This window comes from Streptomyces sp. NPDC047971, assembly GCF_040653355.1.
In the GTDB taxonomy this organism is placed as follows: domain Bacteria; phylum Actinomycetota; class Actinomycetes; order Streptomycetales; family Streptomycetaceae; genus Streptomyces.
Genome location: NZ_JBEZNW010000001.1, coordinates 341,018 through 397,785, shown reverse-complemented (window position 1 = coordinate 397,785; position 56,768 = coordinate 341,018). Strand labels below are relative to the sequence as shown.

Genomic DNA, 56,768 nt, shown 5'->3' with positions numbered 1-56,768 from the left:
TCGGGATCGAGTTCGGGCGGCCGTCCTCGCTCGGGCTGCGCAGCCGGTGGACGATGCTGCAGGCGGCACGCAAGGGGCTCTTCGCCCAGATGGTCGTCGTCCCGCTGCTCCAGCGGCACCGGATCCTCACGCAGGTGTCGGGGGACCACCTGGAGGTGATCAAACTGATCCCGCCGCTGGTCATCGACGAGGCGGACGTCGACCGCTTCGTCACCGCGTTCACGGCCGTGATGGACGACGCCCACGGGGGTGGCGGCCTGATGTGGGACTTCGGGAAGACGCTGGTCAAGCAGGCGGTGGCACAGCGCTGACGGTGAGCCGCTCCGGACTTTTGCCTCTGGGGCAAGAAATTTGCCTCAGGGGAAAGTTCCTGGCGGAATGGAGGCATGGAGCACATTCCGGGGGAGCCGTCCCCCGACTCTGCCGCGTCGGGCGCGCCCGACGTCCTGCCGGACGTCGCGCCCCAGCTGCGAGCCCTCCGTCGGCGCCGCGGGCTGACCCTGGAGGCCGCCGCCCAGCGGGCCGCACTCTCCCCGGCCCATCTCTCCCGGCTGGAGACGGGCCGCCGACAGCCCTCGCTGCCCATGCTGCTCGCTCTGGCCCGTATCTACGGTACGACGGTCGCCGAGCTCCTGGGCGAGACTCCGCCCGAGCGTGATCCGGTCGTCCGGGCGGGCCGGTCCGAGCCGGTCGAGGCCGACGGCTGGATCTACCGCCAGGCCGGCGGGCCCGGCCGTGCCATGCAGGCGCTCCGGGTCCATGTGCCGTACGCCACCCGGACCGACATCGTGCGCGTCCATCCCGGAGAGGAGTGGCTCCATGTCCTCGACGGGCAGGTGCGCCTCGCGCTCGGCGACACCGTGCACGTCCTGGACCCCGGAGACAGCGCGCACTTCGACTCGCTCACCCCGCACCGCATCGGCGCCTCCGGCCGCGGCGGTGCCGAGCTGCTCTTCGTCCACACGCTGATGCAGAGCCCCGCCGCCGAGCTGTGTCTCGGCGGCGGAACGCCGCATCCGAGCTGAGCCCTTCGAAAGAGGCAGATATGTCCGAGAAGTCCGCACCTGTCACCGGTGAAGAACGCGGCGAGGGGAAGTTCCCCAAGGGGCTGGTGCTCCGGCTCTTCGCCTATCTCGTGGCGGGGCACCTCTTCGCCGCGTTCCTCTATCTGCTCTTCACGCTCGGCGGGCAGAACCAGTAGGGGGCGGGGTCACGCCTCGACGACGAGCCGCTCGCGCAGGCGCGCCCGGGTCTCGGGGGCGAGTCCGAGGCCGTCCGTGAGGTAGCTCTCGACCGTGCCCCAGGTCTGCTCGATCGTCTCGAACGCGGCCCGCAGGTACTCGACGCGTGCGTCGAAGAGCGGGCTGAGCAGCTCCATCACCTCGGGCGACATGGCGTCCGCGGCGGTGGAGCTGCGGCGCACCTTGTAGCGACGGTGCGGGTCGTTCGACTTCACGTAGTCGGCCTCGATCGCCTCGCGCTCGACGCCCACCGCGAGCAGCGAGATGGCGATCGAGAGGCCCGCGCGGTCCTTGCCGGCCGCGCAGTGCATCAGCGCCGGAACGCTGTCCTCGGCCATCGCATGCAGGATGCGGCTGTGCTCCGCGGTCCGCTCGACAATCATCTTCCGGTACGAATCGGACATTCGGGCGGCCGCCTTGCCGTCGCCCAGGATGGCGCGGAGCTGCTCCAGCTCGCCTGTGCTGACCAGCTTCCAGAACTCCTTGCCGTCGGCCGGGTCGTTGAGCGGTATGTTCACATTTCGCACACCCGGGAGCTCGACGTCCGCGCCCTCGACCTTCCGGTCCGCCTGGTTGCGGAAGTCGAAGATCGTGTGCAGCCCGAGGGTGGAGAGGAAGGTCGCGTCCTCCTCGGTGGCATGCGCGAGGTGTCCGCTGCGGAAGAGGCGTCCGAATCGCACCGACCCGCCGCTCACGGTCGGCAGGCCGCCCACGTCCCGGAAGTTGCGCACCCCGGCGAGCTCGGGTTCGGTCGACGGGACCTGGGGCAGCTGCTGCGTCACGAGTGCTCCTGAAGGTTGGCTGATCGGGATCTGTTCCTGGGGCAATCATCCCGGGTGGGTGCGGCCGCGCACACCCCCGGGGCATGGGAATGGGTATTCTGTCCGAATTGGGGCCTTAGGTATAACGCGCCCTGGTAATAGGGGAGATGGGTTTCGGTGCGTGAGCAGCGTCATAAAGGTGACGGACCGTGCCTGATCGTTCCGGGCAATCTCCGTACCGGAAAAGGGAATCGAGGTTCCACCCTCCACGGAGGGTGACCGGAATTCGGCGCGAATGTCCCGGCCCCGAATGCGGGAGAAAAACGGTGGCTTGTTCGCGCCGACCCCGCTCGTCTACGGTCACGCTCAATCCGGTCGGACCGCCGAATCCTGCCACCGCCCGGATTCCGCACCCATCCACGTACGGCAGGAGCGGGGGACCCAGGTAAGTACGCCGAACCGGTCGAATCCGGACGGCTCGGGGTTAAGTCGCGTGAGAACGCGGCCGGACATCTCCAGTCCGAACCCGACAGCTCACCTCGCAGGCGACGGAGAGGAATTCGCCATGCCCGCAAAGGGTAAGCATCGCCGTCCCAAGGTCAACCCGATCACGCGCGGATTCGTCGCCGCCGGCACCGGTGGCGCCGTCGTCGCCCTTCCGCTCCTCGGAGCGACCGGGGCCCACGCCGCCGACAAGGGCGCCCCGACCGTGACGCCCGAGCAGGCCGTCGCCGCCGTCGCCGCCGCTCCCGCGAAGGCGCCGGCCGCCGACAAGGCCGCCAAGCCGAAGACGTACTCCGTCGTGCGTGGCGACTACCTGTCGAAGATCGCCGCCGAGCACCACCTGGCGGGCGGCTGGAAGAAGCTCTACGAGGACAACCGTCAGGTCGTCGGCGGGAACCCCTCGCTGATCCTGCCCGGCATGAAGCTCACCCTCGGCGCCAAGTCGACGGCCAAGGCCCCCGCGCCCAAGGCCGCCCCGAAGGCGGAGAAGTCCTCGGGCGAGCGCGCCTCGCGCAGCGCCGACCGCGGCACGGCCGAGCCCACCCAGGCCCCGGCGTCCACCCCGGCGGAGTCCGCCCCCGCCAAGGCCGCGTCCTCCGGCTGGGTCGCCCCGGTCAGCGGCGGCATCTCCACCCCGTACCGCGCCTCCGGCGCCATGTGGTCCTCCGGCTACCACACCGGTGTCGACTTCATCGCTTCCTCCGGCACCTCGGTCAAGGCCGTCGGCGCGGGCACCGTCTACTCCGCCGGCAACAGCGGCTCGTACGGCAACGAGGTCGTCATCCAGCACGCCGACGGCACCTTCTCGCAGTACGCCCACCTCTCCTCCCTGGGCGTCTCCGCCGGCCAGACCGTCACCGGCGGCCAGGAGATCGGCCTCTCCGGCTCGACCGGCAACTCCACCGGTCCGCACCTGCACTTCGAGATCCGCACCGGACCGAGCTACGGCTCGGACATCGACCCGCTGGCCTACCTGCGCTCGCACGGCGTCACCCTCTGACGTACCCCCAGCACCCGATCGGGCCCGGCACCTGTGCCGGGCCCTTTCGCGTTCCGGTGTATTCCGGCTTGGCGGAATCTTGACCGGTGGCGTATCTCACCCGGCGTCAACCCCTCCTTACGGTCGCGTAGGTCACACCCATAAGGGAAAGATGAGGTCCCGTGGGAGACGATTCGAGATCAAGAGACATGAACGCATTCGGGTCGTACGCGGCGATCGGCGACAGCTTCACCGAGGGCGTCGGAGACCCCGGACCCGAGGGGACGTACGTCGGCTGGGCGGACCGTTTCGCGGTCCTGCTCGCCGACCAGCTGCCGGAGCACGACGCGTTCCGCTACGCCAACCTGGCCGTGCGCGGCCGCCTCCTCGACCAGATCGTGGAGGAGCAGGTCCCCAGGGCGAAGGAGCTCGCCCCCGACCTGGTGAGCTTCTGCGCGGGGGGCAACGACATCATCCGTCCGGGCACCGACCCGGACGACGTCGCCGAGCGCTTCGAGCGCGCCGTCGCCGATCTGACGTCGGCCGTCGGCACCGTCATGGTGACCACCGGCTTCGACACCCGCGACGTGCCCGTGCTGCGCCATCTGCGGGGCAAGATCGCCACCTACACGGCCCATGTCCGGGCCGTCGCCGACCGCTACGGCTGCCCGGTCCTGGACCTGTGGTCGCTCAAGTCGGTTCAGGACAGGCGGGCTTGGGACGACGACCGGCTGCACCTCTCGCCCGAGGGGCACACCCGGGTCGCGCTGCGCGCCGCCCAGGTCCTCGGCCTCGACGTGCCCGCCGACCCGGACCAGCCGTGGCCGCCGCTGCCGCCGCGCGGCACGCTGGAGGTGCGCCGGGACGACATCAACTGGGCCAGGGAGTACCTCGTGCCGTGGATCGGCAGGCGGCTGCGGGGCGAGAGCTCGGGGGACTACGTGGAGGCCAAGCGCCCGGACCTCATGCCTCTCTGAGCGGGGCGGGGATCCGTTCCAGGACGCCGCCGGCGAACACGTCGTACAGCGGCAGCGTCTCCAGATGGACGTAGCCGATGTGGCAGTCGCAGACGGCGAGGGGGCAGGCGCGGGGCCGCAGGGCCGCGCGGTACGAACCGTCGTAGAGGTTGCCGAGCTCGGCCTTCACGAAGTGGCAGCGGCGCACCGTCCCGTCACCGTCCACCGAGATCACCGACTCGCCGGTCCGGCAGGGGAGACCGGCCGAGGGGTGCGGACGGCGGCTGTACGGGAAGAGGGGGTCGAGGACGGTCCAGTCCCCGGCCTCCTCGTCGGTGTACGTACGGCCCTCGGCGGCGTTCACCCAGAGGTAGACCTCGGACGGGAGCGCGTCCCGCAGCCGTCGGGCGTGCTCCAGGTGCTCGGGCAGGCCGACGATCCCGACGCTGAAACGCGTTCCCCGGCGGGCCAGTTCGTGGCACTTCGCGAGGAAGCGGTCGTACGGCGTCTGTCCCGGGTGGTACGTGCACCAGAGCGCGAGGGTCTCGGGGTCGGCCCCCGCCACCCAGTCCGTGCGGCAGCTCAGGTTCGTCTGGATCGCCACCCGCTCGATGTGCGGCAGGTGCGACAGCTCGGTGAGCGCGCGCCGGTACCAGGAGCGGACCAGGCCCTCGCCCCACGGGGTGAAGAGGATCCTCAGCCGGTCGCCGCTCCGCGCGGCCGCCCAGGCGGAGAAGCGCTCCAGCGCGGCGCGGTCGGCGCGCAGCTGCTCCCGGCTGTCGCGGCGCTTGGCGAAGGGGCAGTAGGGGCAGTCGTAGTCGCACGAGGCGAGCGGGCCCCGGTAGAGGATCGTCAGGTCCATGCCGTCCCCCTGTTCACTTCGGCTCGTAGGCGGCCATCGCCGCCCGGACGGCCGGGGAGAACAGCGCCGGACCGAGCGCGTCCGAGTGGGCCAGCCCCTCGGGCGAGAGCCGCAGCAGCCCGTCCGGCGCCGTGGGATCCAGCCAGCCGAGCGCCTCGAACCGGCCCAGTTCGGCCGGGAAGTCCGCGAACGGCGAAGCGCCGAAACGCTCCTCGTACGAGGCCGTGGACATGCCCCGGGCCTGCAGGAGGGACTGGAGCAGATGGCGGCGCCGCGCCTCGTCCGCGTCGACCCACCGGCCCACCTCCGGGCGGGTGAAGTCCCCGGTCCCGGTGTAGGCGTCGATGATCGAGCGGACCTCTCGCATGTCCACGGCGTAGTCGAAGGAGTAGTGCAGCGAGGAGGTGTACGAACGCGCCCCGCAGCCCAGGCCGATCATGCCGTCGGTCTGGCAGGCGTAGTCGTCGGCGCCCTGCGGCGGGGCGTCGGCGCGCCGGAACATCCGCATCGACTCCTGCGCGTAGCCCCGGGCCAGCAGATGGTCCCGGCCGTGGCGGTACAGCCGCAGCCGCTGCTCGTCCCACTCCAGGTCGGCGCCGGGCGAGAGCCGGCCGAGGCCGGTGAGCGGGCGGACGTAGAGGGGATAGAGGTAGAGCTCCTCGGGCGCCCAGGCGAGCGCGGCGTCGAGGGAGCGGGTCCAGGACTCCTCGGTCTGGCCGTCGATGCCGTAGATCAGGTCGATGTTGAGGACGGGCACGCCGGTGTCCCGGATGCGGCCGAGCGCGGCCTCGACGTCGGCGCGGCGCTGGGGGCGCACGGCGGCGCGGGCCTCCGCCTCGACGAAGCTCTGCACCCCGATGCTCAGACGGGTGGCGCCCCGATCGGCCAGGACCGCCAGCCGGTCCGCCGTCGCCGTCGAGGGCGAGGTCTCCACGGAGAGCGGGACGCTCCGCAGGTCCGCGCCCATGCGCTTCTCCGCGATGTCGCAGAGCCGCTCCAGCTCGCCGGCGGTGAGGAACGTGGGGGTGCCGCCGCCGAACGCGGCCGTGGCGAAGCGGACGGGTCCGGCGTCGCCCAGCGCCTCCCGTACCGCCGTCGCCTGCCGGTCGAGCGCGTCGAGGTAGCGGCCGGTCAGGTCGTCCGGGGCGCCGATCCGGGTGAAGAGGTTGCAGAAGCCGCAGCGGACCTCGCAGAAGGGAATGTGCGCGTAGAGGGAGAGGGCGTCCTTCGGCTCGTCCGCCCACAGAGCGGCGAGCGAGGGCGCGGGGTCGGGGAGCCTCCGGTACGCGGTCTTGTGCGGGTAGGCGTAGACGTAGCTCTCGTACGGACGCGGGCCCCCGGTCACGCGATCGTCTCCCGCTCCGGGCCGGGCAGGAGGAAGTGGGCGTACGGGACGGTCCACACGACCTCGTGGCCGAGGCGGTGACCGGTGAAGCCGTCCTCCCCGTAGGCGGTGCCGTGGTCGGAGCAGACGATCGCGAAGCAGCTCCTGCGGCTGCTCATGGCGGCGAAGAGCCGGCCGATGTGCCGGTCGACGTACTCCAGCGCCGCCGCGTGGGAGGCACGGGTGTCACCGGACTCCCGCGTCGCGCCGGGCAGATGGAACCAGTTGGGCTGGTGCAGGGCGGAGACGTTGACGAAGAGGAAGAGGCGCCGCTCGCGCGGGAGCGCGGCGACGATCTCCTCGGCCCGGGTCACCTGGGATGCGAAGGAGGTGGGGGAGGTCACGCCGAAGCCGGGCTCCCAGTGGCTCTCGTCGAAGAGGCCGGGCAGCACGGAGCCGAGCGGACCCTGGCCGTTGAAGAAGCCGACACCGCCGACGCAGGCGGTGCGGTAGCCCTCCTTCGCCAGACCGGAGACCAGATCGGGGGTGTCGTGGACGAAGGTGCCGTCGGCGGTGCTCTCGCTGCCCGCGAACCGCGCGGCGAAGAGGCGGGGGTGCGGGCCCTGGGTGTCCGGGGTCGGCAGGAAGCCCGCGAAGATCGCCTGGTGGGAGGCGTAGGTGAAGCTGCCGGGGGCGTGTCGGCGCTCCCAGCGGCCGTCGGGGAGATGGCGGGCCAGGTTCGGGATGCGGCCGGCGGCGGCGAGTTCGGCCGCGACGTCGTACCGGAGCGTGTCGAGCGTGACCAGGAGGAGATCGTGGCTGCCCACGATCGCGTTCATGTCGGGTGAGGGGGGCCGGTTCACGCGGTACTCGTTCCTGTGGTGCTCAAGGTGCTCAAGGTGCTCAAGGTGCTGGTAGTGCTCAAAGTGCTGATGGTGGCGGTGGTGTGAGAGGGGTTTCGGCGCAGGAGTGCGGAGACCTGGGCGGCGTAGGTGTCCTGGCCCTCCGCGCCGCTGCCCGGGAGGCCGGTGAGGCCGGGGAGGAGGTCGCCGAAGGCGTTGACCTCGCCGACGGCGAAGCGCCGCCAGCCGACGGCCGGAAGCAGATCGACGCCGACGCACTGCGTCCCGGGGAAGGCCGCCGCGGCCCGCTCGCACACGTCGAGCACGTCCGCCCACCGACCGCCCGCGCCGGCCACCGCAGCACGCACGGCGCCCATGTCGCCCCGGGTGCCGCCCAGATGGAGGTTGGTCATGGGGCAGCGACTGGTCCGGACGACGGCATGGGTGGCCCGGCCGGCGATCACCACCACGCGCAGGTCGGCCACCCGTCCCCCCAGCGCCGCCTTCGGCAGCCAGCGCTCCACATGCAGTCCGTCCGGGGCGAGCGCGTCCACGACCGCGGCGACCTCGCGCTCCGTCGTGTAGCGGCGCACCCGCAGGGAGTTGAAGAGCCTCCCGTCCGATGCGCGTTCCACGGAGGTGGTGGCCTGCACCCGGCCGGCGCCGTTCGTCTCCACGGCCAGCACCCCCGAGGCGGACGAGCCGTGGGCGAGCTTCACGAAGACCCGGCGCAGCCCGCACGCCGTCATCAGGGCGCGGACGTCCGCCCAGTCGCGCACGGCCGCGCCGTCGGCCCCCGACGTCGGCGCGTCGGGTACCGGGACGCCGGCCTCGCGCAGCCGGGCATGGGCGAGCCGCTTGTCGAACAGCACCGCCAGCTCGGTGGGGTCGTCGACGAGGGCCGCCCCGGCGCCGCGCACGGTCCGGGCCAGCTCGGCCGTGGCCGCCGTGAACGACGCGTACCAGCGGGCCGTGCCCTCGACCCGCGTCGGGTCGTCCGTCCCGCGCAGCAGCCGGTCGACCTCCGGCTCCTCGCCGGGTGATTCGAGCCGGACGCTCTCGCCGGGGTGGAACCGTGCCCCGCCCCGCAGGACGTCGAGCCAGGGTTCGACCCGCACCTCGGGCAGCCCGGCGGCCCGCACCGCGTCGCGGAAGAACGCCACCCGGCGGTTGGCCGGATTGCCGACGACGACGAGGCGGGGGTGCGGGAGGGGTGCGGACCGCGTCATTCCGCGACCGCGACGTACCGGTGGACCTCGCCGTCTCCGTGGTCCTCCGGATCCTGCGCGTCCGCGACGTCGACGGTCACGCCGTGCGGGGTGAGGGCGTCGACGATCCGCTCGCCCGTCTTCGCCGACAGGTAGTGGTGGAAGAGGTCCAGGTGGGAGAGATGCGTCAACGGCTGTCCCGCCAGCAGCGCTTCGGCCCCCTCGTCCGTGAGCGTGCCCATCGACAGGTCGAGGCGGTCGAGCCGCGCGACCACCGGGGCGCTTGCCACGGCGGCCGCGATCTCGTCCTGCATGTCGCTGTTGCGCAGACCGAGATGGCGCAGGGCGGGGAGGTGGGTACCGGCGAGCAGCGGCTCCAGGTCGGCGACCGAGGAGTCTCCGCCGTACTGGTCGGTGCCGAGCCACAGGTCCAGCTTCTCCAGCGCGGGCAGATCGCTCCCGGCGATGCCGCGTACCACCTCGGCGCCGAGCCCGCCCGACTCCACCACGAGGGTGCGCAGTCCGGAGTGCCGGATCACCGGGAACGCGAGCTCCGAACCGCCGCGTACCCCGAACTCGCGCAGGGCGGGGTAGGCGGCGAGCAGCGGCGTCACGTCGGACTGCTGGATCCAGGAGATCTCGCAGTCCTCGAAGGTCATGTCGCCGAGGAAGAGCGCCTCGAGAGCGGGCAGCCGGTCCCTGGCCGAGATCAGGGCGGTGACGATCGCCGCGGACGAGGTGTCGTACGCCTCGTCCCAGCCGCCGACGACCAGCGCGCGGACCCGCTCGGTGTCGACGTTCTCGAGGAAGCGGGCGAAGACCTGGTCCCACTGCTCCTCGTCGTCCTCGCAGTAGGTCGCGCCGGAGACGCGCCAGGCCACCGAGGCGGCTTCCGGCAGGTCGACGACGGTGTCGTGATCCGGGAAGTGGAACACGGGCAGGCCGTGGAACTCCTGCAGATATCCCGAAATGGTCATGAGCGCTCCCGGCACCGGACGGCGTGTGATCGGCTGACGCGAGCAGTTGTACCAAGCCGCACCGACAACTCCGCGCGCCGGGGGCGTTCACGGTCCGCCTCCGGTCCCCACGCCGGGCGGCGCCCGTCGCTCGACACGCGGCCGCTCCGTCCGGGAGGGGCGGGCAGGACCGGGCGGGGAGGGTCTCGGGGCGGGAGCCGGGGAGGGGCGTCAGGACGGGGCGGGAGGGCGTCAGGACGGGGGCCGGAGGGGAGTCGGCGGGTCGGGGAGGTCTCGGGACGGGTCGGGGAGGGGCGGTCAGGTAGGGGTGCCGGGGTCCGTGTACCGCAGGAGCGCGCCCACGCCCTCGTGCAGGGGCAGCTCGCTCTCGGGGACGACGACCAGCTCGGCGCCGGTGCCGACGAGCGCACGGACGAGCGCCTCGTCGGCGCGCTCCTCATGCGGAGCCCGCACTCCGAAGGAGGACAGTTCGGCCTCCGTCAGGGCGAGTTGGGTGGGGTCGGGGCCCACCCAGAGCCGTGGTGAGGGCCCGGGCGTCCGGTTCAGGAGCAGCGCGGCGACCTGGCCGCGTTGCAGCGCGGCGACGGTGGCGGCCAGCCCCTCCGTGACGGGCCCGCCACCGGCCCGCCGTCCGATGAAGATCTGCACGAGCTCCCAGTCGTGCGCGGCCATGTGGCCGCGGAGGACGGTGTCGAGCTGCGGCTCCAGCAGGGCGCGTCCGGTCTCGGTGGGGGTCCTGCCGCCCACGCGTACGACCCTCTCCCGCAGCCCGCGGGGCATCCGGCGGATCAGGACGTTGCACGCCCACGCGTCCCCGCCCACGACGACGGCGTCGGCATGGGCGCCGCGCGCCTGTTCGTCCAGCCGGTGGCCGAGCCGGAGGGCGGTGCGGTGCCAGGTCGCCACGGGGACCCTGCGGTGCAGCCGCTCACCCGGGGTGACGGTCGAGGTGGGCCAGGTGCCGGTCTCGGCCTCCAGCGTCACCCAGCCGTGGGCCTCGGCCGTCGGGAGGCCGCGGTAGTGCACGACCACGGCCAGGTAGGGGATCTCCGGAACATGCTGGGCGACCAGGGGCATCGCGTCCGGCAGCGTGCTGTAGCGCGCCGAATCGCGCTCGGGCGGCCTGGGCAGCTCACCGTCGAGGACGAGCGTCCCGTGGGCGGCGAAGACCGCCTGCCCGTGCGCTCCCGGCACCTCCGTGTCGGCGCCGACGGCCCGCTCCAGCACGTCGAGGAGCCGCCCGTCCGCGCCCTGGCGGGACAGGCTCTCGCGCAAGCGGTGCCAGCGCAGCGCGATCGCCCGCTCGGGGTGCTCGGCGTCCCGGGAGGTGTCCAGATACACGGAGGCGTACGGGCCGGGCTCCGCGTAGAGGGGCTCAAGGAAAGACAGCCTCATCGCCGCTCCTCGTCGATGGTCTCCCCACGTTCGATGATGCACCACCGCGAGGTACCGACGGGCCGCCGCGGGCGTCGGTGGCTCCTGCCCCGGGGCGCGGGTCCCACCGGCGGGGCGACGCCCGGCTACGGCCGCCCGGGTGTGGCCTCGGAGCCGTCCAGGGAGGTGAGGCCGAGCTCGCGGGCCAGCGCGGCGTCGGCCCACTCCAGCATGGCCGCACGGGAGAGCGAGCCGGCGTACGAGGTCATCTGCACCGCGAGCCCGTCGAGGAACGCCGTCAGCCGCCAGGCCGCGGCGGCCGGGTCCGGGCAGGGAAACTCGCCCGCCGCCGCGCCCTCGGCGATCACCTGCGTCAGGGCGGACTTCCACTGCTGGTCGAGCGCGCCCGCGACCTCGCGCAGCGCCGGTTCCCGCAGACAGGCCGCCCAGCCCTCGATCCACAGCCGCCAGCCCTTGGCCTGCCCGGTCGGGGCGTACCAGCGCACCGCCGCCCGCAGCCGGCGCAGGGCGCTGGTCCGTCGCCCGAGGAGGCGGCGCAGATGGGCGAGGTCGCCCTCGGCGGCGTAGGCGAAGGCCGCGGCGACGAGCTTCTCCTTGGTCGAGAAGTGGTAGAGCACGAGTGCGTTGCTGACGCCGAGCGCGGAGGCCACATCGGCGATCCTGACGGCCGCCACGCCCCGGACCTCGATCTGCTCGACGGCGGCCCGGAGAAGCTCCTCCTGCCGTTCCGCCACGCTCAGCCGCACTCTCGCCACGTCGGTCAGCCTACACAGCACATGACACGGGCATGATCATCTTCGCGGGGTGGGTGTGTGGCCCCCGCGGCCCGCGCCGTCAGTACCAGCCGTAGCGCTCGGCGATCTCCGGCAGCCGCTCCTCCACCAGCGCGTGAGCCGCCCGGCGCGGCGTGCCGCCGTCCGCCTCCGCCCGGTCGAGCATGTGGCCGACCAGAGCCCTCATCGCCCGCCTGACGTGCCCGAACGCCTCGTCCGCGTCCGCCCCGATGTCGCCGAAGAGCGTCCACCACCACCAGGCGTTCGTGCCCGAATTGACGACGACGTCGGGGAGCACCACGACCCCGCGCGCCGCGAGCAGCTCCTCCGCCTCGGGGAGGACCGGCATGTTGGCCGCCTCGACGATCCACCGGGCCCGGATCGACGCCTGCGTCTCGGCGTCGATCGCGTACGAGACGGCCGCGGGGACGAGGACCTCCGCGTCGACGGACATCCAGGCGTCCCCCGCCTCCTCGCGGTCCCCCGACCGGAGCGCCGCGCGGTCCACGGTCCCGTGCCCGTCGCGGGCGGCGAGGAGCGCCTCGACGTCGAGCCCCTCCGGGTTGACGATCGTGCCCTTCACGTCCGCGACCGCCACCACGACGAGCCCGGCCCGCTCCAGGAAGCGGGCGGTGGCCCCGCCCATCGTTCCGAGCCCCTGGACCGAGACCCGCGTGCCCGGGTACGGCCGTCCGGCCCGGTCGAGTGCCACGAGAACCGACTCGGCGACCCCGCAGCCGCCCACCAGCTCGTCGAGCCCGATCCCGTCCACCTCGACCTCGAAGGCGTCGGCCAGCCGCCGCCGGGCCGCCGCCTCGTCCTCCAAGAGGGGGTACACGGCCTGGATCGAGGAGACGAGCCCCGCCTCCGCGGCGGCCCGGTCGATCAGCTCCTGCGTCAGCCCGAGATCCTCGCCGGTGGTCCAGAAGCGTTCGATGTACGGCCGCATCGCCCGCAGGTAGCGGACCAGCACGCCGTACGCCTCCGGGGAGCGCGGATCGCAGTCGATGCCGCCCTTGGCCCCGCCCAGCGGCACGTACCGACCGGTCGGGTCGTAGTGCAGGGCCTCCTTCATGGTCATGCCCCTGGCGAGCCCGGCGACCTCCTCGGCCGTGCATCCCGCGCGCATCCGCAGCCCGCCGCTGGCCACCCCGCGCACCAGCCGGTCGACGACCAGATGGCCGCGGGCGCCGGTCACATGGTCCGTCCATCCGACGGACAGCAGGGGTGCGGGGGTCATGGGAACACTCCGGGACTCGTCGAGCTCTACTGAACAGCCATTCAGTATCACGCATCGTCCCAGCCGCAAACGGCGAGGGTTGCCCATAATGGAACGACACCGACCATCTGGAGGCCCTGTGACCGGCACCGGCTCCGACCATCCGCTGCGGGCCCGCCTGCGCGCCCTGCGGCCCGAGGCCTTCGGCGCCGACCCGAGCGGGGAGCGCTGGGAGCGGATCAAGCGCTCGCCGAACTTCGCCGACGGGGTCTTCCAGAACCCGGTGGCAGCCCGGACCCGGCCCTCCGGTTCCACGCTCGAGTTCGCGAAGATCTACTTCCAGAAGGAGGCCCGGGCGCGTCGTGGCCCCACCGGCACGATCCCCGTCCACGCCACCACCCTGGCCGACCTCGCCAAGCCGCCGGCCTCGGGACTCCGCCTCACCTGGATGGGGCACTCCAGCGTCCTCGCCGAGATCGACGGCCACCGGGTGCTCTTCGACCCGGTATGGGGCGACCGCTGCTCGCCCTACGGCTTCGCGGGACCGAAGAGGCTGCACCCCGTGCCGCTGCCGCTCGCCGCGCTCGGCCCGGTCGACGTCGTCGTGATCTCCCACGACCACTACGACCACCTCGATCTGCCCACGATCAAGGCCCTGGCCTCCACGGACACGGTCTTCGCCGTCCCGCTGGGCGTCGGCGCCCATCTGGAGCGCTGGGGCGTGTCCCCGTCGCGTCTGCGCGAGCTCGACTGGAACGAGTCCACCGAGATCGGCGAGCTGCGGCTCACCGCGACCCCCGCGCGCCACTTCTGCGGCCGCGGCCTGCGCAACACCCAGCACACCCTCTGGGCGTCCTGGGTCGTCTCGGGGCCGGACCACCGGATCTTCCACAGCGGCGACACGGGCTACTTCCCCGGCTTCGCCGAGATCGGCGCCGCGCACGGTCCCTTCGACGCGACGATGATCCAGATCGGGGCGTACTCCGCCGAGTACTGGCCCGACATCCACATGACGCCCGCCGAGGGCGTGCAGGCCCATCTCGACCTCCAGGGCGGCCGCCCGCACGGCGTGCTGCTGCCGATCCACTGGGGCACCTTCAACCTCGCCCTGCACGCCTGGGCGGAGCCCGGGGAGTGGACGACCGACGCGGGAGCGGAGGCCGGACAGGCCGTCGCGTCCCCCCGTCCGGGAGAGCCCTTCGAGCCTTCCGGAAAGCTCCCCGCCGACCCGTGGTGGCGGGGCATCTCCGCCCCGATCGCCCGCCCCTGGCGCCGGCCCAAGGGCCAGGCTCCGGCCGCCGCGGCGCGCGGAGACCTGGACCTCGCGGGCGAGCGCTGACCCCGGGGCACGTACACACCTGACGAACTCGGGACCCTCGGGCCCGGTCCGGCCGACCTCCGTCGCCGGCCGGGCCCGGCCCGTGTCCGGCCGCCGTCCGTCGACCGGCCGGACGCCCCTGACCAGCCCGGCCGCGCGCGTCCGGCGCGGCCGACGCGCGGTCCGGCCCTCGGGCCCGGCCGTCCGCCGCCCCGAGCGGCTCCGTGCGCCCCCGCCCTCGCCGTCGGTCAGAACCGCACCAACGGACACGAAGCACGGCAAAGGCAGCGCGCCCCGCGACGCCGATTCCCCCTCTTTTCACGGAACTTCGTCAACTCCCCGCGACGCGCGCCCCGCTCGGCCGCGAACCCTCCGTGCCGTCCCGCCTGCGCATTCCGCTTATGTCCGCCGCGCGCGCTCAATGCGTACCGGACCGACCCCTGTTGACGATCGGTCACCTGTTCGTTGCCCGGTGATACGATCATCGCGCTTGCGGGGCGGGGGATGGGCGAAGACGACATCTCCGACCGCGGTCACCATCCGCGCAATGACCGGCGCGGACAGGTCCGCCGGTCCACCCGCATTGACGGAATTCAGCAGCTGGCCGTCAGTCGCCTGAAGAGAGTCTTATGACGCATTACGCACAGAACCCAGTGCTCTGGGTCCTTCTCGTCGCCGTCATCGGCGCAGTCGCCGTCATTGTCCGCCAGCGCAGGGGGGCAAGGGCTCTGCGGGGTGAGATCGAAGAGATCAAGGCCCATTACAACGAGCTGGAGAGCAGCTTCTCGAAATCCGTCGAGATCGAGAAGGAGCGGGCCCAGGACGCGACGAAGTCGGTCCTCAAGTCCGCGATGCGGACGCTGCAGGGCCTCGCCGCCGAGCAGCAGTCGGTCATCTCCGGACTGCAGAGCAAGTACGGCGAGTCCGTGATCCTCCAGGACCTCCTGGAGATCGACCACACGAACTCGCAGTTCGGCCGACGCGCCCAGTCCATCGCGGTGCTGTGCGACGGATGGCTGGGGCGCCAGCGCGATGTCGCCTCGGTCTACGACGTGGTCCGCAGCGCCCAGGGCCGGATCCGGCACTTCCGGCGCGTGGAGATCCTCTCGCAGGTGGACTTCGCGATCACCAGCCGCTCCGTGGAACCGGTGGCGCTGGCTCTCGCCGAGCTCCTCGACAACGCCACCAGCTACTCCAGCCCGGACACCGTGGTCGAGATCAACATCCGCACCGTGCCCAAGGGCATCTGCATCGTCGTCGACGACGCCGGTGTCGGCATGAACGACGAGGAGCGGGCCAAGGCCACGAAGCTGCTCCTGAGCGAGCGCGTCTCCGGCGTCTCGGGCCTCGGCAGCCCCCCGCAGTTCGGCTTCGCGGTGATCGGCGTGCTCTGCGAGCGCTTCGGCTTCGAGGTGTCGGTGGACTCCAGCTCTCCGTACGGAGGCGTCCGCGCCGTACTCCTCCTGCCGCACGAACTGCTCACCAACATGCCGGAGAAGAAGCCGCAGACGCCGGCCGTCCCCGCGATCTCCGCCACGGACCCGCACGGTCCCGAGGCCGCCGTGGCCGGCGGCTCGACCTCCGACGGGCTGCCGAAGCGCCGCCGCAAGCGGCCGATGGCGATCGTCCCCGGCAGCACGACCGCACCCGCGGCGACCCGCTCCGGTGCCGAGACCGCGGCGATCATGGGGGCCTTCCAGCGAGGCACGCAATCCGGCCGGGCGACCCGCCCGGAATCGGCGGATCGAACCAGCAGCGCACGTGATGCGAGCAGCGAAGGGCATGAGATCTCGTGAACGACGATCTGTCATGGATGCTTGACAGCGCCTTGGAGATACCCGGGGCGCTGCATGCCGTCCTGGTTTCCGCGGACGGTCTGCTGATGGCCCGGACCAAGGACTTCGACAAGGACAACGCGGACACCGTCGCCGCCGCCATGAGCGGTGTGCAGTCGCTCAGCCGGTCCCTCGGCTTCTTCGTCGACGGTGGTCACCTGCGGTGGCGCCAGACGCTGGTCGAGTTCGACGGCGGTTGGGTCTTCCTCATCTCCGCGGGGGAGGGCGCCTATCTCGGTGTCTCGGCCTCGCCGGACGTCGACATGCAGGACATCACCTTCCGGATGCAGCAGCTCGTCGGCCAGTTGGGCAAGGCCCTGACGACGCCGCCGCGCGAGAACCTCGGCGTCCGGTCATGAGCGGCTTCGGAGAGCTGGAGCCCGAGGCCGCGGAATTAGTGCGTCCGTACGTCATCACCAAGGGACGCGGCCTGCCCGACGAGGAGCAGCTGTCCCTGATCACCCTGGTCACCGCGGCGGGTGACGAGCAGCAGCGTCCGACGCGGCTCTCCCCCGAGGAACAGGGTCTGCTGGACCTGTGCACCGCCGGCTATCTCTCGGTCGCCGAGATCGCGGGACACACGCGGCTGCCCATGGGTGTGGTGAAGATCCTTCTCTCCGCGCTCACCGAGGGCGGCTACCTCATCACCCGTCCGCCCGTGCAGCGTGCCGCGCTCGCGGACCGAGACATCCTGGAGGAGGTGCTGCATGGACTACGCACCAAGTTTGGGTGAGCAGGCGTACGTCCGCGGCGGGGCGACGCAGATCGCCGTGAAGATCCTCGTCGTCGGTCACTTCGCCGTCGGCAAGACCACCTTCATCGGCGCGATCTCGGAGATCCCTCCGCTGTCCACCGAGGAGACGATGACGCGCGCGGGGGAGTCGTTCGACGACCTCAAGGGCGTCCGGAGCAAGACCACCACCACGGTGGCCATGGACTTCGGCCGACTGACCATCAGCGACCGCGTCGTGCTGTACCTGTTCGGAACCCCGGGCCAGCAGCGCTTCGTGCAGATGTGGGAGGACATGGCGCGCGGCGCGCTCGGAGCGCTGGTGCTGGTCGACCCCGAGCGGCTGGCGGACTCCTTCACCGTGATCGACCTGATCGAGCAGTACGGTCTCGACTACGCGATCGCGGTGAACCGTTTCGACGGCACGGCGGATCGGGAGGAACGGGCACTGCGCGAGGCGCTCGACCTGCTCGACGACACCCCGGTCGTCACCTGCGACGCGCGCGACGAACAGTCGTCCGCCGACGCGCTGATCACCCTTGTCCGGCATCTGCTGGACCGCGCTCACTAGGAAGCAGACATGGACGCTCAACCCACGGACGCCCCCGTTCCCCCGCCCGGGTGCCCCGCGCACAGCGGCGGCCGGGTGCCGCTGCACGGGCCGGAGTTCGCGGCCGATCCGCAGGCGTACTACACCTACCTGCGTCACTTCGGACCGACCGCACCCGTGGAGCTCGCTCCGGGGGTGGAGGCCACGCTCGTCACCGACTACGCGACGGCGTTGCAGCTGCTCCAGGACTCCGGTTCCTTCCGCAAGGACGCGCGCCGGTGGCGGGACCTCGCCGAGGGCCGGATCAGCCCGGACAGCCCGGTCGTCCCGGTGCTCGCGTACCGGCCCAACTGCATGTTCAGCGACGGCGCCGAGCACCTGCGGCTGCGGCAGGCGGTCACGGACAGCATGGCCCGCGTCGACGTGCGCAGGCTGAGCCGGAGCACCGAGCAGGTCTCCAACTACCTCATCTCGCAGTTCGGCGCGCGGGGGTCCGCCGATCTGCTCGGTGACTACGCCAAGCAGCTGCCGCTCTTCGTGTTCAACGAACTCTTCGGCTGCCCCGCCGACATCGGCGACCGCGTGCAGTTCGGCATCACCGGCATGTTCGACGGCGTCAACGCCGAGAAGGCGGTCGAGGTCCTGTTCGGCGCGGTCGGCGAGCTGGTCGCGCTCAAGCGTGCCAGGCCGGGCGAGGACGTCACCTCGTGGCTGATGCAGCATCAGGCAGCCCTCACGGACGAGGAGATGGTCCACCAGCTCGCCCTCCTGCTGGTGGCGGGCAACGAACCCCTGCGCAACCTCATCGGCAACACCCTGCACCGGCTCCTCACCCATGACGCGTACGCCCACAAGGGCGGTCTGATCGACGAGGCGATCGACGACACGCTGTGGGAGAACCCGCCCATGCAGAACCTCGCGCCGCACTATCCGGCGCACGACATGGAGTTCGCCGGGCAGAAGCTGAGCGCGGGCGAACTCGTCCTCGTCAGCTTCGCGGCCGCCAACACCGGCCCGGCGCTCCGGGAGGCGCGTCAGGCCGGCAGCAACCGGGCCCATCTGGCCTGGAGCGCCGGACCGCACGCCTGCCCGTCGAAGGAGCCCGCCCGGCAGATCACGGTGACCGCCATCGAGAACCTGCTGAACCAGCTTCCCGACGTCGAACTCGCCGTCCCCGAGGACAGCTTGGTCTGGCGCCCGGGCCCCTTCAACCGGGGCCTCGCCACGCTGCCCGCCCGCTTCACCCCGGCCGACACCCTTCGTGGGGCGGTCGCCGAGGTGCGTCCCGAGGCGTCCCCGCGTCCGGAAGCGGCGCCCGCGGCGGCCGGGAAGCGCGAACGGGGCGGAAAGTGGAGTCAGTTCCTCAATTGGCTCACCAAGTGACGCACGTGATTCCCGTGGTCTCAGCCGTCACGGCATGAACACTTTGCCTCAGGGGTAGTGAGCTGGCGCTATCCGTCGTTCTCGAGGCAAGGAGAGTCGTGGACCACATACCCGCCGACGCCGATCTGTTGCAGAACCCCACCGAGTGGGGGCCCCTGGATACCCGCCTCGCACGGCGGGTATCTTCTTGGGCGCTCCGGCCCGGGAAGGACGGACCGGTGGCCGTCTCCCCGCCAGGCGGCGTGAACCCGCCCGACGGGGAGACACTCGGCGGCCACGCGGCGAGACAGGTGCTGCGGCTGTGCGAGGCCGCGGGGCTGAACGGCGCCGACTCGGCGGAGTACGCGCGGACGCTGCTCCTGGCCCTGGGACCGGTGGCGGAGCGGCCGCTCGCCCTGCCGGCCCCCGACGACTCCTTCCTCTCCGACGACCACACGCCGGTGGAGTACTCGCTCGCCTTCGTGCCGGACGAGGACCCGACCCTGCGGGTGCTCCTCGAACCGGGGTGCGGCGCCGACGGTCTCGCGGAGAACGGACGCACGGGACTGCGGGTCGTCCGGGAGATGGCGCGGCGCTGGGGGTTCGACACCAAGCGCCTGGACGAGCTGGAGGACCTGTTCTTCCCGCCGAACCCCCAGGGCCCGCTGGCGCTCTGGTGCGCGCTGGAGCTCGTGCCCGGCGGGATCCCCCGGATGAAGGTCTATCTGAACCCCGCGGCGTCCGGGCAGGAACGTTCCGCCGCGACGGTACGGGAAGCCCTGCGGAGGCTGGGCCACCGCAAGGCGTTCAGGGCGCTGCCCGAGGGCGACCGTCACCTGTTCTTCGCCCTGGACCTGGGGGACTGGGAACAGCCCCGGGTGAAGGTCTACCTTGCGCACCACGACATGTCGGCGCCGGAGGCGGCCGGCCTGTCCCGCGTGGACGGCGGCCCCGCACAGTCGGAGATCACGAGCTTCTTCCGCACGGCGGCCGGGCACGACACCGCCGCCGAGGAGGCGGACGGCCGCTTCGCGCGGCTGGACCGCAGACCCGTCCAGTCCTGCCACGCCTTCACCGAGACGGCGACGGGCCGCCCCAGCGGCTTCACCCTCTACATCCCGGTCCGCGACTACACGCGGCACGACGGCGAGGCCCTCGACCGGGCGATGACCGTACTCGACCGCCACGGCATCGACCCCGCCCCGCTCCTGCGTTCCCTCTCCGCCGTGACGTCCCGGCCGCTGAGCGACGGTGTCGGGCTCATCGCCTACCTGGGACTCGCCCACCAGGAAGGCCGCCCGCCACGGGTGACCGCCTACATCTCCTCGGAGGCGTACGCGGTCAGGCCCCCGGCCGCCGCGCCGGAACGGCAGGTCCAGGCCGTCCACTGACCGCTCCGGGAGCCGCCGAGACGGGTGGGTGAGCCTTCCCGGGAGTCCCGGCCCGAGCCCCACCCACCCGCGCACGCGCGGCTCACGCGTCCTGCAGCTCCCGCAGCTCGCGCAGGTAGGGGCCGACGTCCACCTGGATCGACGCGCCCTCGGTCCGTCCGTAGCGCTTCTCCACGCCGGTCAGATAGGCGCTGATCTCCTCGCCCATCGCCTCCGCGCCCGGCAGGGCGACGTCACCGTCGATGATTCGTGCCACCCACCGCGACTGCGCCTCCACGAGGCGGGTGATGGAGCCGACGGGCCGGATCAGGCCGACGAAGTACAGTCCGGACCGGCGGGGGGCGACGACCCGCTTGTAGAGCTCGACGGCCCCCTGCCGCGGCTCCACCGGACATCCGTCCGGCAGGAAGGGGAAGGCCATGCGGAAACCGGTGCAGTAGACGATGGCGTCCGCCTCCACCGTGGTTCCGTCGGTGAAGGTCACCGTGCTGCCCGCCAGGGACGCGATGGCGGGCCTCGGGACGACCCCGCCGTGCCGTATGCGGCTGAGGATCTCGTCCGAGATCGTCACGGCCGAGGAGAAGACCGGGTGGTCGGGCTCGGGCAGGCCGTAGTCCGCCAGCCTGCCCCGCGCCACGAACAGGGCCTGTTCGACGAAGCGGCGGCGCTCGTCGAACGACATGTCGTTGAACCACGGCGCGTCGGCGATCAGGTCCACGGACATGCCGAAGAGCTGCTTGGGCACGATGTGCAGACCCCGGCGGACGGAGAGCACGGTCCGGGCGGCGTGCCGCGAGAGGTCGGCGGCGATGTCCACGCCGGACGCGCCCATCCCGACGACGACCACGCGCTGCCCGGCGAAGTCGCTGCCGTCGCCGTAGTCCATCGAATGGAGAATCGTTCCGGCGAACGAGCCGGAACCAGGAGGGAGCGCATCCGGCAGCGCCGCCTCCGTGTTGTGGCCGGAGGCGACGATCAGCCGCTCGAAGCGCCGCTGCGTCACCTCCCCCCGCGCGTCGCGGCTCTCGACCGTCCAGACGTCGTCGGCCCCCTGTCGTACGGAGAGCACCTCGGTTCGCAGTTCGATCCGGGGCAGCAGCCCGGCCCACTCGGCGAAGGACCGCAGATAGGCGGCGACATCACTGTGGCTCGGATAGAGGGGGAGTTCGGACGACATCGGGTAGTCGGCGTAGCCCGTCAGCTGCTTGGCGCTGTTCAGATGAAGCGACCGATAGGCCGGGCCCCGCTCGCCGGCCCCCGGCTGGCGCCAGATCCCGCCGACGTCGGGCGACTTCTCCAGACAGACGAAGTCGACTCCCCTGACCGAGAGCGCGTGCGCCGCCGCCAGTCCTGACAGACCCGCGCCGATGACGCACACGGTCGCGGCGGTGGCACCGGCACGTGACCCGCCCAAGGAACCCTCCACAGCACACCATCCGTCCATGCTCCGGGTGTTGACCGCGACGGACGTCGCGGCCGTCTCCGTGCGGGAGCCCGGGGCGACACACGATACCGATCACCCTCCGGCCGTCCGTCGCCCCGTCCTCGCAGGTGGGTGACGGGGTTCCGGTCGTACGGACAGTCACCTCGCCGACCGGCCCCCGCTTGCGAACGAAACGAACGCGAAAGCGAATTCGAGAGGCGCGAACATGGCCGAAAAGCGGCCCGCGAGATCCGGCCGGGCGGTGACCGGAAGTCCGCAGGCTCCTCGCGCGAATGACCGTCCGCCGATTCCGGTCAAGTCTCGTTTCCGCCGAGTTCCGTGGCGCACACGCCCCCACAGCCCCTTCCGTTCCGCCGACTCCAGGGGCTCCGTCGGCATCCGGCCATATGTTCTCGGCCGGTCGTGCGAAGGGTGATACCAGAGTGCCGCGCTCTACGGGTAAGTTTGCCAACTGCGCACCGCACATGAACGGTTGACGACTACAGTGAGTGCTTGGTGATCATCGGTAGGCTCATCACACCCACGTCGAACACACCCCCGTAGTGACAGAGAAGTACGCCGACTCCTGGGCACGTACCAAGGACACTCATGTCTCAACTTCGCGCACCCGCCGCGCGGTCCGAACGCCGTGAGGGCGGACGGCACGGCCGGTCAGGCGCCCGTTCCGCTCCCGGCGCGGGGGGTCCCCGCCCCGCGCAGAATTCCGCGCCGCCTCCGCCGGAGGCCCGTATACGCTCGCAACTCCTGCGGACCTCCGTGCTGCCGGCCGTCGCCGTGGCACTCGGCGGCGCCGCGGCCGTCATCTTCACCATCCGCTCCACCGGAGCCGGCCCCACCGCCGGCCTCTGGGCCGCGCTGACGGGCGCCGCCGCCCTCACGGTCGCCTCCGTGACCGCGGCCGCGCTCGGCGCCGACCGGGCCGCCAGGTCCGTGCTCGACCGCTGCAACGCGCTGCGCCGGTCCAGCGCCCGCGGCCAGAGCGAGCTGCGGGCCGTCGTCGAGCAGCTGCGCCGCGGCGACGGCCCCCCGGCCCGCCCGGCCACCCCGCCCACCGTGGCGTCCGGCGACGAGTTCGACCTGCTCGCCCAGGAGCTGACCCGCTCCCACGAGGCCGCCGTCGCCGCCGTGGTGCAGGCGTCCCGGCTCTCCAGCAGCGTGGGCAACGAACAGAAGGTCGAGGTCTTCGTCAACCTCGCCCGGCGACTCCAGTCCCTCGTCCACCGCGAGATCCAGCTCCTCGACGAGCTGGAGAACGAGGTCGAGGACCCCGAGCTGCTCAAGGGCCTGTTCCACGTCGACCACCTGGCGACCCGCATCCGACGCCACGCCGAGAACCTCGCCGTGCTCGGCGGCGCCATCTCCCGCCGTCAGTGGTCGAATCCGGTCACCCTCACCGAGGTGCTGCGCTCCTCCATCGCCGAGGTCGAGCAGTACCCGCGCGTCAAGCTCGTCCCGCCGATCGACGGAACGCTCCGGGGCCACGCCGTGGCCGACGTCATCCACCTGCTCGCCGAACTGGTCGAGAACGCGACGCTGTTCTCCGCACCCCACACCACGGTGCTGCTGCGGGCCCAGTACGTCACGGCCGGCCTCGCCATCGAGGTCGAGGACCGCGGCCTGGGCATGCCGGTCACCGAGCAGACCAAGATGAACGCCCTGCTCGCCGACCCCGACCAGGTCAATGTCGCGCATCTCCTCCAGGACGGCCGCATCGGCCTCTTCGTCGTCTCCGCGCTCGCCCGCCGCCACGGCATCGCGGTGCGCCTCCAGTCCAACATCTACGGGGGGATCCAGGCCGTCCTCGTGCTGCCGCAGGGTCTCCTCGGCGCCGACCCCGAAGGGCTCGCGCGGTCCGAGGGCCAGCCGGGACCCGTGCCCGCGGGCCGGCAGCCGTCGCACGCGCCGCAGATGCCCCCGCCGACCCCGGCCCCGTCGGTCCACGCGGCCCCCGCCGCCCCGGCCCCGGTCGGGACGCACGGCAACGGGACCCCCGTACCGGCCCCCGCGCACCCGCGGCCGCCCGCGCCCGATCCCGTCCCCGTACAGGTGCCGGCCCACGCGCCGGAGCCCGTGGCCGAACCCTCGCACCGGCCGCTGACGTACACCACCTCCGCGCCGGCGATCCCGCTCCGGCAGCCCGAGACGGGCACACCCACCCCGCCGCACGACGGAGCCCCCCTCCCCGTGCGGGGAGACCACGCCGGGCGCCCCAACCCCGGCACCGTCGCCGCCCCGGCCCCACGCGCGGAGGCGCCCGGCCGGCCCCTCCTCCCCAAGCGGCGCGCGCAGGAGCACCTCGTCCCGCAGCTGCGCGACGAGCCCCTCGCCCGCCCCTCCGAGGAGCACGCCGTGCACGACCCGGGTCTGATGGCCGCCTTCCAGCGCGGCATCGGACTCGCCGAATCCCAGCCCCCAGCCCATGAATCGCCGCGTCCCGGTGACGCGCACAAGGAGTAGATGCACCATGGCGAGCAATGTGCCGAACGGCCATTCCTCGGATCTCGACTGGCTGCTGAGCGGTCTGGTCCAGCGGGTCCCCTACACCCGCAACGCGGTACTGCTCTCCTCCGACGGCCTGGTGAAGTCGGTGCACGGCCTCGACGCCGACGCCGCCGACCACATGGCCGCGCTGGCCTCCGGGCTGTACTCGCTCGGCCGCAGCGCCGGCGCCCGGTTCGGCGACGGCGGGGAGGTCCGGCAGGTGGTCGTCGAGCTCGACTCCACCCTGCTGTTCGTCACCACCGCCGGCTCCGGCACGTGCCTGGCGGTGCTCGCCGGGCGCGAGGCGGACGCCGCCGTCCTGGGCTACGAGATGGCGATGCTGGTCAAGAGCGTACGGCCGTACCTCGTCACTCCCGCCAGGCAGGCGGCGGGGGCGGCCCACAGCGCGGGGCAGTGAGCGTGACGTCCTCTCAGGAGGGGCCCTGGCTCGATGACGCGGCAGGCAGGTTGATCCGCCCGTACACCGTGATCGGCGGCAGGACCCAGCCCACGACCGCGCTCGACCTCCTTTCCCTGGTGATGGCGACGGGCACCACACCACAGGCCCACATGGGGCCCGAGCACAGCATGGCCCTCGGGCTCTGCGACGGTCCCACCTCGGTGGCGGAGATCGCGGCGCACTTACGGCTCCCCGCGGTCGTCACCAAGGTTCTCCTCTCCGACCTCGTGGACTGCGGGGCGCTGACCGCCCGGGCGCCCCGCTTCCACGCCAATCCCACCGACCGTTCCTTGCTGGAGGCAGTGCTCGATGGCCTACGACAACGGCTCTGAGCGCCACGAGAGTTTCGCGTCCGACCCGTTCCCCACCGCGCTCAAGATCCTGGTGGCGGGTGGCTTCGGCGTGGGCAAGACCACCTTCGTGGGCGCGGTCAGCGAGATCGAACCGCTGAGCACCGAGGAGCTGCTGACCCAGGTCAGCGCTGCGACCGACAGCCTGGAGGGCGTGGAGTCCAAGACCACGACGACGGTCGCGATGGACTTCGGGCGCATCACGCTCGACAACCGCAACGTGCTGTACCTGTTCGGCACCCCGGGCCAGGAGCGCTTCTGGTTCATGTGGGACGAGCTCTCCGAAGGCGCGCTGGGAGCGGTCGTCCTCGCCGACACCCGCCGCCTGCAGGACTGCTTCTCCGCCGTCGACTTCTTCGAACGCCGCGGCATCGGGTTCGTGGTGGCGGTCAACGAGTTCGACGGCGCGTACCGCTACGAGCCGGAGGAGGTGCGGGCGGCGCTCGACCTCAAGCCCGAGGTGCCCGTCGTGCTCTGCGACGCCCGGATCTCCAGCGCCGGCATCCGCACCCTCCTCACCCTCGTCCAGCATCTGCTCACCACCATCCCGGCCCCCGTGCCGAGCTACGGAGCACCGTCATGACCTACGACCCCACCGGTCATCTGCTGCTGACCCCCGTCGACCGGGAGGCGCCCGCGCGTGTGCGGCGGCTGCGCGAACTGGGCCTGGGGGAGCGGCCGGAGCCGGCGTTCGACGAGTTCGCCCACCGACTGGCGGAAGTGACGGGCGCCCCGTACTCGATGGTCAACTTCATCGACGAGAACCGTCAGTTCTTCGCCGGACTGCACACCCCGGCCGGCACCCACTCGGGCAGCGACCTGGGTGCGGCCGCGGCCGGCGGCGACGTCGGCAGGTACATGGCCCGTGACCACGGCTACTGCCCGCACGTGGTGGTGCGCCGCAAGGCGCTCGTCCTGGAGGACGTCTGCGACTACCCGCGGTTCGCGGGGAACCCGGTGGTGGACGAGATCGGCATCCGCTCCTACATGGGCGCGCCGCTGATCGACCGGACGGGGATCGCGCTGGGCACGATCTGCGTCGTCGACACCGACGTACGACCGTGGGGCCGGGCCGGCTTGGAGACGATCAAGAACCTGGCGGCGGAGCTGGTGGAGCAGATCCACCGCCGCGAGGACGGGCTGATCTGACCCGCCCCCGGAGAAGACACGGGTGCGCCCCGGGACGGTTTCGCCGCCGTGCCGGGGCGCTCTTGTGCGCGGGGGAGGTCAGGCATGCACGGCTTCCAGCCTGACCAGGTCCGAGAGTCGCTCGGACCAACTGCCCTTGTCCTGACCGAGAGCCACCTCGGCCAGCCGCAGGAGCTGGACGTCGGAGGTGCCCGCGGGGGCGAAGATGTGGTGCGCGTCGCGGAGGTAGCGCTCGATCGGGCGGTCCGTGAAGAGACCGGCGGCCGCGTGGATCTCCATCGCGTCCCGTCCGGAGTCGATCGCCGTCTCGACGTTGACCAGCTTCGCGTTCATCAACTCGGCGTCGCAGGACATCCCCTGGTCGAGCAGATGCACCGCGTGGTACGCGGCGAGCCGGGCCGTCATCAGCCGGGACTGCATCTGCCCCAGCTTCAGCTTCACCGTGGGCAGCTGGTGCAGCGGCTGGCCGTAGCGGATGCGCTCCGCGCAGAACCGGGTCGTCTCCTCCAGGATCGCCTGGTGGATGCCGAGGGAGACGGCCGTGAGGTTCGCCCGGCCGTACAGCACGCTCGACGAGTACGCGACGGAGAGGCCGTCGCCCTCGTCGCCGAGCCTCGCGGAGGCCGGGACCCGGCAGTCCTCGAAGACGAGTTCGCCGAAGCTGAACCCGTGCAGCCCCATGGCGGGCCGCTGGGGGCCGAGCCGGAAGCCCGGGCGGTCGGTCTCGACGAGGAAGGCCGTGAGCCCCTTCGATCCGGGGCCGGTGCGGACGACCACCCCGTGCAGATCGCCGACGTGGCTGTTGCCGACGAAGACCTTGCTGCCGTTGAGGACGTAGTCGTCGCCGTCGCGGACGGCGCTCGCGCTCATGCCGAGGACGTGTCCGCCCGACTCGGGCTCGGTGACCGCGATGGTCGGCAGGCACTCGCCCGCCGCGATGGCGGGGAGCCAGGTCTTCCGCTGGTCGTCGCTGCCGAAGTGGAGGATCTTGGCCGTACCCAGCTGGGAGGCCTGAACCATGGCGCCCATCGCGCCGCTGACCCGCGAGAGTTCCTCGATGATGATGGTCTTGGCCAGATGGCCGGCGCCCATTCCGCCGTACTCCTGGCCGATTGTGGCGCCCAGCCAGCCCTGCTCGCAGATCAGCCGGGACAATTCATGGTGGACGGATCGCGAGGCTTCCATCTCGGCTATTCGGGGCCGGACCTCGCGCTCGGCGAAGCGCCGGACCGTTTCCCTGAGCTGATGATGAAGTCGACTGCTGAAGTAGCTGTCCATACGAGTCCTCCCCTGCGAAACGCCTGCTCGCTCGGTTGTTCGAGCAGGTGGTGCATCGGCAGTGGCCCCGTCCCGAACAGGCCGACACTCCATGGTGTTGATCTTTCTTGAGCGGATCAATATCGCCACGGAATTTGTCTGAAACCGGAGTGGTTGACAGTTGAAACTGTCTGCGTTTCGGGGGGACTTGGCCTGTTCGGGCGGCTGTCCGGACGATTCCCTGTGGGCACCTTTCTGCCACGTACCAAAGGCAAGAAATTGACGGGCATATCGCGTCGAGTGGTACTGGGCCGTCTCAAAGGGGACCTCTTCACCACAGTGGCGGAATGCCGGAATCATCCCCTGGCCGGAACGGAAGCGGAACCTCCGCGCGGAGGTGGGCGACCGCTGTGGCGGGGCGCTCTCCGGTCCTGCGGATGTGCGTGGGGGCGTCGGGGCGCGATACGTGGTGTGACCGGCGCACACACCGGCGCGCGCCCCGGGACGCGTCGGCGGGGAGGCCGGTGTCGGTGGCGCGTCGTACGGTCGACCCATGGCCACTGCCGACGACGTACGCAGAGTCGCACTCTCGCTGCCCGGGGCTGTCGAGAAGCTCGCCTGGGGCATGCCCACCTTCCGTGCCGGACCGGGCGGCAGGATCTTCGCCTCGCTGGACGACGACGACCAGGTGATTGGCGTGAAATGCCCCAAGGGGGAGCGCGAGGAACTCATCGCGTCAGAGCCCGCGAAGTTCTTCATCCGGGAGGGCCATGACGACAACTACGCCTGGGTGCGTGTCCGGATCGGTGCCCTCGACGACGAGGAGGAGCTGTACGCGATCCTCGCCGACTCCTGGCGCCAGGCGGCTCCGCGCCGACTCCTGGAGCAGTACCCGGGGGTGGGGGTGGAGCCCGAGGGGAGCTGAAGCCGCCGGGGGGCGCGTCGCGGGCCCGGAGGCGGGTCGGCGGCTCGACGGGAGCTGAGCCGCCGAAGGGAGAGGCCGCGGGCCGTCGGCTCAGCCGCTGAGGAAGGACGTGACGCGGCCGCGCAGTCCGGCCGGGTCGAGCCCCTGGCCCGCCAGGTGTTCGTCGATGCTTCCGTACTTCCGCAGCTCGCGCCGGGAGACCCCGAGGCCGAGGACGCGGTGGGGGACCGCGGCCAGGGCGTCGTTGGCGGCCGCCGTCGACGTGCCGGCGAGGTACGGCTCGACCAGGACGACGTCCGGCCGGGCGCCCTCGACGGCCCGGCGCAGGGCCTCGCCGTCGAAGGGCCGGATCGTGCCGGCGTGCAGGACGGTCACGTCGAGGCCCTCGGTGGCGGCCAGCACGTTGTCCAGCATGGGCCCGACCGAGACGACGACCCCGTCGCGCCCGACGCGGACGGTGTCGAAGCCGTGGGAGACGGGGCGCGGAGAGGCGTTGGACTGGAGCGAGAGCCGGACGTAGACGAGATCGTCCCCCGCGGCGGCCTGCCGCAGCAGCGCCTCCGCCTCGTCGGGATGGCCGGGGACGTGCACCGTCCAGCCGTCGAGTGTGTCGAGGAGCGCCACGTCGCCCGGCGACATGTGCGTGAATCCGCCGGCCGGCCAGTCGTACGACGCACCGGCGCTGACCAGGATCCCGCTCACCCCCTGATGGCCGAAGTCCAGCTTCAGCTGCTCGAAGGGGCGCTCGACCAGGAAGCTCGCGAAGGTGTGCATGATCGGGCGCATCCCGGTGAGGGCGAGCCCGCCACCCGCCCCGATCATCAACTGCTCCCGGATTCCGACGTTGATCACCCGGTCCGGGTGGCGCCTCTCGGCCTGCTGGAATCCGTCCCGGCTGATCTCGGCGAGGACGAGTGCGAGGCGCGGGTCCTCGCCGAGCAGCTGGGTGGTGGTCGAGATGAAGCGGTCGCGCATGGTGTCCATGGGGTTCTCCTCGCAGGGGGTCAGGCGTTCTTGGGCTCGACGCGGGCGACGACGGCGCGCGGGCGGCCCGGATGGGGGGCGGTGAAGGCGGCGTACAGCGCGTCGTGATCGCGTCCGTCGACGGTCTCGGCGGACCATCCGGCGGCCGCGAAGCGGGAGGCGATCCCGCCGGGCCAGCCGTAGGTCGCGGAGCTGTTGTCGATCACCAGCGTGTGCAGCTGTTCGAGGCCGGCGGGCCCGGCGTAGGCGATGGCCTCGTGGTTGCTGCCCTCGTCGAGCTCGGCGTCCCCGATGAGCACCCACACGCGTGGTCCGTCGATCCCCTGCGCGCGCAGTCCGAGCGCGGTCCCGACCGCGATCGGCAGCCCGTGCCCGAGGGACCCGCTGCCGATCTCGGCGCCGGGGACGAGCGTCCGGTCGGGGTGGTGTCCGAGCGGCGAGTCGTACGACCCGAAGCCGGTGAGCAGCTCCTCGGGGAAGAACCCCTTGGCGGCGAGGACGGCGTAGTACGCCATCGGCCCGTGCCCCTTCGACAGCAGGAACCGGTCGCGCCCCGGCTCCGCGGCGGTCTCGGGCGAGACGTGGAGCACCCGGTCGTAGAGCACCCAGAGGGCGTCGAGGGTGGAGGTGGCGGCGGGGGAGTGCTTCTCGTCGCCGGTCATCCGGGCCATGAGGGCGTGGAGCCGGTCGATGTCGGTGATCGTCATGCCACTCACCGTGCAACCTCAAGCGAGGTCGAGGTCAAGCGGGAAAGCGGTTCGTGACCACCCGGGGAAGTGCGGTATTGTTCTCATGCGCGTTCGGCCGGGGGGAAACCCCAGGTCAGACGGGTATCGGGACGTGGCGCAGCTTGGTAGCGCACTTGACTGGGGGTCAAGGGGTCGCAGGTTCAAATCCTGTCGTCCCGACTCGAAAGAGTCGCAGGTCAGAGGCCGTTTCAGTGCAATCTGAAACGGTCTCTGACTCGTTTTTGGGGACCACTTGGGGACCAACTCGCCTTGACCGGTCAGCGGGCGACCACGATGGGGCTCGGTAGGGACCGGGGCGCGCGGAGCACGCTGAGGTGGGCCGAGAGTGCGGCGCCGGCGGCGGTGATCTTGTGCACGTCGGGGTGCAGGTACCGCTGGGTGGTGGTGAGCGATCCATGGCCGGCGATCTTGCGCAGGACGTGCACCTGGACCCCGGCGTCGGCGAACCAGGTGAGTCCGGTGTGCCGGAGGTCGTGGCGGCGCAGGTGCTCGTAGCCGAGCTTCGTGACGACGTCATCCCAGTGGGTGGCGTCGCGCAGGACGGCGGTGGAGATGCGGCCGCCCCGAGGTCCGGTGAACATGCGCGCGTCGGGATCAGGGCCTGCGGCCAGGATGCGCTGCCCGACGAGCGGGCGGATCTCCTCGATGATGGGGACCTGGCGGGCCCGCTTGCCCTTCGTCCCCTTGTCGACGAGGCCGCCGGGAGCGGGGGTGGTCTGGCGCCGGACGGTCCAGATCCAGTTGGTGGTGTCGATGTCACCGACCCGGCAGCCGGAGACCTCGCCGATGCGCGCGGCGGTACACGCGGCGAAGAGGACGACCTCGCCCCAGCCCCGGTACTCGCCGTGGGAGGCGGCCATGAGCGCGTCGGCCAGCTCGGCGAGTGCCTCCCAGCCGGGGAGGGCCAGAGCTCGCGGGTCGAGGAGCTCGTCCTCGGCTTGCTTGTAGAGCTTCTGCCAGCCCGTCACGCGGGCCGGGTTGACCTTGATGATGCCGTCCCGGACCGCCTGCTCCATGACGCGGACCAGGACGGCGATGGTGTTCTTGACGGTCGAGCGACCGTGCTCGTCGGCGATCCAGTTCTGGACGGTTCGGTCGATGGCCCCGTTGGTGATCATCCGGACCGGCAGGTGGCCGAGGGCCGGCACCACGCGTACTCGCCATCCTGAGAGATAGGGGTCACGCGTCTTCAATTCCAGACCGCGTAGGGCGAGTTCCATGTTCGTGTCGCCGTAGTCGGCGAGCTTCATGGTGGCCACGGACGGGGCGAGGCCGGCTTCCGCGGCCTCGATGATGGTCTGGATCCACGCCTGCGCCTCTTCTTCGCTGTCCTTCCCCTCGGACACGGACTTCCGGCGCTTGGTCGTGGGGTCGAACCAGCGGACGCGAGCACGGTACGGGTTCGCTCTATTGGGCCTGTATTCGACGTCCGTGGAGAGGCGTACGCCGACCGGAACGGTTTCTATATGGGCCATCAGGCCGCCTGGCTGGGGGCGATGCGGCGGCTGCGCAGCCATTCCTCGATGTCGGCCGCGTTGTACATGACGACGCGCTCCGAGATGGAGATGAACGGAGGGCCCTGGGGTGGCTGGGTGGTTCGCCATCGGCGCAGGGTCGAGGCGTCGATGCGGAGGCGGGTGGCGAGGTCCTTGGTCGAGTACCAGGCGCTGGCGAGGAGAAGCGGACGGCTGTCGGTCGGGTCACCTTGGCAGTGGAGCGTGGGGTGCGCGGTGGCCTCCATGTCGGCGTGCGGAGCGGCAGGGTTCGTGGCGGATGCTGGCTCGTGGGGCAAGGGCGAATGATCTCCGGGGGACGGAACACTAAACGGATTCGTGCAAGAGTCCAGAGGCGGACGGCATAGTTCGCGAACGGAGAACGGATCGCGGGCAGGTGTGAGCCTGTCGATTCGGATTTCCTTCTCGAACTCATCCGCTAGTGCTCTGTGGATGGACGAGGGGAATCAATCGTCCTGGGAAGCGCCGGTTTCCCTAACCGGGGCTTTGCCGCTATGTATGGCCGTCGAGAGCATTCTCGGGGTCCCGTGGCAGGGGGGGCACGCTCGTTGGCCAGGCAGTGTTTGGGGCAGCCGCCGACTGGCTGTCCGCTCAGGGCGACCGATGAGACGAAGAGGCGTGCCGCTCCCGGGCAGTGGGCCCCATGGCGGGCGCCGAAGGGAGGCGACCCGTGATGACCGCTGTCACGGTCTCAGCGGAGGAGTGCTCCTATTGCGAGCCGGTCTGGAACCTCCACGCGATCGCGTCGATCACCTGCGGTGATTTCGCCACCGCCTGCCCCGCTGCGGCGCTCGGTCCGTCAACAGCAGCTCTATCCGGGCCTATGGGTCGTCCCGTAAATCGGCACAAGTGCTGGCCGACCGCCACTGAATCGATTTGCCCGGTTATGGGTCGACTTATAATTCCATCGGGATCCGAGTATTCGGGTCAAATGGGACGCCAGTGAGAGGTCTTGGGGGCTACGGGGCAACCCTTAGGTGGTCTGCCGGTCAGGCGGTGGCAGACTCTTTCCATGCCTATGCAGCCTTTCGCAGCCGACTGGGACCGCGTGACCGTACAAGAGGCCGAACAGTGGAACTGGCTCGCGGTCGAGATAGCCGAGATCCGGCGATGCGCCGAGGCTGGCGATCAGGCACACAACCGTCTTGCTCTCATCCTCCTGGACCACCTGGTGGAGGTGGTCATCGGCCGCGAGGTCAACGCCCGGCTCGCCTTCCAGGTCGCTGACAGCATCATCGCGGAGATGCGTGAGTTCCGTGACGATGGCGGGGAGCTCACCGAGGAGCTGAGCCAGTTGGTCGACGAGCACGTGGGACCGGAACGTCGCAAGGTTATCGATGACCACCTGCACGAGAAGACCAAATTCCTGAAGCAGAAGGGCGTGCTGACAGCCCAGGAACGTGAAGTGCTCGACCGGCTGCACCAGTACCGCAACGCCGCATACCACCGAGACACACTGGAGCCTGAGCTGATCTCAGATCTGGTACTGGCCTACAGGGTTTTGGCCAATGAACTTATCGGCCGGCATCGCCCGATCATGTGGGCCATGGCGCCATCGGACTCCGATCGCGTCGTAGCGCCGCAGCAGCTTCGGGGTCGACTCGTCGAAGGCGTCGATGTCGATGTCAAAGCGATGGCCCGCCGGTTCCATGGTCACGCGGCAAAGCGGGTGCAGGCCGTTTTTGTGGCCGTGGCCACCGCGCGGCAACTGTTGGGCGTCGACAGCTCCGGGAAACCGGACGCCTCCCTCCCAGATGACGAAATGGCCAGAATGCTGACCGGCCTCAGTGACGTGTCCAAGAACCTGCCGTCCTGGGCAAAGCAGGCAGAGGGGCTGAAATCCAAGACGTCGTCGCTCACCGGGTTGATGATTCCGTTCATCAACCTAGACCGGGCCCTCAACCGCATCGAACCGTCCGTCAGGCGCCTCGAAATGATCCTGGACTACTGGGAACAAGAGCGGATCGATGAACTCCGCGGCAAGTAGCGGTGATCCCCAAACGAAATTACGTGCAGTCAGCCGACACCTAAGAGTTTTCCCATAACCCTGAAGAGGGCGTCGGAGAGCTCGCTGATCTCCGTGATCTACTCCGCCGCTTCCTCGTCAGATCCGATCCGGGACTGGGACTCGTCGAGCCCGCCCTCGGCCGCGATGCGCTGGAGCTCCGCGCTCCAGGGATGCCCCTTCATGAGGTGGTTGAAGGAGTCCATCGCCGACCACATGAGCACAAAGGCGATGTAGGGCGAGCGGTCGGCGGGGTTGGCCGCGCCGTGGCGGAGGGACGGTTCGCCGTGGAGAACCACCTTGTCGTCGGCGGTGTCGTCGAAGAAGCACTGTGCGGCGGTGAGCGTCGGGTGGGCGAGCTGAGTCTCGCCGATCCACGCGGCGAGCAGCGGGGCACCGAGCCGCTTGAGGAGCGGGTTCAGGTTGATGAACTGGTTGGCCGGGTCGGAGGGGATCTCGGCGGCCTGGACGGCGTCGGGGATCGTCGGGTCGTATGAGATGTCGGCGAGGTCCGCGGCGTCCCTGAGCTTTTTCTGACTGACCTTGAGAGCCAGGTTCATGGTGTCTACGGCGTCCGAGCCGTCTTCGGCGAGCCACCGGATCTGTGCCATGTACTCGATGAGCGCGCGGCGGTTGGGGGCGGCCTCGTGACCGAGGCCCTTGCGGTGCAGCATTACGACGGCCGCGGCCTGGCGGTGCATGGCCGCGAGGAGTCCCCAGGCGACGAAGCAGGGGCGGTTGTCCTCGTCGGGGTCGAGCGTGCTTCCCACGTTCTCTATCAGCTCGGCGAGCGCGGTCAGTCCGGCGTACGCGAGCCGGTTGTCTTCTTCGAAGTCCTCGTTCATGCCGGACATGATCTCGGGCGCGGAGAAGACGCGCACCGTGTTTCCGCGGCGAATATCGCGGCCGCGCCGACGCCGGGGAGACTGGGGTGGATCGCACGACTTCCGGGGAGCGCCCCATGCAGTCACGGGATTCCGCGCCGGGCAGCCGGCGGGGCCGGAGATGCGGCACAGCGAAATGCCCGCCGCGCCGCCGCACTACTTCCTCTCGCTCAACACGGTGCCGCCGCGCCCGCTTGGGACGCCGGTGGGGTGGCGGCCGGGCGGGGCGGTCGAGGACGACGAGTTCGCCGCCGCGGTGCGCTGGTCGAAGGGGAGCCGGCGATGACGGGTCGATAAGGGAGCAACGATGGCGAGGTCGCGGCGGACCGTGAGCTGGACCGGCTCGCCGAGCGGCTGCACGGTGTCGGCCACACAGGTCCGTGCGACTTCGTCGAGTCGTCGCCGGTGCCCGACACGGAGATGAACCACCAAGGCGCGGACTATCTGCGGGACCCATTGCGTACGCGTCGACGGTGAGACCGCCGGGGTCCTGGTCGTCGTCGAGCCGGAACGCGTGAGGTCATGGTTAGCCTGCGGCCCAATATCGGGCCTCCAAGTCCTCAAAAAACTGGCGAATGAAGGCAAGGTTCTCACGGGCTTCGAGTATTTCTCTTCCCCCGAAGCGGAAGACCTCGTAGCCCTTGAGTCGTAGCGCGCGGTCCTCTGCGACCATCTCGGAGTAGAGGTCTGCGGCTACCTCCCACTTCCCTGATCCAGGGGGGACCTCCCGGGCGTAGTGGTGCTTGCCGTCGACCTCGATCACGATGCGTACACCGCCGGGCAGCAGCAGCAGGAAGTCCATGCGCTCGCGGGCGAGCCGTCGGGGCTTGTTGAGGGCTCGACGCTGCCGTTCGGTGAGCGGGTCGAAGTGGAGGTACACCTGTGGCAGAAGTGCAGGCTGTGACATGGCATCTGGCCCGGCGTAGCGGCTGCCGAAGGCGTGAAAGACGTACCGCTCAGCGTCCGAGGCCAGGGACGCCTTCAATTGCTCGTACAGCGACCGAGCAACCGTGCGGTCGTCCGCCTCGCTCATGCGATTTCGTTCACGCCACCAGTCAACGAGTTGGCCCCACGTCAGTCCAGCCTCCGTCAGGGGCCGGTCGTAGATCAGACAGGTGTCTTCGTGCTCCACGATTTCGATCGCGCCGTCGAGGACCTGGCTCATCACGATCTCGGGCTTGAGGCCGGTGGAGGCGAAGATGATGTTTCGCGGCTCCCCGTCGACTCCGCGGAATCCGTGCGCCTCGGCGACGTCGAGCTCGTCCAGAGCGAGCCACACCGGCGAGAACAGCGTGTTGAGGTAGCCACGGCGCGCTGCCCAACCGCCTCCTCCACTCATGCCCTGAGCGCTCCAGTAGCCGTGAAACCCTCGGAAGTCCCGGAAGGGCGGGTTAAACGGGATGCCGAGCCGACGAAGCATGGCTTTCAAACAACTGATCGCAGCGGCGATCGCCTCGTCGTCCAGCCTTTGTCCGCTGTCGGTGCCGCAGTGCTCCAGCTCCGAGTGCACCAGCGTGGACAGGCCCTCAGCCGCGTCTCGGTCCGAGGCACCTTCCAAGGGCCCCCTGCGTAGCCGCTCCACGAGTTCGGTCTCGAACTCATAGCCCGTCACGGGCTCGCCCCAGCCGCCAGTGCCGGTGATGACCGTTCGGAAGAAGTCGCTGGCCTTCATGTCCCAAGGCTACTGAGAGGCTCTGACACGTTGGCACAAGTGCGGGGGCGGGCAGAGATGACCGGTTGCCCGATCTCCAGCAGACCGTCAAGCGGGCCGCACAGCGGCCAACCCTGCCCCAAGCGACTCGAAGATCATTTACGGGACAACCCTTACGAGCTCGTGCATGGTTAGCCGTGGAGGAGGAAGTCCACCGCCATCGCGGCGTGGAGGACGATCATGGCGCTGCAGCAGAAGACCAGGATGGCGCCCGCGTAGGTGTTCACCAGGTGCGTGAACGGCGACGCCGGCACCAGCACGTCCGCCGGTTCCTCCGGGGGTGGGTCACGGTGATCGTGGGGCCGGCCTCGCCGTGCAGGAGGCCGCGGTACGTTCCGGTGGCGTCTGGGTAGATGTACGCCCCGCGGGACATCGTGGCCCGGGTGGCGGTCACCATTTCGCCGTCCCGGTACAGCGTCGTGGAGATCCTCGCCGACGCCGGCTACCAGGGCCTGAGCGCCCAGGCCGGCGGTTGTGTCGTGACACCACCACTCCGCAAGTTCAAGAAGAACCCGCCGCAGTGGTATGAGGAGATCTACGAACGCCAGGGCAAAGCCCACTCCTCACATCGCATCCGCGTTGAGCACGGCATCGCGCACCTCAAGAACTGGCGAGCACTCGCCCGCCACCACGGCCGCCGCGAGCGCATGAGCGACACGATCCAGGCCGTCGACGGACTGCTCTCACGCCAGCAGACCGCCACCCTCGGGCTTCGCCAGCCACAGTGACCACCGAGCCGAATTGCACCTTTCGACGTGCCACCACCAACCATGGACGAGCTCGTTAGGGGCCGTCCCGGATCGCGTCTTCGGCCTTTCTAACCGCGAGCCGTCGGACTTCACTGATCGGCGGATACATGGAATCGGTGGTGATCGGCGGGTCTGTCTCTGCCAACAGCTCTCGCAGAGGGCGCTTCCAGCTGGCAGGGATTCGGATGCTCCATCCTGTGGCCGGCCAGTTCTTGCTGAGCTCAGTACTTTGCAGGGGGAAGCTGATGCTTAGGGTGGTGACACTGGCACGGTCGTCTGCCGAGACTCTTTTTCCACCAGGGCGGTTCATCTCCATCCCCGGGTAGCTGGCGATCAGCCCTCCGACCAGGAAGCGTCCACGCTGGGAGGCCGTCGAGATCGGGTTCCTGGGATATGACGCGGTAGGCGACCACGTCGGGTGCTCCGGTCCCGAAGGGGAGGCGCCCCGTGGCGGCGTAGGCGACGAGCGTGCCCCAGGCGAACATGTCGCCCTTGGGTCCGGCGGTACCTGTGCGGTAGTGCTCGGGGCTGATCCAGCCGGGGGTACCGGTCATGACACCGGTCCGGGTCACGGAGGTGCCGTCGGCGGCATGGGCGATCCCGAAGTCCAGGACCCGGGGGCCGGCCGGGGTGAGGATGACGTTCTGCGGCTTCACATCCCGGTGGACGACGCCGGCGGCGTGTATTGCGGCGGGGGCCTGGGCAGTTCCGGTGGCGAAGGCGTACAGGGTGGCGTCGGTGAGAGCTCCGTGGGCGGCGAGATGCTGGTCGAGGGTGAGACCGGGCGCGTAGGCGGTGGCCAGCCAGGGGGTCTCGGCATCCGGGTCTGCTGCGAGGAGCGGGATGAGGCACGGCCCGTGCACACGCGAGGAGAGCTGGACTTCTCGGCGAAAGCGGGCCCGGAACTCAGGGTCCTCGGCCTGCGCGGGGTGGATCACCTTCACAGCGATACGGAGGCCGGCTGGATCGAGACCGGCGTGGACGGTGCCCATGCCGCCCGAGCCGAGACGGCCGATGATCCGGTAGGGACCGACCCGCTTCGGGTCGCCGGAGCGGGCAGGCTGTACCCGCCCGTCTACGCGAGCGATGCTCACAGGGTGTTAGTTCCTCTTCTGCGATGAAGCGCCATGAGGCTGACACACACCCATGAATGGAGTCCCCAGCCCAGGAACGGGATGGTATCGGCAGACTGCCTCGGCGGGCGGGGCAGTCCGCTGCTTCGTTGTCGCTCGGAAGGATCAGGGAGGGGCAGAAGGCTGAGCCCGGACGCGAGTTGGGGACCAGTTGGGGACCACACGGTGTGCGCGACAGCGCACTACGGACCGTCGTGTGCACTATCTGCGCCCGGATTAAGTCTGCTATATCCAGAAAATACCCTTGACCCCCACCTGGGGGTCAAGGGGTCGCAGGTTCAAATCCTGTCGTCCCGACCAGCGTTTACGCAGGTCGGAGGCCGTTCTCTCGCTAACGAGAGGACGGCCTTTCGTGCGTCCGGAGCCATGGTGGTCGCAGTGTGGTCGCACGTCCAGTCTGTGGCCGGTTGGCTGTGGCGCTGAAGGTCGGCGGCGCGGGGGAGCGGAGTCGGCGGACAACCTCGCGGAGCCGGTGGATGTGGTCGCGTGGTGGTCGCAGCCACGTCGCACGGCCCGTTTGGTGGTTGGCCTTCTCGGCTCCGGTGAGCGTGTGGTCGATGGTGTCGACTGCATCGCGGGCTGCCTGCTGGGTGAGGTGGCTGTAGATGTTGGCGGTGGTCGACAGGGTGGAGTGCCGCAGGGTCTTGGAGACGACGGTCAGGGGCACGCCGGCGGTGATGGTGATGGTGGCTGCCAGGTGGCGCAGGTCGTGGACAGTGATCCGCGGGACGCCCGCGTCGGTTGAGAGCTGATGGAGCCGGTCGAGAACCTGGTGTGGTCCGAGCGGTCGGCCGTCGGGTCGGCAGAAGACGAGACCGGTGAACGGGTCGCCAGGATCAGCGTGCGCGCGGGGCGTTGTTCCTGCGTGGTGCCGGAGGGCGGTGGCGACGCGGGGTGAGATGGCGACCCAGCCGCGGCTCGACCGGGTCTTCGGTGTGGTGATGACGAGGCGATTGTTGTCGATGGCGGAGAGGGTGCAGCGCACGTAGAGGACGCCTTCCGCCAGGTGGACGTCGTTCCAGTGGAGGCCGAGGGCTTCGCCCTTGCGCATGCCGGTGCCGATGAGGAACTCGAACAGGTCAGCCATCTCGGGGTCGGCCCGGTGGCAGCACGCGAGGAAGCGGGCAGCCTCCTCCGCCGTCCAGATGCGTCGCTCCGGCGCCGACGGTCGCCGTAGGACGGCGGGATTGGCCGGGTTGTGGGGGAGGCGGTGTTGGCGGACTGCGTCGCCGAGGGCGCTGGAGAGGGTGGCCAGGCAGCGGTAGAGGGTGGTCTCGCCGCGGCCAGCGGCGAGCTGGCAGGTGACGTAGGCCGAGATGTTCCGGTGGGCGAGCTGGTCGAGTTTGAGGGTGCCGAACGCGGGGACGAGGTCGTTGCGGACGTAGTCGCGGTAGCGGGCCATAGTGGTGGGCTTCAGTACGAGGGCCTTCGTCTCCAGCCACGCGTTCAGGTAGGCGGCGACGGTCTGGTTCGGGTCCGCGTTGTACCCGCCGGCCTCGCCCTCGAGGAACCGCCGCAATGCTTCTTCGGCTGAGTCCTGGCTGACGAAACCACCCTGACGGACCGTCGTCCGACGACGGTCTGGGGTGGGGACGTCGACGGCGAAGGCCCAGCTTCCGTGCTCGCTGTCGGTGACCAGGTGAGGACAGCGAGCACCGAGCTGGTCCCGGTGGGTGTCCCTGCAGCCGCAGCGGCGGTAGATCCGACCGCGGCCGACGCTGGTGAGCATGGGGATCGCCTCCCGATAGCGGAGGGGAGTGGATCCTTCCAGCCTGCGACCACAGGCGACCACCACGCCCACTGGAGGTGCCGTGAACAGCGCGTTTCCCTTGTCAGCGCGCCAAGGGCCGGCGCGTCACTTCTGAACGGCCTGGAGCGCGCTTGCAGCTCGTTGGTGGTAGCCACCCGGTGCCCCGCCAGCCCCGCCAGACGGTCAGGGGAACAGCCAGAGCCTGTCCACCCAGGCGATCTGGATGAAGCGCCCCTTCTCCGCCAGCCAGGGGTAGGGGGTGCGGAACCGCGTTAGGTTCTCCATCGATACCACCGGTGCGTTGAGTTGCCCCGCGACGTTAAGTACCACGTGCGAGGACGTCGAGGAAACGGCGATTACGTTCCCTTGGGCGATGGCCTGGTCCAGTAGGTCCCGTTCATGGTGCTCGACCGCCTCGGACACATCCGTGCCGATGACCGTGACAATGCGCCGGTCCGGGAAGCGCTGCCCGATCGCTGCGAGTGCGGAGGTGAGCAGCCTATAGCTTGGCGGTCGCCGTGATGCCGGGGTGCGCCCTGCCGTCATGACTCCTCTGCCGTCGACGACGAGAGCCGCAGCAGTCGGCCTGGGTTCTTCCATCTGCGGTTCGGCGTCCGCCCGGGAACTACCGGTCTTCCTCGCGTTGCTGTTGGGAGCCGGCTCGGTGATCCGTCGGAGCAGTCGTTCCAACTCACGGTCGAGGCCCTGCTCGATGGGCGTTCCGTCGGGTCCGAAGCAGTCGAGTTCCTCGTTGAGGATCTCGCGGCCCCCATGCCGCAGAACGGCTCGGACCTTGAGGATTCCATCGCGGTCGTACCGGTAGTCGACGTCGAAGAGATTGGCTGAGGGATCGGCCGCGGGCTGGGGTACGGGCAGCTCGAGCCGGGCGAGCGGGAACGTGCGCTCGTCATCGGCGGCACGGGCGCTGTCGCCCTCGACGATTTCAAGGACGACTCTTGATGCACCGCGAACGGCGGGCATTGCACTGCGGCTGCCGCGTGCGGGCAGGGTGGAGTAGCGCGGGATCAACGTGGCGAACCCGCGACGGCCGCCAGCCTGGAAGGCGAGCCCCAGATCATGGCTGGCGGCCACCGAGATGGTGGTCCCCGGGACCAGGCCGTCGATCTCGGCTGCTGTGATCGCGGCTCCGCGGGCGACTGCCGTCATGGGGTTGCATAGACGCGCGTCGACGACATCCCGGACCAGTGCCGCCTCGACCTCGCGCCGGACCATCGGGATCTGCGAAGTTCCACCGATCATCAGCACGGCGTCGAGCGCGCCGGGGGAGAGCCCGACGTCGTTGAGGCACTCCGCCAGCGGTACCAGAGCTCGCCGTACAAGAGGTTCGACGGCCTGCTCGAACTCCTCGCGGTGGATGACCACCGCTCGGCCGCCGCCGGGCGGCTCGAACAGGACCTCCGTGGTCCCTGGCTGGGACAGTGCGATCTTGGTGAGCTCTACATGACGGCGCCAGCGAAGGGCTTCGGCGCGCGTGAGGTGCTCAGGCCGCGTACCGAGCTTGGGCAGCACGAGCCTCACCAGCGCCTCGTCGAATTCGAGTCCGCCGAGGGCCGTGATCCCTCGTGAGGCGATCTCGTCGAAAATGCCGTCGTAGTGCTCGAGAACCGTGATGTCGATGGTGCCGCCGCCCCAGTCGAAGACGAGGAAGCATCCTTCGCCGGGGTAGTCGTGGGCGTAGCTGATGGCCGCCGCGGTGGGCTCGTTGATGAGAGCCTTCACCTTGATGCCGGCCAGGCGGGCCGCGGCCCGGGTTCGGTAGCGGGCTGCGCCGGTCGCATTGGCGGGGACAGTGACGACGGCCTCGTCCATCTCCCGAAGATTACGGCGGACCCCGGCCCGCATCTGGTCGAACAGGGAAGCCGCTACCGTCGTACTCCGATAGGGCTCGTTGCCCAGCCAGACGTTGTGTTCTTCCGGCACTGACAGGCGGGCGCTCTCGTCTTCTTCGGAGGAGGCCCTCGGCCTGGAAGCGAGCATGCGCTTGACCGCGTCCTGTGGTGTAGCCGTACTGCACTTCGCGGCCCATCCGAAGCACAGCGTTCGCTGCACGTCGCGAATAGAGACCACTGAGGGGAACAGCTCGTCGAAACCAGGGCGGTTCCACTCGGCGGGCAGGCCCCCGCTGTCCACCCGGATCACCTCAGTGCCGTGCCCCGTCCAGCGCGCGACGACCGAGTTGCTGGTGCCGAAGTCGATCCCGAACGTCATCCTCTGCCCTTCGACTCGCCAGTGTCATCTGCCGGCAGCCGCCGTACTGCGCCACGCTGAACGACGCGGCCGGTCACCGTCTCGACGTACGCCGGCGACAGAACCTCGTAGCTGACCGCGTGGTTGTGCTCCTCCGAGTCCACGACGTCGAACGGCGTCAGGTTGGTTGGCGTCGTCAGACGAGTGAGTCCCGCCCGCTTCATCTCGGCGTCGACGCGCAGGCGCACAGCTTCGATGTCGTCTGTGCCCCATGCGGTGCGATCGATGAGCGCGAGTTGCGCGAGCTGCTGGTCGCGGACGCGAGTGGCGTCGAGCACAGCGGTCCTCAGGGTGTCGTCCACTGCTGCCTGGACCGCTTGACGCACCAGCGTGCCCACCTTGTCGGCGGTGGACATGGCCACGCGGATGGCGTCGTCGAGCTCTTCGGTGAGCTTGCGGGACAGCTCCTGTGATGCTTTCAGTCCGGCCTTGGAGGCTGCCTTGTCCACCTGAGAGGCCAACTTCACGGTCAACTTCTCGAAGAGCGCGCCGGGGTCGGCGAGCGCGTCGCCCACCACGGGAGTGCGTCCGTCTGGTTCCTCCGCAACGTCAAGGTCCCGATTCCTGACGGTCTGCTGCGTGGCCGTGTCCGTCCTGGCGTCGGATCCGGCTTGTCGGCCCGACGACCGGGGCTGTTGACCCTGCGCCTTCGGCTGGTCCCGGGCGACACCGGGCCTGGAACGGGAGCGCACCCCCTGGAACTCGGGGATGGAGTTGAGGGGTTGCCTCTTGTTTCTGCTGCCCATCAGTGGTCTTCCCTCATGATTCTGCTGCGGCTGACGATGTCCCGAGCCGCTTCGGACGCGGTCCAGTTCCGTTCTTCGGACGTACTTGGGTCCGTGCGGCGTTCCAAGGGGCGTATCCGCGGTTGGAGAACAGGTGAGTGGACGCGCGGGATTCGCAGGAACTGTTCGTTCAGGGGAAGCTCGTACAGAATCTCAGCCTCCCTGCCCATTCGCCCGGCCATCTCGCGTCGCTGGACTCGGTCCTTGGCGTTGTTGATGTACTCCAACTGCTCGGCGGGGACTTGACCGCGCAGATTTCGCCAGCCGTGGCGCCACTCGGACGAACCGTGCTCGACGGAGAGGGCCAGATACGGGTTGAGGACGTCGTGAGGTCTCGACTTCTGACGCAGAGCCTGCAGCAGATCGCTGAGTAGGATCATGCGTCGGCGAGCCTGAGGGTCCACGCCTCCGCGACGCCGAGTACCGCGCATGAGTACCTCTTCCAGGAGCCCGACAGCCCGGTCCAGTCTGTCCCGATCTCCCGGACGAGCAGTGAGGAAGTAGACATACGCCAACACCGCGCGTGCTTCCCGGTCCGCTTTGCCGGCTCCTGCTCCCTCTTTCTCGTTGCGTAGAGCGATCGCCTGCTCCACCACGCTGCGCAGGACGTCCGGTGCAATGTCGGGTTCAACTGCCATGGCCCAATGAGCCTCGTCGAGTAGCCGGTACAGCCGCCGCGTGCCGGCCCAGTAGTGGAACTTGGACGAGCCGGACACCAGGCGATCATGCGGGAGACAGTCCTCCAGTAGGAAGAACAGTCCCGGTTCATGTCCCAGCTCTGGTCCCACGGCAGCTCCGCGGCGTACGGCCTGAAGCGAGCGGACCAGCCGGGACAGATCCGGTGGGAAATGCGTGTCGCCGAGTGGCCCTACCTGGTCGAGCGCATTGACGTCACCGGTGAGCAGCGCCGCACGCAGACTCCACTCGTCGTGCCGCCCATCGACCGGAAGGACCTCGGCCCCCTCCATCACGGCGAGCCGTCGCAGCTCACTCGTCCATGCGAGGGCCTTGACGTCGGAGGCGCCGAGTGCGCCCGGCGACACGCGGGCCGTTACATAGCGGGAGCGGTCGTCTCGGTCCGGCCAGCTGGCCAAGTCGGCCCGTGCATCGAGCCTCCCGGAGTCGATGAGGTCGTCTACAACGGCCAGTGGGAGCGTATGCACGACGCGGCGCCACGCACCTTTGGAGAGGACGGCACGGGTACCCGCCTCGTGAGCCTCGAGGAGCAGCTGCCATGAGTCCAGCTCGGAGGGATCCACCGGGGGAGCGGGAAGGCGGCCGGTGAGAATTGCTTCGGCCCGCAGTGATTCGTCGTTGCTGAAGACAGGCATCCCTGCCGTTGTGAGTTCGGCAAGATGGGCGAGGGCGCCGAGGGGCGGGAATGCGGCGGAGATGCTTTCCCGTACGGCGTTGGCGACGTACTCCATCGGATCGCTCAAGCCGCCGGCTCGCATGAGTACGTCGTGGAACATGTCCGAGACCCCGGCCTCTTCGCCAACACGATCCAGGATGGCGACGAGGCGCGCGGGCAGCACCAGCGGTGCAGGCGGGGCATCCGGTGTAGCACCTGCCACGCCGAGATCGCCGGGATTGACGGCTCTGCGACGAGCCCGAAGAGCAGGTATCTCGCCTCTCTCCCTGGCGAGCTGTCGCTGTCGGCGCTTCTCCCGCTCAATCTGGCGAAGCTCCTCGGTACTGGCCTCGTCAACAGACTCCAACGACATTTGATGTGTCTCCCCGGCGAATACGACCTGTAACCAGCCCCACGTCACAGGTGTTTCGATTCGGATCGTATGCCAGGTTGGAGGGCCCGGCATAGCCATTCCAAAAGGTGGTCACCGAAGGGTTTTGGGGCCGGCTGCCCATGTCGGTGGGAGGCCGATTGCGTACAACCTCTGGGGGCTACGGCAACATCGGGAGCTGCCATCTCGATCCGTGTACCCCGCCCGCAGGCAAGCTGACTGCGGGCGGGGTGAGGTTTACTCACTCCTCAGCGGGCCACTCGTACAGTGTGGAGTCCACATCCGTGTCCCGGATGCCCTTGAGTCTGACGTCCGTCGGAGGCTCGACTTCGAAGCGGTTCACAGGGTCGGTCACGAGGCGGAGGGTGGGGGTGCCGGTGCCCTCCTCCAGATGCGAGGCGATGACCAGGGTGTATTTTTCCCCTTCGGATAGTGCCCGCACGAATTCGGCACGAGTAAGGGTCAGTTCTGGCGGGACGGCGCCGCCGTGGGCCTTGATCTCGTAGTAGCGCCCGGCCGAGTCAAAGGCATCCGCCCCAAGTCCCGAAACGCCGCGCTGGTCCTCCAGTTCGATGCCCTGCTCCCGCAGGATCTGGCGTAGGGCTCGGATCACGAGCCGCTCCTTGTCCGGGTCCCGGTAGCCGAGCGGTGCGGACTGCTCTCGTGGCAAGGCGCCGCCGGGCCGGGGTTGGGGGAGTGAGGACGGCCGCCGTTTGCTTCCGCCGGGTCGTGCGGAGCTCGATCGGGACGACGTACCCGGATGCAGTGACGGAGTACCGGTCCGGGTGACCTTACGGGGCCGCTTGTCGAACTCGGCCGCACCCACGAGGCGGCGCACGGGTGCCAACTGTTCCGGCCTCGGAGGTGGCGGCGGTGCGCTCGGCAGGGGTGCGGGCGGAGCGTCGGGAGCGGGGCGCGGCGCCGGTACGCCGTTCGCGGGTCGTAGCGGCGCGGGGCGTGATGCGGGGGCGGGCGGCATCGGACGTGAGGGCGGTTTCTCCTGCTCCCGTCGGCGCAGCTGCTCGTCCAGCCGCTGACGGTCTTCTTGGTCCTGCTGCTCGGTCGAGCTGAGGGCGTCCTCGCGGACGGTCTCCACCAGGCCCTCCTCCCATACATCTCGCCATCGGTGCCCAACGCGTGTCCGCTCCGTAGCGAAATGGGAAGCGATCGCCGCTCCCGCACCGCCCTTGGCGCTCAGTGCCTCGACGGACCGGATGAAGATGGTGGCTTGTTCGCGGTCGATCTGCGCGTCGATGGGGAGCTCGATCGGCTCGTGCCCGCCGCCTGGTTCGAGCCGGATCCGCAGCCCGGGATGGAGCCGTACCTCCAGGCCGGCCAGCCAAGTCCAGCCGGTGAAATTCTCCGCCACCTCGGGCTCGTCGCGGACAAGGAGGTCCTGGAGGACGACGACGGCTCGGCGGAAGTCTTCAGTGAGAGTGCCGTCCGGCGACAGGCCCTGTCCGCCGACGACTTGCGCGCCGACGACGTCCAGCGGAGTGACCCGTAGCAGGCCGAGCAGCGAGGCGAACTGCTGGACGTCCCCTCCAGGTTTCCAAAGAGGCAGCCGTTCCGCGAGGGCGCGTTCGAGGCCGGAGTGGTCCACAGCGAAGACCGGCCTGGTCTGGGTCCACCCGGCCGTGGTCCACAGCGGCAGCGGGCGCAACTTGTTCCGCAGCCCAAGCTGGACCTGTCCGTCATCGGACGCGACGCGGTCCCGCAGGCGACGTAGGGCATTGAGCATCACCTGCTGCTGCCGGACATCAGGCGCGCTGCCGGCCTGCGCGATCTCCTTCAGCACGTCGGCAAGGTCCTCGGCGCCCGGCTCACTGATACCAAGCACCCTCCACAGCGGGTCAAGATCCGACCCGGTGAGCGCGAAGGGGCGGAACCCGCGCAAGACGGCGGTACCCCGGAAGCACGCGCCCGACATCATCCAGCCTTGGTCGGTAAGTACGAGTTCTTCCCCCATGAACCCGTAGCGGATCTGCTTCTCGACCTCCGCGCGCGGGGTGTCGACCGAGCGTTCCGTTAGGCGTCTAGCCAGAGCCCGGTACACGAGCAACGCTTCGGCCCTCAGGCCGTCGCCGACCTCGACGTTCCCTGGAGTGCGTTCACGGAGCTCGCGAAGCCGCTCCATGAGTCGGGGAACGTCCGGATCGCCCGAGACGCCGAGGGCCGTGAGGACGTCGGCGCGGGTCGCCAGGGCTTGATGGATGGCGAAGTGGAGGTAGCCGGGGTTGTCGTGCCCGTAGAGGGCTTCGGCGTCCGGGGTGCGGAGCTGGAGTTCGGCCGGGGTGCGCAGGTCCCCGTCGGCGTCCTCCAGCCAGGCAGTGTCCCGCAGCCGCCACACCCACATGGCTGACGTCTCGCCCTTCACGACCCACTTGCGGTCTGCCCATGCCATCGCAACCCGCGCCTGGTCGTGACTGGTGACCTGGCCGGCAAGCGTACGCAAGAGCGCGGCCGTGCGTCGGCGCCGCTCCTCCACGTTTCGCTCGGCCACGATATTCGCCACGACGGCGACGAGATCGGCGCTGATCAGGTCATCCAGGGTGAAGTTGGCGCCCCTATCGCTCATCGCGCCTGCAGCCGGTCTGGTGAGGTGGCCCCGGCTGTGGAGGGTAGGGGGATGAGGTGCCAGGCAGCCGGGTCCACCCGTCCGAGTACGTCGCGGACAGCGGCCTCCCATAAGTCGGCGACCAGGGTGACGAGCTGGTGGTTGAAGCGACTGTCGGCGAATCCCTCGCGGCTGGCGACCGGGTCGAACTGGGCGTGGACGCGGGCAGCCGCGTCCAGCGGCGCGACAGGCAGGCCGGCGTGGACGCTGCCGTGCCCCTGGGGCTGCAAGGGAAGCGCCACGGCGACCGGCATCATAGTCCCAACGGCCTTGTGGTGGCGCTCCCAGCCGGGGCGCGGCGGGACCTGCGCTTCGTACACCCGCCAGACCACTCCGTCACTCGCAGTGGCGTGTCGCACCCGCACGTCAGTGTCCGCGCCGCCGACCGGGACCCGGTCACGTGCCGCGTCCTCCCAGGACAGGGCCAGTACAGTGGTGCGCTCGCCGTCCGAGACTTCGATCCGTTTGAGGTGCCGCAGGAAGAGCAGCGAGGCATCGCTCCAGCTCTCGAACCATTCGAAGAGATCGGAGGCGGGCAACGCGTCCGACTCCAGAGGGATACGGAAGACCGTCCATTGGGGTCCGGAGATCTCTTCTGGCAGCTCCGGCGGAGAGACTGGTTCCAGGGCGAGATCGGCGAACCGCACGTGGAAGGGATGGCAGTGGACTTCCCAGGTCGTTGCGAGTGCCCTGAGCGTTGACAGCCCGATGCCGAAACGCCCCGTGCTCTGAGCATCGGCGGTCTTGCCACTGAGCCAGGGCATACCGAGGAGTAGGACATCGCCCATGCGCACGCTGACGCCGTCGTGGGCGATCAGCAGCGCGTCTGGACTCCACAGGAAACGCAGCTGGCTGGCCCTCGCATCGTTGGCGTTCTGTACGAACTCGGAGAGCACCTGGAGCGGGTCTGACGATAGCGTCTCGGCGCCCCGCTGAGCGCCCTCGGCCATGCTGCGGAAGACCCCCGGTCCTTCGCGCAGCCCCTGGTCGAGGAGGCGTACTGCGCGTGCTGCCTCCTCGGTACCGGACACCTCCAGCTCCGGATCCACGCGCGGATCGTCCAAAAGCCTCCGCACCGCCGACGTGAGCGCCTCATGGTCCACGCTCGTCTCCCCCCTGTGTGCCGTATGACAGGCGACAATCCTCAGGCGTGGCGTGGCCTCTCTGATCAACAACCTTCGGGATTCCGCCAACCTCCGGCCGCCTCCCTGAGGTGTCCCCGCCCGGGCCGTTGCCCGCGTTGGGGCGAGCGCATCCGGTGACCAGCGTGTGAGCCCCTCTCCACCATGGGCTTGAACGCGGCGGAAACTCTTCGGCTCCCCCTGCTGATTGTCAGACCCAACTGCTAGAGCGCGTCTCCTCTAGGGTGTGGTCAGTTGATCGGTGTCGGCGATCACCGGCAGGGAGCGGCTCGGCGACTACTGCACGCGGGCCCGACCCGGGTGCCCGCGCCTGCGGTGGTCTACCGCCATCGAGTGACGGGACGACTCCACCACGATGACTAGTCCGGCCCGGGCCACCCGTCGCATCACGGGGGCAGGTCGCCCGCGGGAGTGAGAGGCGTCACAATTGAGACGAGTGGGCGTCCGGCTCGGCTCGGGGAGTGGGCTGAAAGCCCAGGGTGCGCGCGGCCCGCCCATTCCGTCCGAACCCCGTCGACGTGTGCACTTGCCGTCGTCCGCAGGCTAACCGAGCGGCGCGTGAGCTGGGCATCGGACCAGCTGAGCGGCCGACGCCGGCGCGCGCCACGCTGCCTCACGGGCGGGTACTCGATGTCACGTCACGGCGCCGATCAGGTGTCCCCCCGTGCGATGCGGTCCAGCAGGGGGGCCGCCCAGTCCGGGAGGGCGGACGCCGTCGGGCGGGGCGGGCGGGGGTCGGCGGCGATGCCGATGCCGCCTGCTGAGTCGCCGTACTTGAACCGCTGCGACCACTCGAGCCATGAACGGACGAACAGGTTCGCGCTCCACGCGAGGGCCAGCGCGCCGCGCCGCTCGGGAACCTCGTACCAGTAGCTGTTGAGCACCACTGCGCGGGAGACCGCCTCGTCCGGGCCGACCGGCCGGGAGTCGGCGGTGAGTCCGGCGGCCAGCACTGATGCCGCGTACCGGTTGTCCGCGAGCAGTCCGCTGCTGTCGCAGACGACCGCGTCCAGCAGGTCCGCCGGGAGGTCCACGGCTGCCGACGCCAGCCGCGCCAGCAGCTCGGGCACCCCCGGATCGCCGGCCGTCTCGAGGCCGGGCACCACGCTCAGATCGGCCGGCAGCCGCTCGTCCGCCGTGCGGGCGGCCAGCAGGTGCACGTACGCCAGCGCGCGCAGCGTCTGCCAGCGGCAGAGGGTGTCGAGCAGCGCGATCCGGGAGCCACGGAAGGCGAGCCGTACCGGCCAGTCGGCCGCCCGGACCCCGTCCCCGAGGACCCGCAGCTCCGGCGGCACCGGGGCCGGGAAGACCCGGCTCTGACCGGGATCGTAGGACGGCTCGGCACGGTAGCCCGGCCAGCCCGGTACGGGGTTCTGGGGTGTACCGCTGCGGCTACTCATTCACTTCGTCGTCCTTCGGGGTCCGCCACTTCGCCGTGTCCTTGCCGTCTCGCGGAGTGATGTAGTTGGAGAGGTCCTCCGGGTCGATGTGGTACGCATGGATCATATGGTCCTGGCGGATGATGGCCACGGGCCTCGACGGGTCGAGGCTGCGGTCGATGATGATCCGCGCACCTGTCGCGTCGTCGACGTAGTTGGCCGGCGATTGCAGATGGCCCCGCAGGTACTTCTCCAATTTCACCTCGTCCCCGCCGATGCCCTCCAGATAGTGGTTCGACTTGCCGCTCTCCGCCTCGTTGAGCTGGTGGTCGACGCCCTGCGCCGCCCGGGTGCTGTCCGAGTAGGGGGCCAGCCCGAAGGGGTCGCACCACCCGTGGGGATTGGCGACGTACGTCACCGGGTTGGGGGCCGCCGCCAGGCCCAGCGGGTCCGGGCTCAGGTAGCGGCCGGTCTCGGGGTCGTACGTGCGGAAGTAGTTGTGGTGCAGGCCCGATTCGGTGTCGAAGTACTGACCGGGGAAGCGCAGCGGCGTGTACGCCGTGGCGTCCCGGTTCCAGGCCGTGGAGCCCCACAGCGTGGACCGGCTGCGCCAGGCCGGCACGCCGTGCTCGTCGACGAGTTCGGAGGGCGTGCCCACCAGGTCGGTGACGATGGCGTAGAACCGTTCGTCCACGACCTCCTGGCTGGCCGTCAGGATCCGCTCGGTCTGCGCGAGCGGCTGCAGACCGCGGTGGTCCCAGGTCACGGCGATCACCCGATCGGCCTCCGCAGATGTGCTGGTCTGCTCGCACAGCACGCTGCCGTCCCAGGTGAAGACCGTTCGCTCGGCCACCTCCAGACCGTCGGGGGTCATCCGTTCCTTGGCCGTACGCCGTCCCAGCGGGTCGTACGTGTACCGCCAGCGCGTCCCGTCCGGCGTGGTCACGGCCGTGATGCGGTCCTCGGCGTCCCACTCGTAGCGCCAGGTGTCGGGCTTGCGCGAGAGCCGGGCCTTCTGACGGAGCACGACCCTGCCGAGGGCGTCGTACTCGTGACGGACCCGTCCGGCGCCGATCAGCCGGGTGCCCTCGTAGGTGCGTGGTCCGGTGGCGTCCAGGCCTCCGGGATGGGAGCCGGGCCAGGACGCCGAGGACTGGTTGCCCGCCTCGTCGTACGCGTAGCGCTCGGTCCAGTTCTCGGCGTGCACCGCCGTCACCCGGCCCCGCGGGTCGAGATCGAAGCTGCGCGGTCCGGCCAGCAGATCGTCGATTCCGGTCAGGACCCCGTCCGACCGGTAGGTGTACCCACGGCGCTGCACCACGTCCTGCCCGGGGCCCGTGAGCCGCTGCTCCACCAGCCGGCCGGCCTCGTCCCAGGCATGGCCGAGGGTGACGGTGTCTCCGTAGGTGCGGCTGAGCTCCTGGCCCGCGGCGTCGTGCGTGAACCCGATCCGCCGGCCGGACGTCGTCAGGGCGTCGTGGCGGCCGCCCGCGTCGTAGTCCCACGCGGCGACGGCCCCCGTCGGGGTGGTCCGGCCGGTGCGGCGGCCCACGGCGTCGTAGGTGTAGGTGAGGGTGCGGCCGTCGACCGTCTCCTGGACGAGCCGGCCCGCCCGGTCGCGCAGCCGGGTCAGCACACTGTCCCCGCGCACGGCGGCGGCGAGCCGGTCGAACACGTCGTACTCGTACGTCGTCACCGTGCCGCCCGCGTCCTTGCGGACGGTGTGCCCCAGGGCATCGCGGTCGTACGTGATCCGCTGCCCGAGGGCGTCGGTGCGGGTGACGAGCCGGCCGGCCGGGTCGTACGCGTAGTCGAGCGCACGACCGTCGAAGTCGGTCTCCCGGACGAGCCGGCCCGCCGGGTCGTAGGCGTACTCCCAGGTCATGCCCTGCGGGTTGCGGACCTGGGTCAGCCGCAACTCGGCGTCGTACGCGTACTCGTGCCGCGTGCCGTCCGCGTCGGTCCGGGCGGCGAGCAGGTCGAAGTGGGTGTACTCGAAGTGCACCGTGGCGCCGTCGGGACCGTCCGTACGGGTCAGGCAGTTGCCCTCGCCGTCGTACGTCCACGAGCGCCGGCCGCCGTCCGGGCCGGTCCGGTGCAGCGGCTTGCCCTCGACCGTCCACTCCATGCGCGTGACGGCGCCCAGGGGGTCGGTGACCGCGGTGGCCCGCCCGAAGGCGTCCCGCTCGTACGTCGTGGTGGCGCCGAGCCGGTCGGTGACGGCGAGCGGCAGCCCCGCCCGGTCGGTGCGGACCCGGGTGACCGCTCCCAGCGGGTCGGTCACGGTGCTGAGGTGGCCGCGCCCGTCGTAGCCGAACCGGGTGACCGTCCCGTCGGGGCGGCTGACCGAGGTGCGGTTTCCCCGCTCGTCGTAGGTCTGGCGGACGACCGAGCCGTCCACGGCGACGACCTTGACCGGCCGGCCGAGCTCGTCGTACTCGGCTCGCGCCTCCCGGCCGTCGGGCCGGACGTACGAGACGAGGCGGCCGGCGTCGTCGTAGGCGGTGCGGGTGGTGTGGCCGAGCGGATCGGTGTGCGCGACCCGACGGCCCCGCTCGTCGTACTCGTACCGGGTGACTGCGCCGAGCGGGTCGGTCTCGGCCACCACCCGGTACCGCTCGTCGATCAGGTAGCCGCGGGTGTGCCCGGCGGCCGTGGTCACCCGCGTCATCCGGAGGCCGGTCCGCGGGTCCGCCTCGTGGTAGCGGAAGGTGAGGGCGATGTGGCCCGCCTCGCCGCCCTCCGCGACGCACCGGTCGAGATCGTCGTAGGCGTACTCGTAGCGGCGGTCGTTCGTATCGGTCCACGAGGTGATGCGGGTGCGGTCGTCATACGTGAACCGCAGCGGCAGCCCCGAGGAGTTGGTGACCTCCGTCAGGTTCCCGTCGGTGTAGCCGTACGCGAGGACGCGGCCGCCGCCGGTCAGGTGCAGGGCGGTGATCCGGCCGTCGGCGGTCTCGAAACGCAGGTGGTAGCCGCCGGAATGCGCCATGCCGAGCGGAGTGCCGTGCTCGTCGTACTCGAAGGTGATGCGGTGGCCGCCCAGGGCCTCGATCTGGACGATCGGCGCGATGCCGTTCTCGGCGCCGTCCGCCGGCGGGGCGAAGCGGCGGACGTCCCCCGTCAGGGGGTCGGTCAGCGTCCAGTCGCCGTCCGCGGTGCGCTCCAGCGGGCGACGGGGCCCCGACGCCGACACCGGCAGCACCGGCACACCGGGCGCGGGATGCGGATAGCCGACGAGGAGACCGTCCTCGGACACCAGGACGACTCCCTTGGCGTCGATCTCCAGGTGCTGGTCGATCGTGGACGACCAGGTCGGGCCGAACCAGCGGCCCGCCCGGTAGCCCGACTCCGCGCGCCGCTTGAAGGCGAAGGGGAACGCGCCGGGGAGGACGACGTCCGTCTGCGGGAGGTACATGCGGCCGGTGGCGAGGTCGACGGGGTCGGTGCGCTCGCTGGACTTGTCCGGGTCGGGCCGCTCGCCGTGGTGCGGGCCCTTGCTGTCCGTCTCCTGGCGGCCCGGACCGTCCACGTCGTCCAGACGCCGGGCGGCCGATCCGCCCTTCCCCGCCGCGCCCAGACCTTTGGAACCGAGGAGTTCGGGCAGGAGCTTGCCCACGCCCTCGTTCGGGTCCTTCATGAACTCGTCGAGCATCTGCTTGCCCGCGCCCCACGGGTCGTTGGCCGTGGTGACAAGACCGGCGGCCAGAGAGTTGAGGTTCGTCTGGTACTCGGCGGGGTGGGTCAGGTTGTACGGGTCCGTCGGGTTGACCGAGCGGGCGAAGTTGACGAGGCCGGCCGCGCCCTTGAGGACGCCGCCCGTCAGATGCGTCTTGGCGAGCTCCAGGTAATCCAGGCCGTCTGCGAGCTGCTCGGCGTACGAGGGCTTGGGCGGGGCCGCGTCCCGGGCCGCGCGGACCGCCGTACGGGCCGTCTCGGCGACCTCGTTGCGCTGCTTGCGCGCGTTGTCGAGCTTGTCCTGGGCGGCCTTGGCCAGCGAGACGCCGGGGTCGGTGAAGGTCTCGGACGGCCTCGGCGGCAGGGTGTCCTTCTTCGCCTCGACCGCGTTGTTGTAGTCGTCGATCGACTTGTTGTAGGCGTTCCGCGCGTCCTGCGAGACCTTCTTGGCCCTGTTGTACTCCTCCAGAGCCTCCTTCGCCCGGCCCTGAGCCCACTCCACGGTGTCCGCGAACCGGTTCATGGCGTCGGCGGCCTTGCCGAAGGACTCGGCCGCCTTGAACCACAGCGGTGGCTCCTTGGCTATGGACTCCCGGAAGGCGTCCGCCGACTCACCCTTCAGACCGTCGCCTTGGAGGGCCTTGATGCCGTTGCCGACGAGGGTGAACGAAAGCTCGAAATCGCTCAGGTGCGAGACCTGCGCGCGGATCTTGGATGCGCTGCCGTAGACCAGTTTCTTCGGGTCCTCGGTCTGGCCCAGCTCCAGCTCCGCGACGTCCGCGCCGAGCTGGTTGGCGGCGGAGCGGCTCTTGTCGCGGATCCAGTCGCCCGCCTCGTCGAGACCGACGTCCTCCGCCAGGTCGGCGACCTTGTCGCCGGTCCACTCGACGGCATCGCCGAGGTCCTCGGCGCGGTCCTCGGCCCAGTCCTCCACCGAGTCCGGTACGAAGTCCCTCCAGCCCATCAGTTACCACCCCCGTCGGCCTGGTCCAGCAGGTCCTTCAGCGAACCGACCTTTCCGGAGGAGGTCAGCTTGTCCCCTGTGTCGGACCAGGTCTGCTTGATGTCCTCGCGGCTCTTCTCGAAGGACTCGGCGCTGTAGTCCGGCTTGTAGACGTCGGCCCGGAAGATGTCGCCCCAGGCCTTCTGCTCGATCTCGTCCTCGCTCGCGTGCGGATTGCCGTACGCGGCGTTGGCCACGACCTTGAACGCGCCCTGGATGTACTGGTCCTCCTCCCACACCGAGCCGGCGGCGATGCCGAGGGAGCGCGCGAGGACGCTCGCGTTCTGCACAAGGTTGCGCACGCCCCACTCCCAGCGCTCGCAGAAGTCCTCGTAGTCGGTGGCCAGACCCATGTGCCCGGTCTCCATGCCGGTCATGGCCAGGTCGCTGAAACCGGCGCCCTGGGAGGCGCCAGCCGCATCCGAGAACTCGCGCAGCTCCGCGAAGGCCGCGCGCAGGCCCTTCTGGATGCCCGCGACGGCCGCGGGCGAGAGCTCCAGGTCCGGGTCGCCCGCCATCAGGCGGCGTCCGTACGGTCGACGGCGCAGGCATCGGGCACGATGCCCAGGACCGGCGGGAACACCATCGAACCGTCCTCGTCAGCCACGTTCACCGCGACCCCCGCGGGACCGTCGACCATCGGGACGATCACGTCGACCAGACGCGCGCCGAGGATCGAGAGGTACTCCCACTCCCGGTCCCCGGCCCCACGCGCCTGCGTGAAGCGGGCGAGCGCCGCCTTGTCCGTGAACGCGTACAGCCATCGGACACCGCCCTGGACGGCGGACATCAGACCTCCGTCGGCCCCGGCCTCCAACGGGGCGAGCAGCACCGCGCGCCGGAACTCGCCCACCAGGCGGCCGGGTTCACCCCTGCCATCACGGTATGCGGCTATTTCTTCGGTCAGTTCCATGGCGCGCTTCCCCTCCGTGTGATCAGGGCCCCAAAGGGAGACGGTTTTCAGGCTCCCGACGGTTCCTCCAGGACGAGGCGGATCTACGTGACCGCGTGGTCGGCGGGGTCGAAGGCGGCGGCCACGCAGCCTGATCGGACGTGTGCAAGCAGAGCCTGGCCGCTAGTGCAGTGGGTTTGGGGACCAGTTGGGGACCACACGGTGTGCGCTGCAGCGAACGTGCTGGGTGCTCACGCGTAATCCGCACCCAGAATTAGAGCGTTATGTCACGATAATCCCGCTGACCCTCACTCCTGGGGGTCAAGGGGTCGCAGGTTCAAATCCTGTCGTCCCGACTCGTAAGAGTCGCAGGTCAGGGGCCGCTTCAGAGGGATCTGAAGCGGCCCCTCGATCATTCCCGGGGGCGATCGGGGGACCCGGCGCATTTGGCCGGGCCGATCCGCACCTCGACTCGGTCACCGCACAGGAGCCGGCTCGCCCCCACCGCCGTGCCGAGGGCCTGGAGCCGGTCTCCGAACGCCCGTCGCCTCACACCGTGTTCGCCCGTCGGGCGTTGCGGCGGCTTCCGTTGACCAGGTCGTTCCATCGATCGACTGCCCAGATCATGCGTACGCCCAGTCGTCCCAGCATCATGGCGCGGGGGAACTTCGACCTTCGCGTCCAGATGTGTTCCAGGTCCTCGTGCCGGTGCCCGTCGACGATCAGGTCGGCGATGAGCGAGCCCACGTACGGTGCCTGGGCCAGCCCGTGACCGTTGCAGGCGATCGAGTAGAAGGTGTCGTCGCCCAGCCGGCCGGCGAGCGGCAGGAAGGTCGACGTGATGGCGATCCACCCGCCCCAGGCGCGCTCGACGGAGACGTCCGCCAGAGAGGGGAACCTCCTCGCGAAGCCCTTCGCGAGTTCGTCCACGAGGCTCTGGTCCGGTTCCCTCGCGGGCAGCGGGAACGTCGTCCCCCGCTCGAGCCTGCGGACACCGAAGACGATGGTGTTGCGCGAGGTCAGGCGGTAGTTCTCCATGATGTTGTGCTGAGTCACGAGCCCGGAACGGCTGCTCCAGCCGAGCGCCGCCAGCCGCTCGGCGTCGATCGGCTCCGTCTCCGCCTCGATGATCCAGATGGGGACGGAGAGGTTTCGGGGAGTGATCTCCCATTCGCCCGCGAACGCGTTCGTCGCCAGCACGACCTTGTTCGCCCGCACAGTGCCGTGCGGGGTGGAGATCACGGTCCGGCCGTCTTCCCGGGTGACGTCGGTGACCTTCGTCCGTTCGAAGACCCGGGCCGAGGACGCCAGGAGCGCCGTCCGGACGCCGCGGCTGAAGGTGCCGGGGTTCATCATTCCCCCGACGACCTCACGCATCCCGCCGACGAATCCGTGGGGGATGCCGAGCTCCGCGCTGGTGCCCACCTCGACGTGCCCGCCGACCCGTCGCAGGATCTTGGCCACCCGGCGTACGCGGCCCATCTGCCCAC

50 protein-coding genes, 1 tRNA gene, 1 pseudogene and 1 riboswitch (2 of these 53 running past the window's edge) are annotated in these 56,768 nt (G+C 70.2%); of the genes and pseudogenes, 22 read left to right on the top strand and 30 right to left on the bottom strand.

Annotated features, from left to right (window positions below; all coding sequences use genetic code 11):
* The 3 genes from AB0D99_RS01715 to AB0D99_RS01705 form a co-directional block, all read left to right on the top strand.
* A protein-coding gene (locus AB0D99_RS01715) for an aspartate aminotransferase family protein (RefSeq protein ID WP_362355679.1) crosses the window boundary here: on the top strand, positions 1-311 show its final stretch. It extends 1,075 nt beyond the left edge of the window; 311 of the gene's 1,386 nt are visible here — the last part of the coding sequence; the start codon falls outside the window, past its left edge; it ends in the stop codon at positions 309-311.
* Between the two features lie 75 nt (positions 312-386).
* Positions 387-1,025: an XRE family transcriptional regulator gene (locus AB0D99_RS01710; protein WP_362355677.1), complete on the top strand. Its 639-nt coding sequence runs from the start codon at positions 387-389 to the stop codon at positions 1,023-1,025.
* A 20-nt stretch (positions 1,026-1,045) separates the two neighbouring features.
* Positions 1,046-1,201 (top strand): DUF6126 family protein, encoded by a 156-nt coding sequence (locus AB0D99_RS01705; RefSeq protein WP_362355675.1) that lies wholly within the window; start codon positions 1,046-1,048, stop codon positions 1,199-1,201.
* A 9-nt stretch (positions 1,202-1,210) separates the two neighbouring features.
* Here AB0D99_RS01705 and AB0D99_RS01700 read toward each other — a convergent pair whose 3' ends face one another.
* Positions 1,211-2,023 (bottom strand): tyrosine-protein phosphatase, encoded by an 813-nt coding sequence (locus AB0D99_RS01700; protein ID WP_362355673.1) that lies wholly within the window; start codon positions 2,021-2,023, stop codon positions 1,211-1,213.
* Positions 2,024-2,373: 350 nt separating this feature from the next.
* A riboswitch (cyclic di-AMP (ydaO/yuaA leader) is annotated at positions 2,374-2,563 on the top strand.
* Positions 2,564-2,567: 4 nt separating this feature from the next.
* Here AB0D99_RS01700 and AB0D99_RS01695 point away from each other — a divergent pair.
* Both AB0D99_RS01695 and AB0D99_RS01690 read left to right on the top strand, forming a co-directional pair.
* Positions 2,568-3,506: a LysM peptidoglycan-binding domain-containing M23 family metallopeptidase gene (locus AB0D99_RS01695; protein ID WP_362355671.1), complete on the top strand. Its 939-nt coding sequence runs from the start codon at positions 2,568-2,570 to the stop codon at positions 3,504-3,506.
* Positions 3,507-3,694: 188 nt separating this feature from the next.
* On the top strand, positions 3,695-4,462 hold the full coding sequence (locus AB0D99_RS01690; RefSeq protein WP_362355669.1) for an SGNH/GDSL hydrolase family protein: 768 nt from the start codon (positions 3,695-3,697) through the stop codon (positions 4,460-4,462).
* Here AB0D99_RS01690 and AB0D99_RS01685 read toward each other — a convergent pair.
* The 8 genes from AB0D99_RS01685 to AB0D99_RS01650 form a co-directional block, all read right to left on the bottom strand.
* Positions 4,449-5,303, bottom strand: coding sequence for an STM4011 family radical SAM protein (locus AB0D99_RS01685; RefSeq protein ID WP_362355667.1), 855 nt, complete (start codon positions 5,301-5,303; stop codon positions 4,449-4,451). The genes AB0D99_RS01690 and AB0D99_RS01685 overlap by 14 nt on opposite strands.
* 13 nt (positions 5,304-5,316) lie before the next feature.
* Positions 5,317-6,648: an STM4012 family radical SAM protein gene (locus AB0D99_RS01680; protein ID WP_362355665.1), complete on the bottom strand. Its 1,332-nt coding sequence runs from the start codon at positions 6,646-6,648 to the stop codon at positions 5,317-5,319.
* Entirely contained in the window at positions 6,645-7,466 is an 822-nt protein-coding gene (locus AB0D99_RS01675) for an STM4013/SEN3800 family hydrolase (RefSeq protein WP_362356035.1), read from the bottom strand. The genes AB0D99_RS01680 and AB0D99_RS01675 overlap by 4 nt, the downstream gene beginning before the upstream one ends.
* A gap of 20 nt (positions 7,467-7,486) precedes the next feature.
* Positions 7,487-8,698, bottom strand: coding sequence for an STM4014 family protein (locus AB0D99_RS01670; RefSeq protein ID WP_362355663.1), 1,212 nt, complete (start codon positions 8,696-8,698; stop codon positions 7,487-7,489).
* Entirely contained in the window at positions 8,695-9,654 is a 960-nt protein-coding gene (locus tag AB0D99_RS01665) for an STM4015 family protein (RefSeq protein WP_362355661.1), read from the bottom strand. Before AB0D99_RS01665 ends, AB0D99_RS01670 begins: the two co-directional genes overlap by 4 nt.
* Before the next feature lie 297 nt (positions 9,655-9,951).
* The gene (locus AB0D99_RS01660) at positions 9,952-11,049 is read right to left on the bottom strand and encodes a hypothetical protein (protein WP_362355659.1); all 1,098 of its coding nucleotides are present in this window, start codon (positions 11,047-11,049) and stop codon (positions 9,952-9,954) included.
* A gap of 125 nt (positions 11,050-11,174) precedes the next feature.
* Positions 11,175-11,804: a TetR/AcrR family transcriptional regulator gene (locus AB0D99_RS01655; protein WP_362355657.1), complete on the bottom strand. Its 630-nt coding sequence runs from the start codon at positions 11,802-11,804 to the stop codon at positions 11,175-11,177.
* A 79-nt stretch (positions 11,805-11,883) separates the two neighbouring features.
* Entirely contained in the window at positions 11,884-13,062 is a 1,179-nt protein-coding gene (locus AB0D99_RS01650) for a Glu/Leu/Phe/Val dehydrogenase dimerization domain-containing protein (RefSeq protein ID WP_362355655.1), read from the bottom strand.
* Positions 13,063-13,180: 118 nt separating this feature from the next.
* Here AB0D99_RS01650 and AB0D99_RS01645 point away from each other — a divergent pair, with 118 nt between their 5' ends.
* The 7 genes from AB0D99_RS01645 to AB0D99_RS01615 all read left to right on the top strand — a co-directional run bounded on the left by AB0D99_RS01645 (position 13,181) and on the right by AB0D99_RS01615 (position 20,227).
* Complete coding sequence (locus AB0D99_RS01645; protein WP_362355653.1) at positions 13,181-14,380, top strand: MBL fold metallo-hydrolase; 1,200 nt, start codon at positions 13,181-13,183, stop codon at positions 14,378-14,380.
* A gap of 608 nt (positions 14,381-14,988) precedes the next feature.
* The gene (locus AB0D99_RS01640) at positions 14,989-16,155 is read left to right on the top strand and encodes an ATP-binding protein (RefSeq protein ID WP_362355651.1); all 1,167 of its coding nucleotides are present in this window, start codon (positions 14,989-14,991) and stop codon (positions 16,153-16,155) included.
* Positions 16,152-16,553: a roadblock/LC7 domain-containing protein gene (locus AB0D99_RS01635; RefSeq protein ID WP_355115089.1), complete on the top strand. Its 402-nt coding sequence runs from the start codon at positions 16,152-16,154 to the stop codon at positions 16,551-16,553. The genes AB0D99_RS01640 and AB0D99_RS01635 overlap by 4 nt, the downstream gene beginning before the upstream one ends.
* Positions 16,550-16,927 (top strand): DUF742 domain-containing protein, encoded by a 378-nt coding sequence (locus AB0D99_RS01630; protein WP_362355649.1) that lies wholly within the window; start codon positions 16,550-16,552, stop codon positions 16,925-16,927. The genes AB0D99_RS01635 and AB0D99_RS01630 overlap by 4 nt, the downstream gene beginning before the upstream one ends.
* Positions 16,902-17,495, top strand: a complete 594-nt coding sequence (locus tag AB0D99_RS01625; protein ID WP_362355647.1) for an ATP/GTP-binding protein — start codon at positions 16,902-16,904, stop codon at positions 17,493-17,495. The genes AB0D99_RS01630 and AB0D99_RS01625 overlap by 26 nt, the downstream gene beginning before the upstream one ends.
* Positions 17,496-17,504: 9 nt before the next feature.
* A complete protein-coding gene (locus AB0D99_RS01620) occupies positions 17,505-18,857 on the top strand; it encodes a cytochrome P450 (protein WP_362355645.1) in 1,353 nt (450 codons plus the stop codon).
* 98 nt (positions 18,858-18,955) lie between these two features.
* A complete protein-coding gene (locus AB0D99_RS01615; RefSeq protein WP_362355642.1) occupies positions 18,956-20,227 on the top strand; it encodes a tryptophan dimethylallyltransferase family protein in 1,272 nt (423 codons plus the stop codon).
* Between the two features lie 82 nt (positions 20,228-20,309).
* Here AB0D99_RS01615 and AB0D99_RS01610 read toward each other — a convergent pair whose 3' ends face one another.
* Positions 20,310-21,641: an NAD(P)-binding domain-containing protein gene (locus AB0D99_RS01610; protein WP_362355640.1), complete on the bottom strand. Its 1,332-nt coding sequence runs from the start codon at positions 21,639-21,641 to the stop codon at positions 20,310-20,312.
* Between the two features lie 618 nt (positions 21,642-22,259).
* On the opposite strand from AB0D99_RS01610, the gene AB0D99_RS01605 reads away from it, so the two are divergent.
* From AB0D99_RS01605 to AB0D99_RS01585, 5 genes are read left to right on the top strand one after another with little or no spacing between them, the layout of a single operon-like run.
* Positions 22,260-24,128 (top strand): ATP-binding protein, encoded by a 1,869-nt coding sequence (locus AB0D99_RS01605; RefSeq protein ID WP_362355638.1) that lies wholly within the window; start codon positions 22,260-22,262, stop codon positions 24,126-24,128.
* Between the two features lie 7 nt (positions 24,129-24,135).
* Positions 24,136-24,570 carry a roadblock/LC7 domain-containing protein gene (locus AB0D99_RS01600; RefSeq protein WP_362355636.1) on the top strand — a complete coding sequence of 145 codons (435 nt, stop codon included), beginning with the start codon at positions 24,136-24,138 and terminating at the stop codon, positions 24,568-24,570.
* Between the two features lie 2 nt (positions 24,571-24,572).
* On the top strand, positions 24,573-24,944 hold the full coding sequence (locus AB0D99_RS01595) for a DUF742 domain-containing protein (protein ID WP_362355634.1): 372 nt from the start codon (positions 24,573-24,575) through the stop codon (positions 24,942-24,944).
* Positions 24,922-25,545 (top strand): ATP/GTP-binding protein, encoded by a 624-nt coding sequence (locus AB0D99_RS01590; RefSeq protein ID WP_362355632.1) that lies wholly within the window; start codon positions 24,922-24,924, stop codon positions 25,543-25,545. The genes AB0D99_RS01595 and AB0D99_RS01590 overlap by 23 nt, the downstream gene beginning before the upstream one ends.
* On the top strand, positions 25,542-26,111 hold the full coding sequence (locus tag AB0D99_RS01585; protein ID WP_362355630.1) for a GAF domain-containing protein: 570 nt from the start codon (positions 25,542-25,544) through the stop codon (positions 26,109-26,111). The genes AB0D99_RS01590 and AB0D99_RS01585 overlap by 4 nt, the downstream gene beginning before the upstream one ends.
* A gap of 78 nt (positions 26,112-26,189) precedes the next feature.
* Here AB0D99_RS01585 and AB0D99_RS01580 read toward each other — a convergent pair whose 3' ends face one another.
* A complete protein-coding gene (locus tag AB0D99_RS01580) occupies positions 26,190-27,389 on the bottom strand; it encodes an acyl-CoA dehydrogenase family protein (RefSeq protein ID WP_362355628.1) in 1,200 nt (399 codons plus the stop codon).
* 532 nt (positions 27,390-27,921) lie between these two features.
* Here AB0D99_RS01580 and AB0D99_RS01575 point away from each other — a divergent pair.
* The gene (locus AB0D99_RS01575) at positions 27,922-28,293 is read left to right on the top strand and encodes an MmcQ/YjbR family DNA-binding protein (protein ID WP_362355626.1); all 372 of its coding nucleotides are present in this window, start codon (positions 27,922-27,924) and stop codon (positions 28,291-28,293) included.
* 90 nt (positions 28,294-28,383) lie between these two features.
* Here AB0D99_RS01575 and AB0D99_RS01570 read toward each other — a convergent pair whose 3' ends face one another.
* Positions 28,384-29,277, bottom strand: a complete 894-nt coding sequence (locus AB0D99_RS01570) for a transketolase C-terminal domain-containing protein (protein WP_362355624.1) — start codon at positions 29,275-29,277, stop codon at positions 28,384-28,386.
* A gap of 20 nt (positions 29,278-29,297) precedes the next feature.
* The gene (locus AB0D99_RS01565; protein WP_362355622.1) at positions 29,298-29,984 is read right to left on the bottom strand and encodes a transketolase; all 687 of its coding nucleotides are present in this window, start codon (positions 29,982-29,984) and stop codon (positions 29,298-29,300) included.
* A gap of 127 nt (positions 29,985-30,111) precedes the next feature.
* On the opposite strand from AB0D99_RS01565, the gene AB0D99_RS01560 reads away from it, so the two are divergent.
* Positions 30,112-30,185 (top strand) — tRNA-Pro (locus tag AB0D99_RS01560).
* 98 nt (positions 30,186-30,283) lie between these two features.
* Here the strand turns inward: AB0D99_RS01560 and AB0D99_RS01555 are convergent.
* Positions 30,284-31,501: a site-specific integrase gene (locus AB0D99_RS01555; RefSeq protein WP_362355620.1), complete on the bottom strand. Its 1,218-nt coding sequence runs from the start codon at positions 31,499-31,501 to the stop codon at positions 30,284-30,286.
* Positions 31,501-31,818 (bottom strand): helix-turn-helix domain-containing protein, encoded by a 318-nt coding sequence (locus tag AB0D99_RS01550; RefSeq protein WP_362355618.1) that lies wholly within the window; start codon positions 31,816-31,818, stop codon positions 31,501-31,503. The genes AB0D99_RS01555 and AB0D99_RS01550 overlap by 1 nt, the downstream gene beginning before the upstream one ends.
* Positions 31,819-32,552: 734 nt before the next feature.
* On the opposite strand from AB0D99_RS01550, the gene AB0D99_RS01545 reads away from it, so the two are divergent.
* Entirely contained in the window at positions 32,553-33,527 is a 975-nt protein-coding gene (locus AB0D99_RS01545) for a hypothetical protein (RefSeq protein WP_362355616.1), read from the top strand.
* Positions 33,528-33,625: 98 nt separating this feature from the next.
* Here AB0D99_RS01545 and AB0D99_RS01540 read toward each other — a convergent pair whose 3' ends face one another.
* Positions 33,626-34,390, bottom strand: coding sequence for a DUF5677 domain-containing protein (locus AB0D99_RS01540; protein ID WP_362355614.1), 765 nt, complete (start codon positions 34,388-34,390; stop codon positions 33,626-33,628).
* Between the two features lie 160 nt (positions 34,391-34,550).
* Between AB0D99_RS01540 and AB0D99_RS01535 the strand changes: the two genes are divergently transcribed.
* Positions 34,551-34,715, top strand: coding sequence for a hypothetical protein (locus AB0D99_RS01535; protein ID WP_362355612.1), 165 nt, complete (start codon positions 34,551-34,553; stop codon positions 34,713-34,715).
* Between the two features lie 240 nt (positions 34,716-34,955).
* On the opposite strand, the gene AB0D99_RS01530 is transcribed toward AB0D99_RS01535, so the two are convergent.
* Positions 34,956-36,101, bottom strand: a complete 1,146-nt coding sequence (locus AB0D99_RS01530) for a hypothetical protein (RefSeq protein ID WP_362355610.1) — start codon at positions 36,099-36,101, stop codon at positions 34,956-34,958.
* Positions 36,102-36,271: 170 nt separating this feature from the next.
* On the bottom strand, positions 36,272-36,400 hold the full coding sequence (locus AB0D99_RS01525; protein ID WP_362355608.1) for a hypothetical protein: 129 nt from the start codon (positions 36,398-36,400) through the stop codon (positions 36,272-36,274).
* Between the two features lie 123 nt (positions 36,401-36,523).
* Between AB0D99_RS01525 and AB0D99_RS01520 the strand changes: the two genes are divergently transcribed.
* Positions 36,524-36,868 carry a transposase family protein gene (locus AB0D99_RS01520; RefSeq protein WP_362355606.1) on the top strand — a complete coding sequence of 115 codons (345 nt, stop codon included), beginning with the start codon at positions 36,524-36,526 and terminating at the stop codon, positions 36,866-36,868.
* Positions 36,869-37,251: 383 nt separating this feature from the next.
* Here AB0D99_RS01520 and AB0D99_RS01515 read toward each other — a convergent pair.
* The 12 genes and pseudogenes from AB0D99_RS01515 to AB0D99_RS01460 form a co-directional block, all read right to left on the bottom strand.
* Positions 37,252-37,908, bottom strand: a pseudogene (locus AB0D99_RS01515) (serine/threonine-protein kinase); the annotation flags it as partial.
* Between the two features lie 445 nt (positions 37,909-38,353).
* On the bottom strand, positions 38,354-39,751 hold the full coding sequence (locus tag AB0D99_RS01510) for a site-specific integrase (protein WP_362355604.1): 1,398 nt from the start codon (positions 39,749-39,751) through the stop codon (positions 38,354-38,356).
* A 204-nt stretch (positions 39,752-39,955) separates the two neighbouring features.
* On the bottom strand, positions 39,956-42,001 hold the full coding sequence (locus tag AB0D99_RS01505) for an Hsp70 family protein (RefSeq protein ID WP_362355602.1): 2,046 nt from the start codon (positions 41,999-42,001) through the stop codon (positions 39,956-39,958).
* The gene (locus AB0D99_RS01500) at positions 41,998-42,555 is read right to left on the bottom strand and encodes a hypothetical protein (protein ID WP_362355601.1); all 558 of its coding nucleotides are present in this window, start codon (positions 42,553-42,555) and stop codon (positions 41,998-42,000) included. Before AB0D99_RS01500 ends, AB0D99_RS01505 begins: the two co-directional genes overlap by 4 nt.
* 230 nt (positions 42,556-42,785) lie before the next feature.
* Positions 42,786-44,549: a hypothetical protein gene (locus tag AB0D99_RS01495; protein WP_362355599.1), complete on the bottom strand. Its 1,764-nt coding sequence runs from the start codon at positions 44,547-44,549 to the stop codon at positions 42,786-42,788.
* Between the two features lie 259 nt (positions 44,550-44,808).
* Positions 44,809-47,145 carry a hypothetical protein gene (locus AB0D99_RS01490; protein WP_362355597.1) on the bottom strand — a complete coding sequence of 779 codons (2,337 nt, stop codon included), beginning with the start codon at positions 47,143-47,145 and terminating at the stop codon, positions 44,809-44,811.
* Complete coding sequence (locus AB0D99_RS01485; protein WP_362355595.1) at positions 47,142-48,287, bottom strand: hypothetical protein; 1,146 nt, start codon at positions 48,285-48,287, stop codon at positions 47,142-47,144. Before AB0D99_RS01485 ends, AB0D99_RS01490 begins: the two co-directional genes overlap by 4 nt.
* Positions 48,288-48,976: 689 nt before the next feature.
* Positions 48,977-49,726: a hypothetical protein gene (locus tag AB0D99_RS01480; protein WP_362355593.1), complete on the bottom strand. Its 750-nt coding sequence runs from the start codon at positions 49,724-49,726 to the stop codon at positions 48,977-48,979.
* Positions 49,719-54,347: a putative T7SS-secreted protein gene (locus AB0D99_RS01475; protein WP_362355591.1), complete on the bottom strand. Its 4,629-nt coding sequence runs from the start codon at positions 54,345-54,347 to the stop codon at positions 49,719-49,721. Before AB0D99_RS01475 ends, AB0D99_RS01480 begins: the two co-directional genes overlap by 8 nt.
* Entirely contained in the window at positions 54,347-54,904 is a 558-nt protein-coding gene (locus AB0D99_RS01470) for a hypothetical protein (RefSeq protein ID WP_362355589.1), read from the bottom strand. Before AB0D99_RS01470 ends, AB0D99_RS01475 begins: the two co-directional genes overlap by 1 nt.
* Entirely contained in the window at positions 54,904-55,299 is a 396-nt protein-coding gene (locus AB0D99_RS01465; RefSeq protein WP_362355587.1) for an SseB family protein, read from the bottom strand. The genes AB0D99_RS01470 and AB0D99_RS01465 overlap by 1 nt, the downstream gene beginning before the upstream one ends.
* A 528-nt stretch (positions 55,300-55,827) precedes the next feature.
* A protein-coding gene (locus tag AB0D99_RS01460; protein ID WP_362355585.1) for an FAD-binding oxidoreductase crosses the window boundary here: on the bottom strand, positions 55,828-56,768 show its 3' portion. 400 nt of this gene lie beyond the right edge of the window; only the last 941 of its 1,341 coding nucleotides appear in the window; its start codon lies beyond the right edge, outside the window; its stop codon occupies positions 55,828-55,830.

Bases quoted from the DNA above. Each gene is read 5' to 3' on its own strand.
- AB0D99_RS01690 (WP_362355669.1), top strand. From the start codon at position 3,695: ATGAACGCATTCGGGTCGTACGCGGCGATCGGCGACAGCTTCACCGAG.
- AB0D99_RS01590 (WP_362355632.1), top strand. From the start codon at position 24,922: ATGGCCTACGACAACGGCTCTGAGCGCCACGAGAGTTTCGCGTCCGAC.
- AB0D99_RS01510 (WP_362355604.1), bottom strand. From the start codon at position 39,751: ATGCTCACCAGCGTCGGCCGCGGTCGGATCTACCGCCGCTGCGGCTGC.
- AB0D99_RS01470 (WP_362355589.1), bottom strand. From the start codon at position 54,904: ATGGCGGGCGACCCGGACCTGGAGCTCTCGCCCGCGGCCGTCGCGGGC.
- AB0D99_RS01475 (WP_362355591.1), bottom strand. From the start codon at position 54,347: ATGGGCTGGAGGGACTTCGTACCGGACTCGGTGGAGGACTGGGCCGAG.
- AB0D99_RS01555 (WP_362355620.1), bottom strand. From the start codon at position 31,501: ATGGCCCATATAGAAACCGTTCCGGTCGGCGTACGCCTCTCCACGGAC.
- AB0D99_RS01565 (WP_362355622.1), bottom strand. From the start codon at position 29,984: ATGACGATCACCGACATCGACCGGCTCCACGCCCTCATGGCCCGGATG.
- AB0D99_RS01710 (WP_362355677.1), top strand. From the start codon at position 387: ATGGAGCACATTCCGGGGGAGCCGTCCCCCGACTCTGCCGCGTCGGGC.
- AB0D99_RS01630 (WP_362355649.1), top strand. From the start codon at position 16,550: ATGAGCGGCTTCGGAGAGCTGGAGCCCGAGGCCGCGGAATTAGTGCGT.
- AB0D99_RS01575 (WP_362355626.1), top strand. From the start codon at position 27,922: ATGGCCACTGCCGACGACGTACGCAGAGTCGCACTCTCGCTGCCCGGG.
- AB0D99_RS01465 (WP_362355587.1), bottom strand. From the start codon at position 55,299: ATGGAACTGACCGAAGAAATAGCCGCATACCGTGATGGCAGGGGTGAA.
- AB0D99_RS01650 (WP_362355655.1), bottom strand. From the start codon at position 13,062: ATGACCCCCGCACCCCTGCTGTCCGTCGGATGGACGGACCATGTGACC.
- AB0D99_RS01545 (WP_362355616.1), top strand. From the start codon at position 32,553: ATGCCTATGCAGCCTTTCGCAGCCGACTGGGACCGCGTGACCGTACAA.
- AB0D99_RS01685 (WP_362355667.1), bottom strand. From the start codon at position 5,303: ATGGACCTGACGATCCTCTACCGGGGCCCGCTCGCCTCGTGCGACTAC.
- AB0D99_RS01670 (WP_362355663.1), bottom strand. From the start codon at position 8,698: ATGACGCGGTCCGCACCCCTCCCGCACCCCCGCCTCGTCGTCGTCGGC.
- AB0D99_RS01665 (WP_362355661.1), bottom strand. From the start codon at position 9,654: ATGACCATTTCGGGATATCTGCAGGAGTTCCACGGCCTGCCCGTGTTC.
- AB0D99_RS01570 (WP_362355624.1), bottom strand. From the start codon at position 29,277: ATGGACACCATGCGCGACCGCTTCATCTCGACCACCACCCAGCTGCTC.
- AB0D99_RS01505 (WP_362355602.1), bottom strand. From the start codon at position 42,001: ATGACGTTCGGGATCGACTTCGGCACCAGCAACTCGGTCGTCGCGCGC.
- AB0D99_RS01535 (WP_362355612.1), top strand. From the start codon at position 34,551: ATGCGGCACAGCGAAATGCCCGCCGCGCCGCCGCACTACTTCCTCTCG.
- AB0D99_RS01640 (WP_362355651.1), top strand. From the start codon at position 14,989: ATGACGCATTACGCACAGAACCCAGTGCTCTGGGTCCTTCTCGTCGCC.
- AB0D99_RS01530 (WP_362355610.1), bottom strand. From the start codon at position 36,101: ATGAAGGCCAGCGACTTCTTCCGAACGGTCATCACCGGCACTGGCGGC.
- AB0D99_RS01480 (WP_362355593.1), bottom strand. From the start codon at position 49,726: ATGAGTAGCCGCAGCGGTACACCCCAGAACCCCGTACCGGGCTGGCCG.
- AB0D99_RS01495 (WP_362355599.1), bottom strand. From the start codon at position 44,549: ATGTCGTTGGAGTCTGTTGACGAGGCCAGTACCGAGGAGCTTCGCCAG.
- AB0D99_RS01580 (WP_362355628.1), bottom strand. From the start codon at position 27,389: ATGGACAGCTACTTCAGCAGTCGACTTCATCATCAGCTCAGGGAAACG.
- AB0D99_RS01490 (WP_362355597.1), bottom strand. From the start codon at position 47,145: ATGAGCGATAGGGGCGCCAACTTCACCCTGGATGACCTGATCAGCGCC.
- AB0D99_RS01540 (WP_362355614.1), bottom strand. From the start codon at position 34,390: ATGAACGAGGACTTCGAAGAAGACAACCGGCTCGCGTACGCCGGACTG.
- AB0D99_RS01600 (WP_362355636.1), top strand. From the start codon at position 24,136: ATGGCGAGCAATGTGCCGAACGGCCATTCCTCGGATCTCGACTGGCTG.
- AB0D99_RS01620 (WP_362355645.1), top strand. From the start codon at position 17,505: ATGGACGCTCAACCCACGGACGCCCCCGTTCCCCCGCCCGGGTGCCCC.
- AB0D99_RS01660 (WP_362355659.1), bottom strand. From the start codon at position 11,049: ATGAGGCTGTCTTTCCTTGAGCCCCTCTACGCGGAGCCCGGCCCGTAC.
- AB0D99_RS01585 (WP_362355630.1), top strand. From the start codon at position 25,542: ATGACCTACGACCCCACCGGTCATCTGCTGCTGACCCCCGTCGACCGG.
- AB0D99_RS01705 (WP_362355675.1), top strand. From the start codon at position 1,046: ATGTCCGAGAAGTCCGCACCTGTCACCGGTGAAGAACGCGGCGAGGGG.
- AB0D99_RS01675 (WP_362356035.1), bottom strand. From the start codon at position 7,466: ATGAACGCGATCGTGGGCAGCCACGATCTCCTCCTGGTCACGCTCGAC.
- AB0D99_RS01605 (WP_362355638.1), top strand. From the start codon at position 22,260: ATGTCTCAACTTCGCGCACCCGCCGCGCGGTCCGAACGCCGTGAGGGC.
- AB0D99_RS01695 (WP_362355671.1), top strand. From the start codon at position 2,568: ATGCCCGCAAAGGGTAAGCATCGCCGTCCCAAGGTCAACCCGATCACG.
- AB0D99_RS01625 (WP_362355647.1), top strand. From the start codon at position 16,902: ATGGACTACGCACCAAGTTTGGGTGAGCAGGCGTACGTCCGCGGCGGG.